The sequence below is a fragment of the Actinomadura sp. NTSP31 genome, assembly GCF_041951385.1.
Classification (GTDB): domain Bacteria; phylum Actinomycetota; class Actinomycetes; order Streptosporangiales; family Streptosporangiaceae; genus Spirillospora; species Spirillospora napierensis.
This window is the reverse complement of record NZ_JBGNUT010000016.1, coordinates 165954-218010: the sequence shown is the minus strand read 5'-3', so window position 1 is coordinate 218010 and position 52057 is coordinate 165954. Positions and strand designations below refer to the sequence as shown.

Genomic DNA, 52057 nt, shown 5'->3' with positions numbered 1-52057 from the left:
CCGCACCGGGCCGGCCTTCCGGGTGTTTCAGGGATTGACGACGGCCATCCAGATCGGTTCCGTCCGGCTCTGCATCGCCTCGACGGCGCGGTCCGCGCCGGCGAGCGGGTAGCGGTGGGTGATCAGGTCCGCCGCGTCCAGCGCGCCGCCGCCGAGCAGGGCCAGGACGTGTTCGGCGTCGGTGCGGGTGCAGGCGCGGGTGCCGACGACCCGCCAGCAGTTCCTCATCAGCGCCACCATGGGCAGCGTCATCGGGGCCTGGTTGGCGCCCATGTGCACGAGCGTTCCACCGGTGGTGAGCGATGTCGTGGCCTGGAGGGTGACCGGCCCCTGCGGGACGTAGTCCAGGACGGCGTCGGCGCCCTCGGGCAGCAGGCTCCGCAGCGCCCGGGCGAGCCCCCGTCCCTCCTCCCAGCCGGGCGGCAGCTCCTCCAGCGCGACCGTCTCGGTGGCGACGCCGGCGGAGAGGCGGCGGACCGCCTCCAGCCGCTCCGCGCTGCGCCCGACCAGGACGAGCCGCGCCACGCCGAAGTGCCGGGCCAGCGCGATCGTCGCCGTCCCCATCGTGCCGGTCGCCGCGGTGACGACGAGCGTCGCGCCCGGTGCGAGATCGGCGAGCTTGAGGGCGCGGACGGCGTTGGCGAGGTCGTGCACCTTCGCGCCCACATCGAAGCTCACCGCGTCCGGTAGCGGATCGACGAGCCAGTGCGGGACGCGGACGTACTCGGCGAGCCCGCCGTCGTGGTACTCGTCGTACAGCGGCATGGGGGCGTCGCCGAACGCGGCGTGCCCGATCATTGCCTGCTGCGCGCACATCATCTCGCGGTCGGTCCGGCAGTACCGGCACGACCGGCAGGTCAGGTTGGGGTGCACCCGGACGCGAGTTCCGGTCGCGATCCCGGTGACGCGGTCGCCGACGGCCGCGACCGTCCCGGCGGCCTCGTGCCCGAGGGTGGTCGGCAGGTGCCGGAACGCGCCCTGCGCGAGCAGCCGCATCATGCCGGGTGCGAGCCCGGCGGAGGCGACCTTCACCAGCACGTCCAGGGGCCCCGGCTCGGGGACGGGGATCTCGGCCAGCTGCAGCGCGTCGGAGCCGCGGTCGGCCCGCGCGGCGAGCATCGACGTCACCGGGCGTCCGCGGTCGCCGCGGGCAGGTGCCGGTCGAGGAACGCGTGCGTGCGCTCCCACGCGGTCCCGGCGGGGCCGGGCCGGTACATGTGGGGGCGGGCGTCGCAGGCGAACGCGTGCCCGGCGTCCTCGTACACGTGCTGTTCGAACCCGACGCCGGCGTCCTGCAGCGCGGCGTCGATGGCCTTCACCTGGTCGGCGGGGATCGTCGGGTCTTCCGCGCCGACGTGCAGCAGCATCGGCGCGCCGATCGACCCGGCCCGGTCCAGGACGGCGTGCGGGCCCGCCGCGATGCCGGGGCCGTAGAACACGACGGTCGCGGCGAGTCCGGGGATCGCGGTGGCGGCGGTGAAGGCCGCCCGCCCGCCGAAGCAGAACCCGACGACCGCGGTGCGGTCCGCCGCGATGCCCTCCGCGGCGTCCAGATGGTCCAGGACGGCGCGGACGTCGGTGACGATCGCGTCCGGGCCGATCGCGCCGATCAGCGGCATCGCCTCGGCATGCCGGTCATAGCCGAGGGTGGCGACCCCGGCGCGGTGGAACAGGTCGGGAGCCAGGGCCAGGAAGCCGCGCGCCGCGAACCGGCGGGCGATGTCCTGGATGTGGTCGTTGACGCCGAACGCCTCCTGAAGGACGACCACGGCCCGGTCGGCGGGGGCGTCCGGCCGTGCGGTGTAGACCCGCATCGGCCCGTCGGCGGTCTCGACGGTGATCCATTCGGTCATGACTCTCCTTGCGGCAGGGCGTGGTAGTACTCGGCGGCACCGGGATGCAGCGGGACGGGCGTGCGGCCCATCGCCACCGGGTCGAGGGGATAGGTGACCGGGCTCTTCTCCGGCGGGATGTGCCGGTACTGGCGCTCGATGACCTCGCGGGTCTCGCCCAGCACCCACGCGATCGCGTACGCGACGTCGCCCGGCAGGTCGGAGCGGGTCAGCACCAGGAAGTCGGAGAAGTCGAGCGTGCGGAAGCGCGGGCAGCCCGGGAAGCGGCCCTCCTCGACGGTCGCCGCGGGCCAGGAGTAGTCGGTCCACAGGCCGTCCAGGACGTCCTGTTCCACCTCCAGGAAGTGGAGGTCGCCGCCGAACTCCTGCCAGTGCGGCAGCATGACGGCCTCGTGGACGACGGCGTCCGCGCGTCCCGCCAGCACGTGCGCGAAGGTCTCCCAGGGGCGCTCGTCGGCCAGGATCGTCCCGCCCCAGCCGGTGACGTCGACGCCGGAGCGGGTCAGCAGCTCGTGCGCGCCGACGCCGACGTGGTTCTCCCCGTCATGGCCGGACGTCGCGAGCGTCAGCGCGGGCTTCGCCGCGCGCAGCTCGGCGAACGAGGTGATCCCGAGCGTCCGGCGCACGCCGACGACCAGCCGGTCCCGTTGGGGGACGACGCCGAGCGCGCGCAGCTCGGGGAACGCTTCGCCGGCGTACAGGCCGCGGCCGTCCAGGGCGGCGGTGGCGAACGCGGCCGGCGTGGTCAGCGCCACGTCCACCTCGCCCCGCCCCACTGCCCGGACCGCGTCGGCGTAGCCTCGGCTGTTCCAGATCGCGACCCTGGTGTACGGGCCGCACCGGTCGGTGAGCTCCTGGGAGATCCAGCCGCAGACCCGGTGCAGGTTGGCGGCGCCCCAGTCGCCGCGCAGGTGCAGCGTCAGCGACCGGTCGATCTTCGGTTCGGGCGGACGGGTCATGCCGTGCCTTCCATGGTGAAGTAGCCGGCCAGCGCGCCGCGCACCCGCGCGGCGCGGGCGGAGGGGAACACGGCCGCGACGTAGCGGTCGGGCTTGACCAGGACGAACCGGCCGCGCGCGGCGGCCAGCGCGGATTCGAGCCGTCCGTCGGCGTCGGCGATGGCCTGCCGTCCGTCGCGCGGGCGCGGCAGCCGGTCGCCGAGCACGACGTCGATCCGCCTCATCCGCCAGGACCCGAGCGCGTCGCCGGCGCGCTCCCAGGCGGCCGGCGTGACGTCGACGCCGAGCAGCGCGGGGCCGTCGCCGAGGACGTCGTCGAACCGCCGCGCGTGCAGGCCCGGCGGGACGAGCACGCGGGGCTGGGGGAGCTGGGTCCCGACCAGCCGCTCGTCTCCGTGGCCCGTCCGGACCACGACGCCCTCGGCGTGGACGGCGCGCGGGCGGAACCGCATCTCGGTCAGGTAGCGGCGGCTCCACGGGACGAGCAGCAGCGTCCGGACGGCGGTGTCCCGCAGGCGCCCCCGCATCGGGTCCACGGTCATCACCACCCGCCCGAGGCGCTCGGAGAACGCGACGGTCGCCTCGGCGTGCGGGCGCCGCTCGGGCTCGTAGGTGTCCAGCAGCCGCTCGGCGGCGCGGCCGTGCCACACCTCCGCGACCTTCCACACCAGGTTGGCGGCGTCGCGGATGCCGGAGTTCAGGCCCTGCCCGGCGAAAGGCGGCATCATGTGCGCGGCGTCGCCGAGCAGGAAGCAGCGGCCGTCGTGCCACCGGTCGGCGACCACGGCGTTGAAGGTGTAGTTCGTCGCGCGCTCGACCTGCTCGGGGGTGATCGTCCGGTAGGGGGAGACGAGCCTCCGGATGGTCGCGAAGTCGGGCGGGGTACCGCCCTCGCCCTCACCGGGCCGGAGCCGGAACTCGTAGCGGCAGCGGCCGTCCCGCCCCGGCACGATCACGGTGGGCCGGTCGGGGCGGCCGAGGTGCATGCCGTACCGCTCCTCGTGGTGGTCGCCGGTGGTGTCGGCGACCAGCCAGACCTCGCGGTGGCTGGTCCCGGTCATCCCGATGCCCGTCAGCTCCCGGATCGTGCTGCGGCCGCCGTCGCAGCCGAGCACCCGGCTCGCGCGCAGCTCGGTGCGGGCGCCGCAGGAGTCGAGGACGGCGGTGACGCCGCCGGTGGTGTCGGTGACCGCGACCAGTTCGGTGCCGAACCGGATGTCGACGCCGTCCCGGTCCTTGAGGTTCTGCAGCAGGAGGCGCTCCAGCTCCGGCTGGGCGAACTGGTTCTTGAACGGGTGGCCGAGGCGGTACGGCTCCGGGCCGCGGGCCTGGAACAGCGAACGGCCCCTGCGGTCGTAGTAGCGGGTGCCCGTGCCCGGGACGACGATCTCCAGGACGGCCTCGTCGAGGCCGGCGGCCTGCAGGGTGCGCAGCGACTCGTCGTCGAGGCTGATCGCCTTCGCCTCGTCGCTGGTGGCGGCGTTGCGTTCGACGAGGACGACGGGGACGCCGCGTGCGGCCAGCAGGTTCGCGGCGGTCAGCCCCACCGGGCCCGCGCCGACGACGAGCACGGGCGGTTCGGCGGAGGCGGTCACGGGCGGCCGTCCTTGCGTGCGAGGTAGGCGAATCCGGCGTCGAGCTGGCTGTCGGGCCAGCACTCGTCCCGTTTCGCCGCCGCCTCCGCGCCGTCCGACCAGACCCGGATCGGCCCGGCGGCCATCGCCGCCAGCTGCGTCCGGCAGGCCCGGTCGAGCAGGACGGCGTGCATGACGGCCGCCTGGACGGTCCGCCCGGCGGAGACGAGCCCGTGCCTGGGCATCAGCGCGGCAGGTGCGTCACCGAGCGTCCCGGCGAGGGCCTGCCCGAGTCCGGGCGTGCGGACGAGGCCGCCGGTCACGGTGAAACGCGGTACGTCCGCCCCGCCGAACAACGTCCCCTCATGGGATACCGGCAGCAGCGGAGTGTCGAGCGCGGCGAACGCGACGGCCGCCTGCGCATGGGAGTGGACCGTGCAGTGCAGCTCCGGCCGGGACCGGAGGATCTCCAGGTGGATGTGGCATTCCTTGTGCGGCGGGCCGTCCCCGTCGACGACCTCGGCGTCGAACGACACCAGGTGGACGCGGTCGCCGTCGATCTCCTCGAAGCCCCAGCCGGGTGCTTTGATCCAGATGCCGCGCCCGTCGGGGTCGCGGACCGCCGCATGCCCCCAGACCATGTCGGACTGCCCGGCCGCCGCCAGCGCCCGGTTCGCGGCGACCGCGAGGTCCCGCGCCGTCATCGCAGCGCCTCGATCGCGGTGGCGGGCAGCCGCTCGGCCGTCCTCGTCGCCTCGCTGACCTGCGGGACGGGGCGCGCCGACGCGACGGTCAGGTGGGTGCTCGGTTCATGGTGGATCGAGGTGAACGCGATCCCCGCCGGCACCTTCACGAAGTCGCCGGGCTCCAGCGGGACCGTTCCGCGCTGGGTGACGAGCGTCCGCCGCCCGCTGGTCTGGTACTGGATCTCCTCGGCGTTGCGGATCCGGCGGTAGACGCGGCCGTCGGACGCCTCGGCCACCGTCCGCCCGATCAGGACGTGGGACGACCGGTAGAGCCAGGTCGTCCCGGCCGCGTCGCCCGGGCGCAGCACCTGGATCCGCCCGGTCTCGCCCTCGGCCTGCTCCAGCAGGGCCCGCTCGTCGGCCGGGGCCAGCACGATGTCGTGGCCGGGGCCCGCGAGGCACTCGGTGATCATCTCGTTGACCTCGGCGGGCTCCCAGCCCTCGAACGGAGGTATCGCCATCTCCGACGTCCGGTCCGCGGGGACCGCCTCGACGACCGGAGCCGGCACGTAGAACAGGACGTGGATGTCCTCGCGCCCGTAGTTGTCGTGCGCCACGCCGACCGGGATGCGGGAGAAGTCGCCCGGCACCAGATCGACGGTGCCGAACTCGGTCATCAGCGACCGCACGCCCGCGACCTGGAACGACATCTCGTCCACGTCGCAGTTGCGGTGGTAGAACGGCTGCCGGCCGTTCATCGTCTGCCACTCCAGGCGCATGAAGTCGCTCTCGTAGACACCGCGCGGCGGCGCGAACGCCCGCCGGACGTACTCGGCGTCGAAGTGGACGACCTCGATCGGCGGGTGGTCGCGACCCCTCGGGGGACCTCCCGGCGGCGTGTGCGGATCGCCCAGCAACTGCTCCTCGCGCCGCTGGAACAGGCGCGGCGGCGCGTCGAACGGGAAGGCCTCGAAGCTCTCCTTGACGGTGCCCATGGATTCCCCTTCTCAGGCTTCGGCGCGGACGGTGTTGTGCAGCGTGCCGATGCCGCCGATCGTCACCTCGACGACGTCGCCGTCGGCCAGGAACACCTGCGGATCACGGCGGTATCCGACGCCGCCGGGCGTTCCGGTGAGGATGACGTCCCCCGCTTCCAGCCGCGTGAACTGCGACGTCACCTCGATCAGCCGCGGCACGTCGAAGATCAGCCGCTCGGTGTTGGCGGACTGCATCTCCCGTCCGTTCAGGCGCAGCGAGATGTCGAGCCTTCCGGGGTCCAGTTCGTCGGGGGTGACGAGGACGGGCCCGAGCGGCGTGGAGCCGTCCCATGCCTTGCCCTGCATCCACTGGTGGGTCTTGTACTGGAAGTCGCGCATGGTGACGTCGTTGCAGATCGTGTAGCCGAGGACGTGGTCGAGCGCCCGCTCCCGGGGGATGCGGCGGCCGGCCTTGCCGATCACCACGGCCAGTTCCGCCTCGTAGTCGACCTGGGACGACTCGGGCGGCAGCGTGATCGGCGCGCCGTGCCCGATCAGGCTGGAGGCGAACTTCGGGAACAGCACCGGATACTCCGGCAGGTCCCGCCCGGTCTCGGCGACGTGCGCGCGGTAGTTGAGGCCGACGCAGAAGACCTTCCCCGGCCGGGCGACCGGGAGCAGCGTCAGCCCGTCCAGTTCGACGCCCGATTCCGCCGCGGGCGTCCGTTCCAGGTCGCGCACCGCGCGGTCGATCCGGTCGACGCCGCGCAGCCGGTGGACCCGTCTCCCGTCGAGCCGGCCGACCGCTTCGGCTCCGTCCTCATCCTGGTAGGCGACGAAGCGCATCCCACATCCTGTCCTGTGTTTCGAAGCACGCATCCTGCTTTTCGATACAAGCTAGAGCTGGATCGATCGAGGGTCAATGAGCTAGCGTGCTCATTATTCAGGATCACACTCCTGCAAAACAGGACAAGGAGCCGTCCATGGCCATCGCCGAACTAGGACACACCGGACTCTGGGTTGACGACCTCCCGCTGATGCGCGACTTCTACGAGCGCGTCCTCGGCCTGACCGTCACCGACCACGACGACGACATCGGCATCGTCTTCCTCAGCGCCCGGCCCGACGTCGAGCACCACGAGTTCGTCCTGCAGACCGGCCGCACCGCCCCGGCCGGCGCCAAGCAGCAGCATCAGATCTCCTGGCGCGTCGAGTCCCTCGACGACATCCGCGCCTTCCACCGCCGGTTCGCCGAGGAGGGCGTCGAGGTGCAGCAGGAGGTCACCCACGGCAACGCCCTCGGGATCTACTTCTTCGACCCCGAGGGCAACCGCAACGAGGTCTACCTGCGCATCGACCGGGACGTCCCCCAGCCCTTCCGCAAGACCATCGACTTCGGCCTGCCCCCCGAGCAGATCCACGCCGAGGCCGAGCGCCTCCTCGATGACGGCGGCCCCGCCTACCGCCCGGTCCAGTAGCCGCGCCGACGGCGCGGCACGCCCCGTGTCGCGCCGCCCGTATCGCTAGGAGTCGAGGATCTTCAACCGCTCGCTGATCCGTGCGGCGGCCCCCTCGACCGCGTCCCTCACCTGCGGCACCCGCTCGTCCGGCACCCGGTACGACAGCGCCGCGACGCTCACCGCCGCGACGACCTCGCCGTCGGTGTCGCGGATCGGCGCGGCGACGCCCAGCACGTCCGCGTCGAGCTCGCCGCGCGACACCGCCGCCCCGGCCGCCCGGATGGCCGCCAGCCGCTCCCGCAGCGCGGCGGCGTCGGTCAACGTCGCGTCGGTGAACCGGGGCAGGCCGCTCTGCTCGACGACCTCGGCGACCTCCTCGTCCGGCGCCCAGGCGAGCAGCACCAGCGCCGACGCGCCCGCGTTGACGGGCAGCACGTGCCCGCGCTCGTAGGACAGCCGGACGGGGTGGTCGGCCTCCTCCCGCTCGAGGCAGACCACGGTCGCGCCGGTCCGGCGCGTCAGCAGCACCGCCTCGCCGATCCGCTCGGCCAGCTCCCGCATCACCGGCCGCGCGACCTCCGACAGCCCGATCCCCTTGCGGGCCAGCCGCGCCAGTTCGAACACGCGGGGCCCGAGCCGGTACCCCGCCGGCCGCTGCTCCTCGATGAACCCCGAGGACGCCAGGCTCTGCAGGTACCGGTACGCGGTCGACCGCGCGACCCCCAGGTGTTCGGCGACCTCCTGTCCTCCGACCACCAGCCGGGTGTCGTCGAACAACAACAAGATGTCGAGGGCGCGGTCCGCGGTGGAGTTCCGCTCGCGATACCCGCTGGCCCGTTCCGAACGCTGTCCTGCCATGCAGGAAAAGGTACATGAAAACCAGGTCCCCACTCGGCCGCCCCGGCCATCGCGGCAACGATCGTCGGGTGTCCCGTTATGCAGGACGCTAGTCATGAAATGTGGGACAGGCTAGGGTGTCGGGACCCTCGCAAGGAGAGCACAGTGGTCGATATCAAGCTTCTCTGCCCCGGCGGCAACTTCACCAGCGTCGGCAGCCTGCTCGCGCACGGCCTGGCCCGCGGCGGGCTGCCGCACGGCTCGACGGTCTCAACGGTCACCGGCACCCCGTACGCGGAACTGGCGTCCAACGGCCCCGACCTCGTCAGGCAAGGGCGCTACCAGATCGCGATCACCACGCCGGCGTGGCATCTGGCCGGGCAGGAGGGACTGCGCACCCTCGCCTCCTTCGCGCACGACGACCAGCTGGTGCTGGCGGTGCGCAAGGAGCTCGGCGTCGCGAGCCTGCACGACGTGCGCGAGCGGCGGCTCGCGTTGAAGATCTCCATGCCCACCAGGGAGTCGGGACATCCCGCGGCGGCCGCACTGGAGCAGCTGTTCTCGCTTTACGGCTTCACGGTCGCCGACCTGGAGTCGTGGGGCGGCCGCATCCTCCACGACCGGCCCAAGTACCCCAACTTGCCGGAGTCGGTCCCGGTCGATCCGTCCTTCGACGCCGCCTTCGACGAGGCCGTCATGACCTGGCGGTGGAAGCGGATCAGCGAGACCTACGACCTGGACTACCTGCCGATCGGGACGGACGTCCTCGCCCGCTGCGCCGAACTCGGAATGCGGCCGGGGGTGCTGCGCAAGGGGCGGCTCCGGGGCGTCGAGCGGGACGTCCCGACGATCGACTTCTCCGGCTGGATCCTGTACTGCGGCGAAGACCTCCCGGACGCCACCGCCCGCATGGTGCTGGAGGCGCTGGAGGAGCAGAAGGACCAGATCTCCGCTCGGTTCACCGGCCCGACCGCCGCGATGACCAGCCCGATCGACATGCGCAGCCTGCCACTGGACCCGCCGGTTCCGCTCCACCCGGGCGCGGCGGCCTTCTACGGGGAGAACGGATACCTCTGACATGGGCATCGTGCAAGAACACCTCGACACCTTCCCCTTCACCGGACCGCCCGTGGTGCTCGAACGCCGGGAGGAACTGCTCATCGGCGAGCCGCTGCCGATTCGCGCCCGCGCCCTGCGCGACCACGATCCGATCGAGGCCGTCCATTTCAGCCCCGAGTACGTCGACCGCGGCCGCACCCATCCCCAGGGCCTGTTCCAGAGCGACGCCCTGCGGATGGAAGTCCAGACGATGACGGGCCGCCAGGGGTTCTACCACCGCAACGCCGACGTCGAGGAGTTCTCCTACCAGGTGACGGGCCGCCGGGCGCTGATCAGCGAACTCGGAACGATCACCCACACCGCCGGCGACCTGTCCCGCATCCCGACCGGCGTGGCGCACGACAACCTCGGCGACGGCGACATCCACCTGCTCTTCTACAGTCCGGGACCGGTCGTCGAGCGCATCCCCCCGACGCGGGTCGCCGAGTACCTGCAGACGCCGTTCCCCGGCTGGGCGCCCGCCGTCCAGAACGAGATGATCACCGAGATGCGCGGCGGGCGGGGCGAGGGGATCCACGTCGCGCCCGCCGACGAGCGGCTCCTCCTCGACCGGGCGAAGCGCACCGACGCCCGCATCCACCTCGTCCGCTGCGCCCGGACGGCCTGGCTGTACGAGACGCCGCGGATCCTCATCGGGCAGGTCGTCGCCGAGGCGTCCGACGGGCGCGTCTACCGCCGTCACCTCGACGCCGACGAGATCCAGTACCAGGTGGAGGGCACCCGGACCCTGGTGACGCAGCGCGGCGCGGTCGACCTGGTCCCCGGCGACTTCGTCCGCATCCCGCGCGGTGTCGCCTTCACCGGAGTCCATCCCGGACGCAGCGTCCACCTGGCGGTGGCCACGGCCGAACCCATGCCGCAGGTGGCCGAGGCGGCGAAGAAGGCCCGTGTCATCACCCCGGCCGAAGTCGAGGCGTTGCGATGACGGGCATGCTCGCGGTCCGCGTCCGGGAGGGCTCCCTCGACCTGCACCTGGAAAGGGTGCCGGTGCCCGCGCCCGGACCCCGTGACGTGCTGGTGAAGGTCGCTTCGGCCGGCCTCGCCCCGAGCATCACCAAGCACTTGGCGCGCGGGCGGTTCACGCATCTGCCCAGCACGCCAGGGCACGAGGTGGCCGGCACGGTCGTCGAGGCCGGGGCGGACGCCGACCGGTCGCCGGTGGGGACGAGGGTCCGGGTGCACCCCATGCTGTCGTGCGGGTCGTGCCGCTACTGCACGACCGCGCGGCAACAGATGTGCGCGCAGGCCGCGATGATCGGCAACGCCGCCTTCGGCACCGGGCCGATGGAGCTGTACGCCCGCTACCACGACGGCGGGCTCGCCGAGTACGTCCGGGTCCCCGAGTGGCTCGTCGATCCGCTGCCCGAACACGTCGGGTTCGACGTGGCCGCCAAACTGCACGAACTCGGCAACGCCCATCGCGCGCTGAGCGAGGCCGGGCTCCGCCCGGGGGGACGCGTCGTCGTCACGGCGGCGACCGGTGCGATGGGCACCGCGACCGTCAAGCTCGCCGAGTCGTTCGACGTGGGCGAACTGGTGCTGGTCGGGAGATCGGCCGCGCGGCTGGAGGCGGTGCGGCCGCTGGCCGGCCCGGTGCCGGTCCGCACGGTCGCCCTGGAGGAGCTCGCCCCCGACTGGGCGGAGACGGGGGCACTGGCGGGGGAGCTCCGCGACCTGCTGCCAGACGGGGCGGACGCGGTCCTGGACTACCTGCCCGGCGGCCCCGGCACGGCCCAGGCGATGGAGGCGCTGGCGGCCGGCGGGGCCCTGGTCCACATGGGCGGCAGCGGCGAGCCGCTGCCGTTCCCCATCCGCGTCATCATGACCCGGTGCTGGCGGGTCGTCGGGACCCGCGGCTGCACGCGCGAGGACACCGCGGCCGTGCTCGGCCTGCTGGCGGCCGGGCGGCTCGACGCCGACGAGCTGATCACGCACCGGTTCGCGCTGCACGAGGCCGCCGAGGCGATGGCGGCCGTCCTGCGGCGCGCCGAGCCGATGTGGATGGCGGTCGTCAACCCCTGACACCGGCCCGCCGGGACCCGGTCGGCCGCTGCGCCGATCGGGCCTCCGGCATGCCGGAACGGCCGGTGAGCCGCCCCGGGGCGCCCGCGACGAAGTATCTGATTTTTAGGACATCAGTCTTGACTTGCAGGACACAATCATTGAAGCTCGCTGTGACCTGCAACACCTCGTGGGAGGAGCCTCCAACGTCCAGACAACACAGCCCGGCGGCTGCCCTGAGGCAGTGGAGACCGGCGCACCCGATCGGGCCGAGGGCCCGCGCCGCATCGCGGGGCGTCATCGGTCTGGCCTCGCTGGCGGTGCTGGTGCAGACGCTGTCGTGGTGGGGGCCGCGCAAGTGGGGTGTCCCCGGACTCGGCCACCTCGCCTCCGAGGTCGGCGGGCTCGTCTCCGCGCACGGCTTCCCGACCGCCGTGCTGGCCACCGTCGTGGCGGTCGCGCTGGCGGTCGCGGCCGGGCTCGCGGCGGCCATCGTCATCGGCCTCACGTTCGGCACCAGCCGCCTCGCCCACCGGGCCTTCGGATTCCCCCTCGAGATCCTGCGGCCCGTCCCCGCCGTCGCCTTCATCCCGCTGGCGATCCTGGCGCTCGGCCAGGGCCGCACCATGGAGGTGGCGGTCGGCGCCTTCGGCTGCTGGTGGCCGATGCTGTTCAACACCATCTACGGCGTCGGGCAGGTCGACTCTCAGGCCCGTGACGCGGCCCGCGTCCTGGGCTGCGGGCGCCTGACGCTGCTCACCAGGGTCGTCCTGCCCTCCATGCTGCCCTTCCTGATGGCCGGCCTGCGTACCGCGGCCCCCCTCGCTTTGATCATCGTCATCGGCGCCGAGTACCTGGCCTCGGCGGGACGGGGGCTCGGCGGCGTGCTGATCCAGGCGACCTCGACCGGCGACATCGACGTCCTGTGGGCCACCGCCGTGCTCACCGGCATCCTCGGCATCCTGATCGGCGCGGTCGTCGCGCTGGCCGGGCGGCTCGCCTGCCCCTGGGCGACGGAGCGGAACCGATGAGGCGCCTGCCCGGCGCCCTGATCGGCGCCCTGGTCATGGCCGCGATCCTCACGGTGTGGCAGTGGTGGGCCACCGCCCGGCCGGTCTTCTTCCTGCCGGCACCGTCGGCGATCTGGGACCGGCTGCGCAGCGACTGGCTGTCGGGGACCACCGCGCACCTGTTCGTCTCCGGAACGGCCTGGTCGGCCATCTCCCAGACGTTCCAGACCGCACTCGGCGGATGGCTCATCGCCTCCTGTGCGGGGATCGTCGCGGGCGCAGTGATCGGCGCGGTGCCCGCCGCCCGCGACTACACCGGCGCACCCCTGCTGCTGCTGCGCAGCACCCCGCCGATCGTGGTGGTGCCGCTCTCGATCGCCGTTCTCGGCGTCGGGACCGCGATGCACCTGACCGTGGTCGTCTTCAGCTGCGTCTGGCCCGTCCTGCTCAACACCGCGTCCGGGGTGGCGGACATCGAACCGCTGCAGGTGGACGTCGCCCGGCTCCATCATCTCGGTCCGGTCAAGCGCTTCTTCCGCGTCCTGCTCCCCGCCGCGAGCCCCAAGATGTTCGCGGGACTGCGCGTCGCGATGTCCCTGGCCATCGTGCTGTCCGTCGGCTCGGAGATGTTCGCCGGCGCGGGCGGCCTCGGCGGCGCCGCCCTGCAGGCGCAGAACACCTTCGCCGTCCCCGCGCTGTGGGCGACCCTCACCGTCCTGGCGCTCTTCGGCGCGCTGTTCAACGCCCTCTTCCTGGTCATCGAGAAATACGCCCTGCGGTGGCACGTTCTAAGGAGCACCCAGTGACGACCCCTCCCGTTCTCGAGGTCAAGGGACTGGAGCACCGTTACGGGACCGGCGCCCGGTCGCACCAGGCGATCGCCGCGATCGACTTCGCGTTGCGACCGACGCGGGCGATGTCCATCGTCGGCCCCTCCGGTGCGGGCAAGACCACCCTGCTGCGCTGCCTCACCGGCCTCATCACGCCGACCGGCGGTACCGTCAGCTTCGAGGGAACGGCGATCCGCGGGATCCCCGAAGGCATCGGCGTGGTGTTCCAGGACTACAGCCGTTCCCTGTTCCCCTGGCTGAGCGTCGTCCGGAACGTGGAGTTCCCCCTGCGCGGCGCCGGGCTCGCCAGAGCCGAACGACACCGGCGTGCCCGCGAGGCGCTGTCGATGGTGGGCCTCCCCGACGCCGCCAGGAAATACCCCTGGCAGTTGTCCGGCGGGATGCAGCAACGCGTGGCGATCGCCCGGGCACTGGTCACCGAGCCCCGGCTGCTCCTCATGGACGAGCCCTTCGCGTCGGTGGACGCCCAGACCCGCGCGGACCTCGAGGACCTGGTGCTCGCCATCCGCGCCGACACCGCCACCAGCATCGTGGTCGTCACCCACGACATCGACGAGAGCGTCTACCTCGCCGACACCGTCCTCGTCCTGTCCGGCAGCCCGTCGCACGTCATGGCCACCGTCTCCGTCGACCTCCCCTACCCCCGCGACCAGGTCGGCACCAAGCGCCTCGACGACTACCTCGACACCCGCGCCAAGATCTACGACCTGATCCGCAGCACCTGATCCCCCCGCACCCGGAACAGAACGACTCCGGAGTGCCCGTCGTCCACCCCATCACCGCACTTTCCGGAGCCGTCATGCGTTCTGTCCGCCATGCCCGCACCGTCCCGGCCCTCATCGCGGCCGGACTGCTGATCACCACCGTCCCGGCCTGCTCGTCCGGCTCGTCCGGCAGCGGTTCCGGCGGCACGGCGAAGCTGAAGATCCTGGTGTCGCCGCAGCCCAACGCCGCCCCCATCTACATCGCCAAGCAGAAAGGACTGTTCGCCAAGCACGGCCTGGACGTGCGCATCATGGCCGGCCAGTCCGGCTCGTCCATCGTCGCGGCCCTGCAATCGGGCGGAGCGAACATCGGCATGGTCAACTACGTCACGGTGTTCTCCGGCGCGTCCCACGGCTTGAAGCTGAAATTCGTCGCGCAGTCCCGGGTGGGGCAGGCCGGGGCCGACGGCATCTTCACCAGGAAGGGCAGCGCGATCCGCTCCATGACCGCCCTGAAGGGCAAGAAGATCGGCGTGCCCGGCACGGGCTCCGTCGCCGACCTGGTCGTCGACCTGCGGCTCGCCGAAGCCGGCGTCAGCCCCAAGGACGTCGAATACGTCCAGGTCCCGGTGCCCAACGCCCTGTCCTCGCTCGACAACGGCCAGGTCGACGCCTCCTGGCTCACCGGGACCCAGGAAAGCCGGGCCGGCACGGCGGGCAACCCCCGGATCATCGACGCATGGGCGGGCGGCGCCGCCGGGTTCCCGATCGCCGGATGGGCCGGGACGGACGCCTGGATCAACGGCCACCGCGATACCGTCGCCGAGTTCCGATCCGCCTTGAAAGAGGCCTCGCAGCTGGCCGAGAAGGACCCGGAACTCGTCCGCGGCACACTGCCCACGTTCATGCACCTGTCCGCTGCGCAGGCAGCGTCGATCGCCATACCCACGACCTGGGCGGTCGACAACGATCCCGCCGCCATGAAGCGTGTATCCGACGCGATGACCAGATTCGGGTTCCTCGACAAGCCGATCCGGCCGGCGGACGTCCTGACGCCCTGACGACCGGCCCGCGATCAACGGCGCGGAGCGAGCCACGCGCGCAGCGCCAGATGGAATTCCAGCCGTTGCGCCGGGTCGTGCAGGTCGTCGCCGAACAGAGCCTCGAGTTGGCGGACGCGGTAGCGGACGGTCTGGGCGTGCACATGCATGCGGGCGGCGACCTCGGTCGCGTTGAAATTGCCCTCGATGCAGAACAGGAACGTCTCGACCAGCTTGTCGCGGGCATGGGCGCGCGGCGAGCGCAGAAGCGGGCGGAGTTTCCGGTCGACCAGCAACGAAGCCAGCTCCGGCGACCGGCCCAGCATCGTCAGCGGAATGTGGTCGACGGCCGCGATCGGCAACGGTGCCTCGATGACGCCCTCCTGCGCGAGCGCCAGAGCCTGCCGTGCCAGCCGCAGTGACTCGGCGCAGCGGGTCACCGGCACGGTCGGGCCGACCGCCGCGGCCTGCCCGGTCAGCGCGGTGTCCACGGCGCGGCGGCGTCCCGGGCCGTCCGGGTCCGGGACGATCAGGCACGGGTCGTCCAGGTGGAGGCCGCGGAGGACGTCCGGCGGCAGGGCGCGCCGCGCGCCGAGGCCGCCGCCCGCCTCCGCCAGCGCGACCGCCGCCACCGTCCGCGGCATCGGCCAGCCGCAGTCGGCGGCGAGGAAGCGGACCTGCGAGAGATCGGTGCCGGGTTCGATGATCTTTTCCAGCAGCATGCGCCGCTGCGACCTGAGATGCCCGGCCTGCCGGGCGCCGCTGTCGGCGTGGCCGTCGGCGGCCGCGGAGGCGAGTTGGTCGAGGTACCCGAGCACCGCCTGCGTCATCCGCACCACGGTCGCCGAGGTGACGCCGGCGTCCAGCCGTTCCGCCTCCTCGGTCAGCCGCCGGACGGCGACGCCGGCGGCGATCCTGAGCGCGGCCTGGAACATCTCCAGGTGGCGGCCCCTGCGCGCCTCCCCGGCCCCGAGCCTGCGGAAGTGCTCGGTGATGGCGGCGGACGGCAGGCCGGGGTCGCCGAGCAGTCCGACGAAATGGCCGATGGCCCATTCGGCCGTGAAGGCCGGCATCCCGGCGTACCGGGCGTCGTGGGTGCGCAGGTAGCCGGGCAGTTCCCGGTCGATCTCACGGACGGCGTCCCGGGCGATGCCGGCGACGTGCCGGTGCAGTCCGCCGAGCAGCGCGTCCTGGTCTCCGATGCTCGCGACCGAGGCCGGGAGGACGGGCGTGCCGAGGGCGGAGAGCCGGGCCGGAAGCGACATGGTGGTCCTCGTTCGAGGGTCGGTCGACAGGGTTGACGTCCATTCGATGCCTGGCGGCGACCGGGGCGGGCGTCGGCGGACCGGACGCAGGCCTACGGCCCCGGCACCCGGCGGGCTTCGGCGTTCCGCTCCGCGGCCGCGGCGTGGACGCCGTGGACCCGGTGCCGCGAGGCACGCCCGCCATCGCGGCGGCGAGCAGGGGGAGGCGGACGCATGAGAGCTCCTCGGGACGGACGGGCCGACCGAACGGCCCGGTGTGACGAATGCCCAATTTGCCAGCTTCCGGGACGCTTGGCTGTGCGCATCCGCGGCAATTCTGGCGTGGAAGAATTGGGCAATGTCCCGAATCGAGGACCAGATGACGGCGCGGCTGGCCGAGATCACGCGTGCCGCCGTCGACCGCTGCGCCACCGAGATCCCGTTCTACCGGGCGCTGCCGCGCGATCTGCTCGACGGTGAGGTGCACCGCGCGTTCACCGAGACCACCCGGCTGATCGCCAGGACCCTCAAGGACGAGCGCGTCCCGGACCCCGTCGAGCTGACCGAGATCATCGACTGGTCCGCGCGGCGCGCGGCGGACGGACTGCCGCTGGACGCGGCCATCGCCGCTTACCTGGTCGCCACGATGACCGAGTTCGAGCTGCTGTCCGAGGGGATCGACGCGCTCGAGCTGCGCCGCTACGCCGTCCACTCCCTCCGGTACCTGGCGAGCGTCCTGCCGGCGGTCGCCCTGGCCCACCTGCACGAGCAGCAGCAGATCGAAGGCCAGCGGCGCGACCTGCGGCGCGACCTGGTAGCCGCCCTGCTGGCCGGCGAACCCGCCGCCGAACTGGCCGAGCAGTCGGGCGTGACGCTCGCGCCCGGCTACCTCGTCGTGTTGCTGCGCCTGGCGCCCGGCGAGTCCGACACCCGCCGCACGATCCGCCGCGTCCAGTCCGCGTTGGACGCCCACCAGCAGGCCGACGTGCTGACCGCGCTCACCGCCGACGGCGGGACGGTGCTGCTGCCCTGGGCGCCGGACGCGCTCGAGCGGTTGCCCGCGCTGCTCGGGCGGATCGGCGCGGCGACCGCCCGCCCGGTCACTGCCGCCGTCGCCGCGGCGGACACGCCGGCCGCCGTGCCCGACGCACTCGGCGAGGCCGCGGAGGTGGCCGACCTCGTCCATCGCCTTCAGCTGCCGCCGGCCCTCTACCGGCTCGACGACGTCCTGCTCGAATACCAGCTCACCCGGCCCGGCCGGGCACTGACCCGCCTCGCCGCCAAGCTGGACGCTCTCGCCCGCAACCCCGTCCTGCTGGAGACGGCCCGTACCTTCGTCCGGCACGGCCACAACCGCAGCCGGACCTCCACCGAACTGCGCATTCACCGCAATACGCTCGACTACCGCCTCGGCAAGATCGCCAAGCTGACCGGTCTCGACCTGGCCGACCCCGGCGGGATGCGGCTCCTGGACGCCGCCGTCACCGCCCATGCGCTGCTCTGACGGGTCCGCCGCGGCCGGACCTGCCGGAACGGGACTAAGGGCGGGACGATCCCATCCGGGTGATGGCCCCCGACGCCCCCGCGTCGAGGGCCATCGCCCGCCCGCGCCGGAGACCGAACACCGTCAGAGGCCAGGGAAGCGGGCCTAAACCAGGGGGCTGCGCCGCCCAATGCAGTTGCTTCAGCTGGTTCGTGTGGGTGGCTTGGCGGCCTTCGTTGCGGGGCCACGATCACGCGCGGCGAGGATGGCGGTCAGGTGGCTGGGGGAGCAGGGACCTTCCGCAAGAGGTGTCAGCTTTTGAGGGTGGCGGCGCCCTGCTCACCGAGTGCGCGGGCCTGGGCGTCGTGCCGGTTGAACAGCTTCTTGCGTGTGCCGAGCTTGCCAGGCGGGCGAAGGTCGCGTTGCAGCGCATGTGCACCAGCACCGGCAGTGCCTGGCGGCCGGGCCGAAGCGCACGCTCGCGCGTTGGCGTCAGGGGCGAAGGGGGCGCAGGCCAGTGCGGATTTCGTTGATCAGGATCTCGGGCTGTTCCAAGGCCGCGAAGTGCCCGCCCTTGTCGGCCTCGCCGTAGTGGATCAGATTGCTGTAGGTGTCTTCGATCCAGCTTCGTGGCAGCCGTGGGATGTCTTTCGGGAAGACGGTCACGGCGACCGGAAGTGTCAGCTTCGGGCCGGCGAGAGTGGCCGATCTGTTCTCCCAGTAGATGCGGCCGGACGACGCTGCGCTGTTGGTGAACCAGTAGAGGGATATCGCGTCGAGCATGTCGTCCATGCTGAGGGCGTCCTCGGCGAGCCCGTGGTTGTCGGTCTTGGACTGGAACTTCTCGTAGATCCAGGCCGCCTGACCAGCGGGGGAGTCCGCCAGGGCGAATCCGACGGTCTCCGGCTTCGTGCCCTGAAGGTGGTTCGACCCGCCGAGATCGCCGGTGTAGAGGGCGAGGGTCTCCACGGCGTGGCGCTGTTCCGGCGACAAGGTGTCGGGTATCTGTGCGGGAAAGGCGTACTGGGTGTTCAGGTGGATTCCGAGAAGTCCCTCGGGTTGCATGGCCCCGAGGGCGGTGGTGATGACGGCACCCCAATCGCCGCCTTGCGCGGCCCATCTGGTGTAGCCGAGACGCTTCATCAGCTCCGCCCACGCGCTTGCGATGCGCGATACGGTCCACCCGGTCTCCGTGGGCTTCTGGGAGAACCCGAACCCGGGGAGCGACGGGACGACGACGTCGAACGAATCGGCGGCGTCTCCTCCGAACGAAGCCGGGTCGGTCAGCGGGCCGATCAGCTTCAGGAACTCGACGATCGAGCCCGGCCACCCGTGCGTGAGTATCAGCGGCATCGCGTTGGGATTCTTGGACCTGACGTGGATGAAGTGGATGTCGAGCCCATCGATCTCGGTCAGGAATTGGGGGAAGCGATTGAGTTCGGACTCGAAGCGCCGCCAGTCGTAGCCGTGCTCCCAGTAGTCGACCAGAGATCTGGCGTTCTCCACGCGAACCCCTTGCGACCAGTCGCCCACCGTTTCCGGATCCGGCCATCGCGTTCTGGCCAGTCGCTGCTTCACGTCGTCGATCTCCGAATCCGGGATCGAGACGGTGAACGGGCGGACGAGGGCCGAGGTCTGCGGCGTCGGTGCGGTCATGCCTTCTTCTCCTGAGCTCGAAGCAGTGTGCGACTCTCCGTTGCACACTGATGTGCAGCCTACTTCTTTGCACACCAGTGTGCAGTGTGATTCATTGCACAGTGGAGTGCAACAATGGTGTCGTGCCCACCGAGTCCTCCCGTGCGCGCTCGACGAACGAGACACGCGATCGCATCCTCGACGTCGCCCTCGACGTGCTGGGCGAGAACCCCGACGCCGGGATGGGTGACATCGCCTCCGCTGCCGGCGTCGTCCGCCGCACCGTCTATGGCCATTTCCCCTCGCGCCTCGACCTGGTCCGGACACTCACGGAACGGGCCGTCACCGAGATGACGGCCGTGCTCACCGAGGTCAACGCCTCCGACGCGGAAGCGGACGCGGCGTGGGCCGACTTCATCGCCCGCCTCTGGCCGGTGGCGCACCGGTACCGAGTGCTGCTGGCGCTGCGCCGTGGCGAGTACGGCGAGGCGATCCACGGTCTGCTCGGGCCGGTCGACGAGCTCCTCGCCGACCTCGTGAAACGGGGCCAGGACAGCGACGTGTTCGCACGGCACCTGCCGGCGGGCATTCTGAGCCAGGTCGCCTACGGCGCCGTGTTCGCCATCGCCGACAGCGACCGGTCGAACGAGACCCTCGGCGCCCGAGCAGCGACGATCACGAGCCTGCTGATGCTGGGAGTTCCCGAGACGCGCGCAATCGCCCTCGCGGGCGACCAGTCCTGACGCGCGGCACTCGAGCGGAGCCGCGGACCGTCCCCGGCATCCCCTGACACACTGGGAAGAACAACACAAGCGTCCTCCGGCAAGGCAGGCAGTCATCCGGAGTCGCTCGGCCGGGGACGCTGGCTGCGCCGACGTCCGAGCGTCCATCGCACGACGCCGAAGAGCCCTCCGGCAATCATGAGCGCGCCTGGACCTGCCGTCGGCTCCGTCCACCACAGCACTCGGCCGGTGAGCAGAACGACCCCCGCCACCAGGTCGAGGACCGAGACCACGGCGACAGTCCGAGAGAGAGCGAAGGACTTCCTACGAAGACGGCCCTCAGAGTCGTAAAGCAAACGGTCGTCGAGGCGCATTAGCGCATCCCACAGCCGTACCATGCCTGCCTCCTAGGCCGAGGCACACGTAGCATAACCCCCCGCCGCGGGTGTCGATGGTCGTGAAAATGCAGGTTCGGGACGGCTCGAGCAGCGCAAGGGCTTGACCTTCGAGCAGGCTCGAAGGTTTACCGTGATCACTATGGATGACCTGCGGATTTCCCAGCTCGCCGAACGAAGCGGGGTTCCGGCCACAACGCTGCGCTTCTACGAGACCGCGGGTCTGTTGCCTGCGGGCCGGACCCCTGCCGGGTACCGCGTGTACGACGAGACGGCTTTTGAACGGCTGAGCTTCATCCGTGCGTCCAAACGACTCGGCTTGCCACTTGAGGAAATCGCGGAACTGCTCCAGGTCTGGGAGGACGGGTCGTGTGCCCAGGTCCGCGCCGAACTGCGGCCGCGCTTGGCAGGCAGGATCGCCGAAGCCGAGCAGCGCGCGGCGGAGACGGCCGGGTTCATCGCCACCTTGCAGGGCGCGGCGAACCATCTGGACGCACTACCCGAGCGGGAAGGGCGATGCGACCCGCAGTGCGGGCCCGCCGAGCGTGTCGGGCCGGTAGCCGAGCTGGCGGCCGCCGAGCAGCGGTGCTGCCCCTTCTTCGACTTCCGCCTGCACCTCGCCGAGGGCGTGGTGCATTTGGAAGTCCGCGCGCCCGGCGACGCCGCCGACCTGCTGGACGAACTGTTCGCGGACCCGGCCGGCTCACCCGGAAAGCCGCACTGCACCACGGACGGGGGCTGCTCACCGTGCTCGTAGTTCGTTCGATCGCCCTGTTCCTCCTCGCGGCGCTCTTTGAGATCGGTGGGGCGTGGCTGGTCTGGCAGGGTGTACGCGAGCATCGCGGATGGGCCTGGATCGGCGCCGGGATCGTTGCGCTCGGCGCTTACGGCTTCGTGGCGACAGGGCAGCCGGACGGACACTTCGGGCGGGTGCTGGCCGCCTACGGCGGCATCTTCGTAGCCGGTTCGATCATCTGGGGAGTGATCGCCGATGGTTACCGGCCCGATCGGTACGACATCGCCGGAGCCGTCATCTGCCTCGTAGGGATGGCCGTCATCATGTACGCCCCGCGCCACCGCTGAACACCCGCCGAAAGCCTCAGAGCAGCCTCCCAGGTGAAGAAGGGGCGGTCGCGGTGTTCGCTGCCTCACCAGGCAGATATGCTCGGCGACGATATCGGATTATGTTGCGTGACCCCTGATTTCTGGTTCCTTTAATGAGAGCGATATGCCACAGATCACGGTTGAATACTCGGAGTCCCTGGCCGAAGCGTTCGATCGGCGCGGATTTGCGCTGACGTTTCATCCCGCCGCAGCCGAACTGATCGGCAGCGCCCTACCGGACTTCAAGACCCGCTTCCGGGCGATCGGTGAAGCGGTCATCGGTAGCGGCGAAGCCGGTGAGGCGATGGTTCACGTCGACCTGGCGATTCTTCCCGGCCGCGATTCCGAGGTCAAAGCCCGGCTTGGCGACCTGGCTCTCGCGGTGTTGTGCGACCACATCAAGCCGGATGCGGGGTTGAACACGCAGGTCACCGTTGAGGTCCGAGACATTGCGAGCTATCACAAGCGCGTTCTGACGACTGACGCGGCCAGGAGGTCGTGACCGGGCCGTCATCCGCAGGACGACCAAGAATGATCGCAAGCCATTCGCGATCATTCTTGGTCGCGCCGGCGAGATCAGTTGGCGGGGGCGCCGAACCAGCGGGAGAGGTGGTCGTCCAGGTCCTGCTGATCGTCGCCTATCCAGGCGACGTGGCCGTCGGGGCGTAGCAGGACGCATGGGAGGTCCAGGTCCGCAGTGGGATCCGCGAGGTAGTCGACCCGGTCCGACCAGCCGCCGGCGGTCAGGCGTTCGGTGCGGTCCAGCAGCAGGCCGCGGCCGCTATGCAGCAGGTCGTAGAGGCGGCCCTGTTTCAGGTCGAGGTCGCGCAGGCGGCGGCCGAGCAGGTCGGGGCCTTCGCCGAAGTCGTAGCGGATGCCGATCGCGGCGATCTTCTCGATCAGATGGCGGTTCACCTCGTCGAAGTCCATCAACTCGGTGAGCAGCCTGCGCACGGCCTGCGGGCCCGGTTCGGGGGAGTGCAGTTCCATCTGGGCGCGGGTGTTGTCCAGCACCTCCTCGGCGACCGGATGGCGTTCGGCATGGTAGGTGTCCAGCAGCGTTTCCGGGGCCCAGCCGCGGACCTGTGCGGCCAGTTTCCAGCCGAGGTTGAATGCGTCCTGAACGCCCAGGTTGAGGCCCTGCCCGCCGGTGGGCGGATGGATGTGCGCCGCGTCGCCGGCCAGCAGCACCCGCCCGATCCGGTAGCGTTCGGCCAGGCGGGTGGCGTCCCCGAAGCGGGACATCCAGCGCGGGGAGTGCACGCCGAAATCGGTTCCGGCGATGGTGCGCAGCTGTTGTTGGAAATCCTCGAGGGTCGGCGGTTCCGCGCGATCGCCGACTCCCGCGGCGGGGACGACGACGCTGTATGACCCTTGGCCGAAGGGCCGGAGCCAGAACTGCTTGTTGGTCTGCTGGATTTCGGAGACCTTGGCGGCGATCTCCTCCTGCGGCACACCTACTTCCATCTCGCCCATCAGCGTCTCGGTCCGCGAGGGCTCGCCGGGGAAGCCGACGCCGAGCAGTTTGCGCACCGTACTGCGCCCGCCGTCACAGCCGACGAGGTAGCGCGAACGCAGCTGTTCGCCGTCGGCCAGCTCGACGGTCACACCCTCGTCGTCCTGGTCGAAGCCGGCCACCGCACTACCGCGCCGGACCTGCGCGCCCAGTTCGACCGCATGTTCTTCGAGGAGACGGACGATGACCGGCTGCGGGATGCCCAGCAGATAGGCGTGTGCGGAATCCAGGCCCTTGGGCGCGGGTTTGCTGATGGCGGCGAAGAACCCGGCGGCCGGACGCTGCCTTCCGTGTTCGCGAATGCGGTCCAGCAGTCCGCGCATCGCCATCAGCTCGAGGCTGCGAATGTGCAGGCCGACGATGCGGACGAAGGACGCGGGCTCCGTTTCCTTCTCCAGGACGAGTACCCGCACATCGTGCAGCCGCAGCTCGGCGGCCAGCATCGCACCGGTCGGCCCGCACCCGGCGATGATCACGTCGTACATGAGGGGCGCGCGATCGGCGGCCGTATCGTTCGACGACGCCTCGGTGGTGAATTGCGGAGAGTGCATGGTGGTGCCTTTCGGGAGTGCCTTGTTGGTGAGGCGCTCCCGGCGACACCTACGTCAATCGCCCGGCCGTGACGGAAGAGGGAGCACCCACGTCGATACAGCGTTCATGGGTCTCACCTCCTCGGGCGGCGTCACGGGCACCCGCAAGTTACAAGCCCGCGCGCCATCCGTCCAATCCTTTTCCAGCCATGTGATCACGACGGGGTGCAGCATGCCGAGGTGCCGCAGCAGGCGTCGCCGTCCGCGGAGGCGGCGGCGCTCTTGCCGAGGGTGTCGGCGTCGTCCTTGACCGTGTAGACCTCCCACGGCTCGCCGCCGGGGCCGTGGACCCAGACCTTGTCCTGCAGCGCGTAGCAGCAGGAGGTGTCGTTCTCCTCCAGGGTGGCGAGCCCGGCGCCGGCCAGGCGCCTGGTCGCGTCGGTGACGAGCCCGGAGTCCTCGACCTCGACGCCGAGGTGGTCCATGCGGGTCGGCTCGCCGTCCTCGCCCTCGATCAGGACGAGCTTGAGCGGCGGCTCGGTGATGGCGAAGTTGGCATAGCCCGGCCGGAGCTTGGCGGGCTCGGTGCCGAACAGCTTGGAGTAGAAGGCGATCGAGCCTTCCAGGTCGGACACGCGCAGTGCGAGCTGGACGCGGGACATGGGGTTCCTCCTCGTGTCAGGGGCGGTGCCTCGGTGGAGGCTGCTTAGATGCCCGTCTAAGTAGCCGATGGCCCGAGTTTGCATCTCTGCATCGATGGATGTCAAATTAGAGCTATGTCTAAGCAGCAGTTGCCGATCGTGAGCTCCGTCGACGGCGGGGGAGCGTGCTGCGCTCCCCTGGTCTGCGAGCCGTTGAGCGAGATCGAGGCGGGTGAGCTCGCGCCGCTGTTCAAGGCGATCGCCGACCCCGTCCGGTTGCGGCTGCTGTCGCTGATCGCCTGCCATGAGGGCGGCGAGGCGTGCGTGTGCGACCTGACCGCCGCGTTCGACCTCACGGCGCCGACGATCAGCCATCACCTGAAGGTGCTCAAGCAGGCCGGGTTGATCGACTCCGAGCGGCGCGGGACGTGGGTCTACTACTGGCTCAACCCGGGCGTCCTGGAACGGCTGTCGGCGATCCTGGGTCCGCGCGTCACCGCGGCCGTTTCGTGACCGGCACCGGACCGGACGTCCGTACCGCGCCCGGCGGCGCCCGGCCCGCGGACGCCGGTGCCCGGTCCGCGGACGCGGTGGCGGCCAGGCTGTCGGTGCTGGACCGGTTCCTGCCGGTGTGGATCGGTGCGGCCATGCTGCTCGGCCTGCTGGCCGGACGCGCCGTCCCCGGCCTGGACGATGCGTTGGAGTCGGTGCAGGTCGACGGGATATCGCTGCCGATCGCGCTCGGCCTGCTCGTCATGATGTACCCGGTGCTGGCCAAGGTCCGCTACGACCGGCTCGGCGCCGTGACCGGGGACCGGCGCCTGCTGGTCCCGTCGCTGGTGGCGAACTGGGTGATCGGGCCGGCGGTGATGTTCGCGCTGGCGTGGATCTTCCTGCCCGACCTGCCGGAGTACCGCACCGGGCTGATCATCGTCGGGCTGGCCCGCTGCATCGCGATGGTGATCATCTGGAACGACCTGGCGTGCGGGGACCGCGAGGCCGCCGCCGTCCTGGTCGCGCTCAACTCGGTGTTCCAGGTGATCGCGTTCGCCGGGCTCGGCTGGTTCTACCTGCGCGTCCTGCCCGGATGGCTCGGCCTCGACCAGGCCCGCCTCGACGTGTCGGCCTGGGACATCGCCCGCAGCGTGCTGATCTTCCTCGGCATCCCGCTGGTGGCCGGGTACCTGTCGCGCCGTCTCGGCGAGCGCGCACGCGGCCGCGCGTGGTACGAGGAGCGGTTCCTGCCGCGCGTCGGCCCGGCCGCGCTGTACGGGCTGCTGTTCACCATCGTCGTCCTGTTCGCCCTCCAGGGCGACGCGATCACTTCCCGGCCGTGGGACGTCGCCCGGATCGCGCTGCCGCTGCTGGTCTACTTCGCGGTCATGTGGGCCGGAGCGTTCGCGCTCGGACGCGCCGCCGGGCTCGGCTACCCCCGCACCGCGACCTTGGCGTTCACCGCGGCGGGCAACAACTTCGAACTCGCCATCGCGGTGGCGGTCGCCACGTTCGGCGTCACCTCCGGCCAGGCGCTCGCCGGAGTCGTCGGCCCCCTCATCGAGGTCCCCGTGCTGGTGGGCCTGGTGTACGTCTCGCTGGCGCTCCGCCGCCGCCTCACCCCGCAGGAGACCCCGTGAGCCAGGCCCCCGAGGTGCTGTTCGTCTGCGTCCACAACGCCGGACGCTCCCAGATGGCCGCCGCCCTGCTCGACCACCACGCCGCCGGACGGGTCCGCGTCCGCTCGGCCGGGTCCGCGCCCGCCGGCACCGTCAACCCCGCCGTCGTCGAGGTGATGGCCGAACTGGGGCTCGACCTGTCCAAGGAGTTCCCCAAGCCGTTGACCGGTGAAGCCGTCCAGGCCGCCGACGTGGTCATCACGATGGGATGCGGCGACGCCTGCCCTGTGTTCCCCGGCAAGCGGTACCTGGACTGGCGGCTTCCCGACCCCGCCGGTCGGCCGGTCGAGCAGATCCGTCCCATCCGCGACGAGATCGACGCCCGCGTTCGCGTCCTGCTCGCCGAACTCCTGCCCGGCGACGCCTGACAAGTCCAAGCATCAGTCGCTGCTCTTCCGTAGTGGCGCTCCATCGTCTATCGTCGATTAACGATGAATGAGGAGAAAGGGCCGCTCGATCGGCCCACCGCCGCCGAGTACGCGTCCTGGTTCAAGGCCCTGGCCGATCCGACGCGCGTCCAGGTCGTGTCCCTGCTCGCCCGGCAGGGGCGGCCGATGAGCGTCGGGGAGATCGTCGACGCCGTCCACGTCGGGCAGTCGACCGTCTCCGCGCACCTCAAGGTGCTGGCCGAGGTCCGGTTCGTCCTGGTCGACCAGCACGGCACGTCCCGCTTCTACCGGATCAACACCGCCTGCGTGGAGTGCTTCCCCACCGCCGCCGACCTGGTCATGGGACGTCCCGCGCCGGTCGCGCCGACCTGCCCGCCCGAAGGAGACGACTGATGCCCGACCCCCACGCCACGGACGCCATCGTTGCCCGCTACTCCGGTCTCGCCCGAGCCGCCCTTGCCGGCGACACCCCGGAGGACGAAGGCCAGTGCGGTGACTCCTGCTTCGGCGCCGCCGCCTACCAGGCCGAGGACGAGGCCCCCCAGGCCGCCCTGCGTGCGAGCTTGGGATGCGGCAACCCGCTCGCCGTCGCCGAGCTGCGTCCCGGCGAAACCGTGCTCGACCTCGGGTCGGGCGGCGGCCTGGACGTGCTGCTGTCGGCCCGCCGCGTCGGCCCCACCGGGATCGCCTACGGCCTGGACGCCAGCGACGACATGCTCACCCTCGCCCGCGCCAACGCCGCCGAGTCCGGAGCCGAAAACGTCCGCTTCCTGCACGGCCACATCGATGACATCCCGCTCCCCGCCGCGAGCGTGGACGTGGTCATCTCCAACTGCGTCATCAACCTCGCCGCCGACAAGGCCCGCGTCCTCGCCGAAGCCTTCCGCGTCCTGCGGCCCGGCGGCCGGTTCGGCGTCAGCGACATCATCGCCGACCCCGACGAATGCGGCGCCGCGGAGCAGCGCATCGGCTGCGCCGCCTCCACCCTCACCGCCGAGGAGTACCGCCGCGAGCTGCACACCGCCGGGTTCACCGGCATCACCATCACCGCTTACACCGGCGACGGGCTGCGCGCCGCCATCGTCCAGGCCGCCAAGCCCGCCGGTTAGCCGGATGAACGCCATGCCGCGCCACCAGTCCGCCGGTGTCGCCGTCCGGGCCATGGAACGCCACGACGCCGACCAGGTGCTGACGATCTACCAGCACGGCCTGGACACCGGCAATGCCAGCTTCGAGACCACCGCCCCGACCTGGCAGGAGTTCGACGCTGCCAAGCTCGACCGACACCGCTTCGTCGCGACCGACCCCGCTGCGGACGCGAGCAGCAACGTTCTCGGCTGGATCGCTGCCAGCCCCGTTTCCGATCGCTGCTGCTACGCCGGGGTGGTGGAGCACAGCATCTACATCAGCCCCGACGCCCGCGGCCAAGGCATCGGCACCGCCCTGCTCGAAGTCTTCATTGCCGCCACCGAGCTCGACGACATCTGGACCGTCCAGACCGGCATCTTCCCCGAGAACGTCCCGAGCCTGCGCCTGCATGCCAGAGCCGGGTTCCGCACCGTGGGCACCCGGGAACGGCTCGGCCGCCTGCACGGCCGGTGGCGCGACGTCGTCCTGCTCGAACGCCGAAGCCCCGCCGTTCTGTAATGGTCGTCCCGCCGTCACGCCCGGTACGGTTCCGTTCGTGAATGATGCGGCGATCGAAGCCTTCCGAGACGACCCACCGAACGCCTCCGCCCGGGTGACCCTGCGCCGTCTCGCCCGCCGTGACGAGAAGGAGTTCCTCGACCTGGTGAGCGCGAGTACGGAACTGCACCACCCGTGGATGGCCCTGCCGTCCACACCAGAGCAGTACCGGGCCTACGTGACGCGGTACGCGCAGCCCAACGAGGAATCGGTGCTGATCTGCGTGCGCGACAGCGGAGCCATCGCCGGCGTGGTCAACATCAACAGCATCATTCGCGGACGCTTCCAATCCGCGTCCATCGCCTATGCCGCCTTCGCGCCCACCGCCGGCCAGGGCTACATGACCGAAGGGCTCGCGCTCGTCGTGCGCTATGCCTTCGAGCAGTTGCGGCTTCACCGGCTCGAAGCCCAGATACAGCCCGAGAACCACGCGTCCATCAAACTGGCCCGGCGAGCCGGCTTCCGGCATGAGGGCTGCTCGCCTGAACTGCTGTACATCGATGGAGCCTGGCGAGACCACGAACGATTCGCGATCACCAGCAGCATGGTCGACATCGCGCCCACACCACCCCACCCAACGCTGCCGGAACGCTAGCGAACCGGCTTGTGTTCGGCGTTCCTGGAGGGTTCGGCAGATTCTTCCGGCCGTCGATCACATAATCGCGGGAGGGAGGGAACTCGATGATCGAGATTGATGTGGTGGACGGAATCGGGGTCGTGCGGCTCGCCCACGGCAAGGTCAACGCCCTGGATCTGGAGCTGTGCCAGGCGGTCGAGCAGGCGATGCGCGACCTGGACGACCCGCGGGGGCCCGTCCGCGCCGTGGTGCTGACCGGAGCCGGGCGGGCGTTCTCGGCGGGCGTGGACCTCAGGCGCGTCGTGGAGGGCGGCGCCCGGTACGTCGCGGAGTTCCTGCCCGCGCTCAACGGCGCCTTCCGCGCCCTGTTCGACCTCGGCAAACCGGTGGTCGCCGCGGTCAACGGGCACGCGATCGCCGGCGGCTGCGTGCTCGCGGCGGCCTGCGACCACCGCGTCATGGCGGCGGGGACCGGCACGATCGGGGTCCCCGAACTGCGGGTCGGAGTACCGTTCCCGTACCCCGCGCTGGAGATCATGCGGTTCGCGCTGGGGCCGGTCGCCGCCCGTCAGGTGATCCTCGACGGCGCCAACCACCCGCCCGAGGCGGCCCTGTCCCTGGGCCTGGTCGACGAGCTGGCCGAGCCGGACGTCCTGCTGGACCGGGCCGCGGCCACCGCCGACAGGATGGCCGCCGGCATCCCGGCCGACGCCTTCCGCTACACCAAGGCGCAGTTCCGCCAGGAGATCACCGAGCGGCTCGACCGCGTCACCGAGGCGACCACCGTGGAACTGTGGGCGACGGCGGTGAGCGACGGCCGGATCGAGGCGTTCATGGAACGGACCGTCGGCGCGGCCCGAAGCTGAACGGCGCAGGCCCGGCGGTCACCCGCTCGCGCTCCCTGTGCAGGCCGGCAGCGGCGGTGGGGGCCGGTTAGGGGCGGAGGACGATCTTGCCGTGGGTGTGGCGGCGTTCCAGCTCGCGGAAGGCGTCCCGGACCTGCTCCAGCGGGTAGGCGCGGGCGATCGGGACCTCGAGTTCCCCGCGCGCGGCCAGCCGGGCCAGCTCGCCGAGGACGACCGCGCTGGCCGCCGCGCCCTCTCCGTAGGCCCGCGCACCGACCTTGGCCGCGGCCTCCCAGTCCCGGATCGTGTTGATCCGTTCGGGCCGCACGCCCAACTCCACCGCCAGCTCCACGTAGCCGTCGCCGAACGTGTCGATGAACGCGTCGACCTTCCCGCCGCAGGCCTGCCGGATCCGTTCGGCCGCACCGTCCCCGTACTCGACCGGGACGACGCCGTGGTCGGTCAGCCAGGCGTGGTTCGGCTTGCTCGCGAGCCCGATCACCGTGGCGCCGCGCCGCCGTACGAGCTGGACGGCGAGGGACCCGACGCCGCCCGCCGCTCCGGACACGACGACGGTGTCGCCCGGTCCGGGGTCGACCGCGAAGACGGTGGCGTAGGCGGTCGTGCCGGCCACGTACAGGGATCCGGCCACGTCCCAGGGGAGTCCCTCGGGACGCCGGGTCAGGTTCACGTCGTCGACCGCGACGAACTCCGCGTGGCTGGCCCTGCGGTGGGTGAAGCCGATGACCTCGTCGCCCACCGCGACGCCGCGCGCCCGCGCGCCGATCTCCACCACGACGCCGGCCAGGTCGCTGCCCTGCCCGGAGGGGAACGTCGCCGGCCACCGCTCGTGCAGCTCGCCGGAGCGGATATGGGTCTCGCCGGGCTGGATCCCGGCCGCGCGGACCTCGACCAGCGCCTGCCCGGGTCCGGGCACCGGGCGCTCCACCTCCTCGACCCGCAGGACATCGATCCCGCCGTACTCGTGGAACCGCACCGCCTTCATCGCGTGATCACCGCTCTTCCTCTTCCGCTGGACGCACCTCGACCATGCCGCCTTCCCGCAGGGTTGAGGAGCGGAGCGGTTTCCCTAGGACCGCGGGTCCGGGGATACGTCCGGCCGAGGGTGATACGACTACCGATATGGGGATGCACCGCGATGACCTGGCCGATTTCCTTCGCCGCTCCCGGGAACGCCTGGCTCCGCGGGACGTCGGGCTCGTCGAGGGGCCGAGGCGGCGGACGCCGGGACTGCGCCGCGAGGAGGTCGCGGCGCTCGCCGGGATGTCGGCCGACTACTACATGCGGCTCGAACAGGCCAGGAGCTCCCAGCCGTCCGTCCAGATGCTGGCGGCGCTGACGCGGGCGCTGCGGCTGACCATCGACGAGCGGGACCACCTGTACCTGCTCGCCGGGCACCATCCGCCGGAGGGGGCGCGGGCCGGGGAGTACCTGCGGCCGAGCCTGCTGTACCTCCTCGACCGGCTGGACAGCGTTCCGGTCCAGGTGGTGGGCGATCTCGGCGACCTGCTGGCGCAGAACGACATGGCGCTGGCGCTGTTCGGGTGCGTGTGCACGGTGGCGCCGGAGGACCGCAACATCGTGCTGCGCTGGTTCACCGAGCCGGACGTGCGGAGCCATTTCCCGGCCGAGGACCGCGCGGAGCAGGCCCGGCAGCTGGTCGCGGACCTGCGCGCCGCGGTGGCCCGCCGCGGCGACGACGAGGCCTCGCGCGCGCTGGTCGCGCGGCTCCGCGCGGCCAGCGCCGAGTTCGCGGCGCTCTGGGACCGGCACGAGGTCGCGGTGCGCAGGTCGCACCCGTACCGGATCGTCCACCCCGAGCTGGGCCGGCTCGACTTCGACTGCGAGGTGCTGGCGACGCCCGCGGCGGACCAGCGGCTGCGCGTCTTCACCCCGCCGCCCGGCGGGACGGAGGCGCTGGACATGCTCCGCGAGCTCGGCCCGCGGCACCGGCACGGCTCCGCCGCGGCGCGCACGTCCGCGAACGAACGTCAATGATGCGTCCCCGACGGTCGCATCCGGCGGGCTTCCAGGGCCAGGTAGGCGGCGAGGACGACGGCGGCGGCCGCTTCGAGGGCGAGCGCGAGCCACACGGTGGCCCGGTAGCCGTACTCGTGGAAGCCGAACAGCGTGCCCTGCTCGCTGAGGATCAGGCCGATGATCGTGCCGAGCAGGAAGACGATGCCGCCGAGCGCGACGAGCGCGTGCGGCGCCCTGCCGAGCAGCGGCAGGGACCGGACGAGCGGCAGCGACCCCAGCGGCGCGATCAGGGCGAGACCGAGCACCACCGCGCTCGCGAAGTTCGCCGCGAACAGGTCGCCGATGATCGGGACGACGCGGTAGTAGTCGGCGAAGTACTCGTAGAGGTGCACCGCGCCGACGCCGAACAGCAGGAGCGCGGCCAGGCCGCGCAGGACGGCCGGTGCGAGCGGGCGCGTCGCGGCGAGATCAGGGTTGGCGGCCACCATGTGCACTCCCCGTGGTCTGGATCTGTCCCTGGGGGGTGAGGGCGAACCACGGCGCGCCGAACTGGGTGATGCCCTGGCCCTCGGCGTCGCCGCGTCCGGTGTCGGCCTGGTAGTAGTACAGCGGGTGCCCGGCGTAGACGAGCTGGCGGGGCCCGTCGGGCCGGGCGATCGTGGTCAGCATGCGCGCCTGCGTTCCGCCGGACGTCCCCGGCCGTCCCTGGGTGGTGACCGGCGGCCAGATGCTGGCGCACGCGCCGAAGCAGCTGGACCGGTTCGGCGGGTCGGAGGCGAACAGGTACAGCGTGCGCCCCTGGCCGTCGACCAGGACCCGTCCGAGCTTCGGCACCGCGGCCGAGCCGACCCGCTGGCGGCCGGGGTCCTGCGAGTTCGTCGCGAACGCGCAGCCGGCGGTCAGCAGGCCCGCCGCCGCGGCGGCGGGCCACCGCAGGCGCTGCGGATCACGAACCACCCTTCTCGACCTTCGTGCCGGCCGAGGACACCACGAACCACTCGGCACCGAACCCGTTGACCCCCTGCCCCTTGGCGCTGCCCTTCGCACTGCCGTCGGGGGCGTAGTAGTACAGCGGGTGCCCGCCGTAGGTGACCTGCGTCGTCCCGTCGCTCCGGCTGGTGGTGCCGAGCATCGACGCCTTCGCCTGGGAGCCGGCGTGCGGCTTCGCCGTGGTGGTGACCGGCGGCCACACCGCGGCGCAGGCCCCGGAGCAGGACGACTTGCCGCCCGTGTCCTTCTCGAACAGGTACACCGTGCGGCCTTGGCCGTCGACCAGGATCTGCCCCAGGTTCCCCGTCTTCGCGGTCGCGATCGTTCCGCCCGCGCCGGTCGTGCTCGGTGTGGACGAGGCCGCCACCGGTACGGCGGGACGGTGCGCGGCGGCGCCCGAGCCGCCGCATCCGGCGGCCGCGACCGCCAGTACGGCCAGGGGGATCGCCGTCCGCGGCCCGCGGCGGCTCTGCCGGGCCTGGATGGTGTTCCACCGGTTCGTTCGGGACATGGCGAACGTCCTTCCCTCACGGAGTTCGGTACCGGTTGCCCGATTCCTTCCTTTTCGGCCCGCCCGTACCCCGGGAATCGCCGGGCGAACGCACTTGCCCAGACGCTGACCTGGCCTTTTTCGATGCGCGGCGAAACCGTCCGGCGCGGCCGGCGTGACGGCGGCCGGCGTGACGGCGGCCACGCCGGTGCGGGTCAGAGGGGTGGTTCGAGGGCGGACCAGGGGCGTTCGGCTTCGAGCTGGGCGGCGAGGGCGAGCAGGACGCCTTCGCCGCCGAGCGGGCCGACGAACTGGACGCCGAGGGGCAGGCCGTCGGGCGTGCGGTAGGTGGGGACGCTCATCGCCGGACGTCCGGTGATGTTGGCGAGCTGCGTGTAGGGGACCGGCGCGAGATTGGCGATGACGGCTTCCCGCCATTGCCTCGTCCGGGTCAGCAGGCCGGCCAGGCCGAGGGCGAGGGCGGTCTTTCCGATGGCGCGCAGCGGGGCGGGCGTGTCGAGTTCGCCGATGTGGACCGGCGGTCTCGCGAGCGTGGGGGTGAGCAGGAGGTCGTAGCGCGAGTGGAATTCCGCGAGCCCGCGGTTGTAGGTGTTCCAGCGCTCGTGGGCCGCGAAATAGGCGGGGGCCGACTGGACGCGTCCGGCCGCGGCGACGAGGTGGGTGTCCAGTTCGAAGGCGCTGCGGGAGGCGCCGGTGGCGCGGCGGATCTCGTCGACCGTGTAGGCGAGCTGCGTCGACCACATCGCGAGGAAGTCGAAGGCGAGGCGGCGCTCGTCGATGCCGGTCCGCGCGGGTTCGACGTCGTGGCCCAGGGACTCCAGCAGCCCGGCCGCGTCCTCGACGGCGGCGACGGCCTGCGGGTGGACGTCGGTGCCGAGCGGGGAGGCGGTGGAGAAGCCGATGCGCAGCCGCTCGGGCGCCCGCCGCGCCAGCTCGGCGTAGGGCAGGCCGGGCTTGGCGGGCAGGTACGGGCCGCCGGGGTCGGCGGACGCGGTGAGCACGTCGAGCATCGCGGCGCTGTCGCGGACCGTCCGCGAGACGACGCCGTCGACGGCCGCGCCGTGCAGGTGCTCGGCGTAGAGCGGTCCGGCGGGGACCAGGCCCCGGCCGGGTTTGAGGCCGAACAGCCCGCAGCAGGCCGCCGGGATGCGGATCGAGCCGCCGCCGTCGTTGGCCCCGGCGACCGGGACGATCCCGGCGGCGACCGCGGCGGCCGACCCGCCGGACGAGCCGCCGGGCGTGCGGGCGAGGTCCCACGGGTTGCGGGTCGGGCCGCCGGCCTCGGGTTCGGTGATGGCCTTGGCGCCGAACTCGGGGGTGTTGGTCTTGCCGAAGATCACCAGGCCCGCGTCCAGCCAGCGGCGGACCACCTCGGCGTGCTCGGCGGCGGCGACATCGCGCAGCGCCCGGTTGCCGCTGCCGGTGGGCAGCCCCGCGTAGTCCTGGGACAGGTCCTTGATCAGGAACGGGACGCCGCCGAACGGCCCGGACGGCGGCTCGGCGGCGCGGGCCCGCGCCTGGTCGTGCATCGGCGCGACGATGGCGTTGATCTCCGGGTTCACGGCCTCGGCGCGCGCGATCGCGGCGTCCAGGAGCTCGGCCGGGGTCGTCTCGCCGGCACTGACGAGCGCGGCCAGCCCGACCGCGTCGCGGGCGCGGTACTCGGCGTACTCCACGGCACCCTCCGTAAACCTGAAGCCGTAGCTGCGTGCCAGGGACACTACATCCGGGTATCGATCGCCCCGGGCCGTGGGGTCGGGCGCGCAGGCTCCGCCGCGCGTGCCAGGGCGTCCGGTCAGGGCCGCCGGTAGGTCAGGTGGGTGACGAGCTCGTTGGACGACGCGCCGGCGGGGCGCAGGTCCAGGCCGGCGAGGCCCGCGAACAGCCGCTCGCCCGCGCCGAGGACGGTCGGGGCGATGTGCAGGCGCAGCTCGTCGATCAGGCCGGCGGCCAGGTACTGGTTCACGGTGGCGGCGCCGCCCGCGATCGCGACGCCGGCGTCGCCCGCGGCCTCGCGGGCCCGGGCCAGCGCGGACTCGATGCCGTCGGTGACGAAGTGGAACGTCGTGCCGCCCCGCATCTCGACGGGCTCGCGCGGGTGGTGGGTGAGGACGAACACCGGCGCGCGGTACGGGGGCTCGTCGCCCCACCAGCCGGTCCAGTCCAGGTCCCAGTCGCCGCGTCCCGGGGTGAACATGTTGCGGCCCATGATGAAGGCGCCCGCGGCCGTGATGGCCTCCAGCTCCTTGGCGTTGGCCTCCGGCTGCTCGAACATCCAGCGGTGCAGCCGCTGCTCGCCGCCCTCGCCGATCGGGTTCTCCAGGCTCTGGTTCGGGCCGGCGACGAAACCGTCCAGCGACACCCCGAGGTCGCAGGTGACGTTGCTCATGGGTTCTCCCTCGATGCCGGGCGCCCCGGCGGCGCCTCTCACCCGTCTGGTCGGTGCCGCGGACCGGTCCTCGACATCCCCGCGGAAAAAAGATCGGGGAATTACCGGGCGGTGAGCGGCTGGGCGATGTCCTCCAGGCCCTTGCGTTCGGCCTTGACGCCGATGACCGCCTCGACCAGCCCGGCCGCGATCATCAGGACGGCGCCGATGACGAAGGCGATCGCGGTGTCGCGGGGCACGCCGGTCGCGGTGAGCTTGGCGAAGACGAGCGGCCCGGAGATGCCGCCGGCCGCCGTGCCGATCGCGTAGAAGAACGCGATGGCGAGGGCCCGGGTCTCCATCGGGAAGACCTCGCTGACGGTCAGGTACGCCGAGCTGGCCCCGGCGGAGGCGAAGAACAGCACCACGCACCAGCAGGCCGTCAGCGTGGTGGCGGTCAGCTGCCCCTGGTCGAACAGGACCGCGGTGCCGATCAGCAGCACGCCGGACAGCAGGTACGTCCCGCTGATCATCGGCTTGCGGCCCCAGCTGTCGAACAGCGGCGCGAGCAGCAGCGGGCCGAGGAAGTTCCCGGCCGCGATGACCGCGTAGTAGTACCCGGTGTCGGTGTCGATGTGGAAGAACGTGTTGAGGATGTCCGCGAACCCGAACGTGATCGCGTTGTAGAGGAACGCCTGCCCGATGAACAGCGCGAACCCGAGGACCGCCCGCTTCGGGTACTGCTTCCACAGCGACCGGGCGATCAGCGCGAAGCCCAGGCTGCGGCGCTGGTGGATGCGGATGGAGCGGCCGGGCTCGGGCAGCCGGTCGCCGCTCTCGTCCTCGACGGTCTCCTCGACGTCGCCGACCAGCTTCTCGGCCTGCCGCGTCCGGCCGTGGATGATCAGCCAGCGCGGGCTCTCCGGGACGTGCCGCCGGACGAGCAGCACCACCAGTCCGAGCACGACCCCGAGCGCGAACGCCAGCCGCCAGCCGACGTCCACGGGGAACTGGCCGAGGATCGGGATGGTGAGCAGCGCGCCGGCGCCGGCGCCGAGCCAGTAGCTGCCGTTGATGACGATGTCGATCCGGCCGCGGTGCTTGCTCGGGATCAGTTCGTCGATGGCGGAGTTGATCGCCGCGTACTCGCCGCCGATGCCGAACCCGGTGATGAACCGGCACAGGAAGAACCACCACGCCGTCCACGACAGGGCGGTCAGCGCGGTGCCCGCCAGGTACACCACCAGCGTGATCATGAAGAGCTTCTTGCGGCCGAACCGGTCGGTCAGCCAGCCGAAGAACAGCGCGCCGAGGCACGCGCCGGTCACGTAGATCGCGGCGCCGAACCCCGACACCTGGCCGGAGGTGATGTCCACGCCGCTGCCCGGCTTCGCGAGCTGCGGGGCGAGGTTGCCGACGATGGTGACCTCGAGGCCGTCCAGGATCCAGACGGTGCCGAGCCCGATGACGATCATCCAGTGCCAGCGCGCCCAGGGCAGCCGGTCCAGCCGCGCCGGGATCTTCGTGTCGACGACGCCCTTTTCCGTGCTCTCCGCTTTCACGGGGACTGCGATTGCCGAATGCGCGTCGATCAAACTCGGCATTGCTCAACTCGCGGGGAACTGCCAGGTCATCCGGCGTCTTCCGCGGCGTCGCCGGGGCCTTGCAGGTCGACGAGGTCGACGTGCTCGGCGACCTCCTCGATGTCGCGGCAGTAGGCGACCAGGCTCCCGTCCCGGGTGAGCAGGAACCACGCCTGCCCGGGCGCCGCGTCCCGGTGCTGCGCCCGGACGAACGCCATGTCCGCCTCGCCCAGCCGGACGGCCTCGACCCGCAGCCCGCCGGGCCCCAGGAGGTAGCGCGGTTCCGCCATGACCGCAGTGTGCACCCGCAACCCCGCGCGATCCACCCGTTGGTCGCCGGGGCAACGGCGGGCGGCCGGTGGTTTCGCCGATGGCGGGACGCCGCGGCGGCCGTACCTTCGGGCCGCACGCGATTTCGGATTCAATTCGCGTCGAGCCCAGAATGGGGTGATCGCAGTGCGCCGAAGATTCCGCTCAATGATCTTTGTGCTGGCCGCCTTCGCGCTGGCCCTCGCATGCACGGGGAACGCCGCCAATGCCGCGGCGAAGAAGCCGGCGGCCGCGCCCGCCACGCAGACGGTGACGGTCAAGTACGGCCCGTGGACGATCCCGGCCGGCACCATGGACCGTCCCGGCGAGCTGCCGAACGTGGTGTCGGCGGCACCGAAGCCCTGCGCGAACTGCGACATCGTCGGCGAGAAGCCGGACCTGGTGTACGCCGACGGCAGCACCGCCGACATGAACAGCGGCCCGATGCTGCACCACTTCGTCATCTCGAACCTGTCGGCGCACGACACCGTCTGCCCGCTGTCTCCCGATCGGATATGGGCGTCCGGCGACGAGCGCACGGAAAAGAACATGCCCGACGGTTACGGCGTGCCGGTGAAAAGCTATGACCGCTGGGCCATGCTCACCGACCTGATGAATTACTCATCGGCGCCGAAGACGGTCTACATATCCATCACCTACACCATTACCGGTGCGGGGGCGACGACTCCGGTGCGGTCGCTGTGGCTGGACGCGGGCGGCTGCCTCTCCTCCTACTACAGCGTCCCGGCCGGGCCGAGCACGCACACCTGGAGCTGGACGTCCACGGTCGGCGGGCGCATCGTGTTCGCCAACGGCCACCAGCACGCCGGCGGCGTCCACGTGAAGGCGGCCGACGACACGACCGGCGCGCTCGTCTGCGACTCGCCCGCCACCTACGACACGATGGGCGGAATGAGCACGATCGTGCGGATGGGCACCTGCGCCGGTGACCCGCTCGCGACGATCCGGCGCGGCGACCGGCTGACGGTCACCAGCTACTACGACTCTCCCACCGCGAAGAACGACGTCATGGGCATCGTGCACGCCTACATCGCGGAGGGATGACCGATGGCCCGCATGCGAATCGGCGGGAAGGCGCCGGCCCTCGCGACCGCCGGCGTCCTCGCCGCCGCGCTCCTGTCGCTGCCGGCCGCCTCGGCCGCCGCGCCGTCCGGCACCGTCCCGTACGTGCCCGGGTGGACGGCCGCGGGGCAGAACCTGTCCAACACCCGGTACGCCGCGACCGAAACGGTCATCTCGCCCAGCAATGCGGGACGGCTCAAGCCGCGCTGGACCGCGACCCTGGGCGGCAACGTGTCCGCCACCCCGACGGTGTCGCTGGGCACCGTCTACGTCCCCGACTACGGCGGCGGCCTGTCGGCGGTGGACGCGCTCACCGGCGCCGTCCGCTGGCAGCATCCGATCTCCTACTACAGCGGCGTGTCCGGGGACGTGTCCCGGACGAGCCCCGCCGTCGCCGGGACGGAGCTGGTCTTCGGCGACGGGGTGTCCAGCGTGCCGGGTGACAGCGGCGCCCGCGTCATGGCGGCCGACCGGGTGACCGGCGCGAAGCGCTGGAGCACGCTGATCGACGCGGACCCGGCCGCGATGGTGACGACGTCGCCCGTGGTGGACGGCAACACCGTCTACGTCGGGACGGCGAGCCGCGTCGAGTTCGGTGACGACCATCCGGTGCGGTTCCGCGGCAGCGTCGTGGCGCTGGACGCGACGACCGGCGCGGTCCGGTGGCGGCGGTACATGGCGCCCGAGGGCTACACCGGCAACTCGGTGTGGGGCAGCTCGTTCGTCGTCGACCACACCACCGGGCGGCTGTTCGTCACGACCGGCAACAACTACACCGTTCCCGACGGGATCTGCACGCGACCGGGCGAAGAGGACTGCCAGCAGGGCCCGGACGACAACTACACCGACGCGGTCGTCGCCCTCGACCTGCGGACCGGCGCCGTCGGCTGGTCGTTCAAGACGCTGACCGCCGACGTCGGCACGGAGGACTGCGAGACGTGCGGCCCCGACTTCGACTTCGGGTCCGCGCCGAACCTGTACCAGGTCGCCGACGGCGGCCGCCTGCGCAGCATCCTCGGCGTCGGCCAGAAGAGCGGCATCTACTGGGCGCTGGACCCGGCGACCGGAAAGGAGATCTGGCACACCCAGGTCGGGCCCGGCAGCGACCTCGGCGGCATGGAATGGGGCTCGGCGACCGACGGCAGGCGCGTCTACGTCGGCATCGGCAACGCCGAGCACGAGGAGTACGACATCGTCGGCGCCGACGGGACGAAGACGACCGTCGACGGCGGCTCGTGGGCGGCGCTGGACGCGGCCACCGGCAAGATCCTCTGGCAGGTCGGCGACCCCTACGGCACCCTCGACATCGGGTTCCTCAGCGCCGCCAACGGCGTCGTCTACGCCGGCGGCATCAACGGCGCGGCCGACACCATGTTCGCGCTGAACGCCGCCAACGGGGACGTCCTGTGGCGGTACAACAGCGGCGGTTCCGTGATCGGCGGCGCGGCCGTCGTCGCGGGGACCGTCTACTGGGGCTCCGGATACTGGTTCGGGCTCTGCTCCGACGGCACCTACCAGTGCGCTCAGAACAACAAGCTGTACGCGTTCTCACCCTCCTGACCCCGGCCTACCATGAGGTTCGAGCGAACCCATGGGACCGGACGGAGCCCTGGAGACAGTGAGACGGCTGAGGCGGGCACAGCGGCGTTTCCCTCGCGGAACGCCGCTGTGCCTGTTGCTGCTGTTCTCCGGCCTGATGGCGATGCACGGCCTCCAGGCGGCGCCCGGTCCGATGGAGATGTCCGCCGCCCCGCTGGCGAGCGTCGCCGACACCATGCATCACCACGTGGTGGTCGGTGACCCGCCGGGCGACCACCATCCGGACCACCCGAGCGGGCAGATGTGCCTGGGAATGCTGCTGCTCTCCCTGCTCGGCGCACTGCTGTTCGGCCTCTTCCGGCTGCTGCGGGTGGACGTGGCGGCGCGTCGGGCCGTCCGGACGCCCGCGCCGCGCGGCGGACGATCCCCGCCCGGCCCGTCCCTCCACCGGTTGAGCGTGCTTCGGCTGTGACAGGCCGTCGGCGCGCCGCTTCGGCGTGCGCGCCAGACGACCGTTCACAGAACCCAGCACACGGAAGGCTCAACCCAGTGAAACGCGCAATCGCGCTCGTCGCCGTCCCTGCCCTGGCCTTCGCCCTCGCGGCGTGCGGCGACTCCGGCGACTCCGGCGACGGCGGCTCCGAGCCGTCGCTGTCGGCGTCCGGGTCCGCCACCGGCATGGTGACGCCGGGGTCGCACAACGACCAGGACGTCATGTTCGCGCAGATGATGATCCCGCATCACCGGCAGGCCGTGGAGATGGCCCGGCTCGCGCCGTCCCGCGCCTCGTCGGCGCAGGTCGAGAAGCTCGCCGCGGGCATCGAGAAGGCCCAGGCGCCGGAGATCCAGAAGATGACCGGCTGGCTCGGGGCGTGGGGCGCGCCCGCCGCGATGTCCGGGATGCACCACGACATGCCCGGCATCATGAGCGAGAAGGACATGGCCTCGCTCACGGCCCTCAAGGGCAAGGCCTTCGACCGGGCGTTCCTCCAGATGATGATCAAGCATCACGAGGGCGCCGTGGCGATGGCGAAGGACGAGAGGGCGTCGGGCCTGAACGCCGGCGCCAAGGATCTGGCCCTGAGGATCATCACCTCGCAGTCGGCCGAGATCGCCAAGATGCGCGACCTGCTGAAGTGACGCGACGGGCCCGGCGGACGGCCGCCGGGCCCGTCCCGGTCGTCAGCGGCCCTGGAGGGCGCGGGCGTTGTCGCCGAAGGTCCAGCCCTTCGAGCCGTCCCAGTTGACGGACCAGGTCATCAGGCCCTTGAGGGCGCCGTTGAAGTGGTTCCAGGCCTGGCCGACCAGGCTCGGCGCCATGTAGCCGCCGCCCGCGCCCGGCTGCGCGGGCAGCCCGGGAACCTGCTTGTCGTACGGCACCCGGATGGTCGTGCCCTGCACGGTCAGGCCGTTGTTCAGGCACTCGGTCTGCTTGGTGAAGCCCTCGACCGTCCCGGCGGAGTAGGAGTCGCCGGAGCAGCCGTACATGCTGCCATTGTAGTACTGCATGTTGAGCCACCAGAGGCGGCCGTCGTCCGCGTACTTCTTGATGATCGGCAGGTAGGCGCCCCAGATGGAGCCGTAGGTGACGCTGCCGCCGGTGACGTACGCGGTCTCCGGCGCCATGGTGAGGCCGAAGCCGGACGGCATCTGCGCGAGCACGCCGTCGATGATGCGGACCAGGTTGGCCTGCGAGGTGGAGAGCTGGGTGATGCTCCCGCCGCCGGTCAGCCCCGTCTCGATGTCGATGTCGATGCCGTCGAAGTTGTACTTCTTCAGGATCGGCACGACCGTCGCGACGAACCGGTCCGCGACGCTGCTGGAGCCGAGGTCGATGCCCGCGGCGGCGCCGCCGATCGACAGGAGGATCGTGGCGCCGGCCGCCTTCGCCGCGCACATCTCGGCGGGCGTGGCGACCTTGACGGTCGAGTCCATGCCGTCCTCCCACAGCACGGTGCCGTCGGAGCGGATGACGGGGAACGCCGCGTTGATCACGTTGTAGCCGTGCTGCTTGATCGCGGGGTCGCCGATTGGCGTCCAGCCGAACGGCGGGTGGACGCCGTTGGACGATCCGTCCCAGTTCTCCCAGTAGCCCTGAAGGACCTTGCCGGCGGGCCTGGACTTCACCGGGCAGCTGTCGCTCGCGGCCGGCGGTGTGGTGGACGGGGCGGATCGCGCGGACGACGGCGCGGACAGCGCGACCAGCGCGCCGAGCGACAGGACGGCCGCCGCGGCGGCCGTCGACCACCGCTTGTGCTTGTACTGCATGGGACGACTCCTCGGTAAAGCGGGACACAGAGGAGCCGGTGTCAGAGCCGAACCGTCCCGCGGACGGGACCCTCCCAAGTCGAGGCGCAAACGACCGGCACGGACGCCATGGGAAGGGTAACCCGGCCCGGCCGGGCCGTGAAGGCCCCCGCTAGGCGGGCGCCGCGCCGCCGAGGGAGCGCTGCATCAGGGTGGTGGCGATCCAGCGTCCGTGCTTGTAGCCGACGTCGTCCAGCCGGCCCGCCTCCACGAACCCGAAGCGGCGGTGCAGGGCCTGCGATCCGGTCTCGCCGGTGTCGGCGATGACCGCGATCATCTGCCGCATGCCCGCCTTCGCCGACCCGTCCACCAGTGCGCGGAGCAGCGCCGTCCCGAGCCCCTTGCCGGTGTGCTCCGGGGCCAGGTAGATCGTGTCCTCGACGGTGTAGCGGTAGGCCGGTTTCGGGCGCCACGGACCCGCGTACGCGTACCCGGCGACCTCCCCCTCCGCTTCGGCCACCAGGAACGGAAGGCCCCGTTCCGCGAGGTCGTCGAGCCGCTGCCGCCATTCCGCGACGGTCTGCGGCGTCTCCGCGAACGTCGTCACGGTGTTCAGCACGTAGTGCGCGCCGATCGCGGCCACGGTCTCCAGGTCATCCGGCAGCGCCGCCCGGACCACTGTCATACGTCCGCCTCCCACAACTTCGTGATCATCATCCCACGGGGGCTGGGGACGGGCGGTTCGCGGGGGTATTGATGGAAGTGACCGTTCATGGCGATGGCCGCGCGGCGGTGACGTGGGGCGCGACCTCGGGGGAGGACGACGGTATGAGGCTCACGAAGTTCATGGCGCTGGTTTCGCTGGACGAGCAGTGCGCGGAGGTGATCGGGACCGATCTTCCCGCCCAGAACTGCCCGTTCACGCTGCGGGAGAAGGGCGCGGAGCCGAAGCCGAACGCGTTCCACAAGGTGGTCGTGACGACCGACGACGGGGAGCCGCTGCGGCCGGGCGACGTCGACCACATCGTGACGATGACGCTGCTGACCGAGCAGGTCGGCAAGGACGCGTTCGCGGCGGGCTGCCGGTTCGACCTGTGGCACGGGACGAAGGTGGGGCACGGGCTGGTGTCCCGGCGCGTGGTGATCTAGCGGTCACGCGGCGGGGAAGCGCCGCTCGGACTCCATGGCGGACGCGACGTCCGCCGGGTAGTCGCGCCGTGCCCGCAGCAGGAGCAGGCCGTTGACCAGCAGCGGGATGAGCGCGAGCAGGAACACCCGGTCGAGGCCGGTGCCGGACTGGTCGCCGGCGCCGAACAGCCCGGACAGCCAGCCGAACAGGACGGGCGCGATCGCCTCGCCCGCCATGCGCAGGATCGTGCGGATGCTCTCGGCGCGCCCCCACAGCCGGAAGTGGACGACGTCGAGGCGGACGGCGTCCAGCGGCGGGTTGGCGCCGGCGAGCGCGGCGGCGGCGAGGAAGAACAGCGGCATCGCGATCCACGCCGAGCCGGTCAGCAGGCCGGGCAGGAACAGCAGCGCGGACGCGGTGTAGGCGACGCTCGGGACCAGGACGCGGGCGGCGATCCGGCCCCGCCGGACGAGGCGGTCGGCGACGCGTCCGGAGGTGAGGACGCCCGCCAGGGCGCCGAGGCCGATGACCGGGACGAGCAGGCTCAGCCCGGCGCGCCCGACGCCGTAGCGGTGCTGGACGAAGACCATCGCGAACGTGCGCAGCCCGGCGAAGAAGAAGTAGCCGATGGCCGAGACGAGAATGATGATCACGTTGGTCCGGATGCGCAGCACGTGCCGGGCGGCCTGCGGCAGCGTCATCCGGGCCGGGTCGGCGGCCAGCACGTTCTCCGGGCGGGGCTGGACGTCCGATTCGTCCACCGCCTGCTGGGCGGCCTCCGTGCCGCCGCGCGGGCTCCCCGCGGAGCGGCCCTGCGCGCCTCGGCCGGGCTCGGGCAGCAGCCGCCACACGGCCAGGGCCAGCGCGACGCCGAGGAGCGCGACGAACCAGAACGAGAACCGCCAGCTCAGCGCGGCGGCGACGTTGCCGCCGACGACCAGGCCGAACCCGGCGCCGACGAGCTCGCCGGCGAGGATCCGCCCGTAGACGCCGGCCCGCTCCTGGTGCGGGAACAGGTCGCCGGTCAGGGACGCGACGGTCGGGCCGGCGGTCGCGGTGACGGCGCCGAGCGCGACCCGCGACGTCAGCAGCCAGTCGTAGGAGGTGGCGAGGCCGCCGACGACCATGGCGGCGCTCCACAGCACGATGCTGCCGGCGAGCAGCGGGACGCGCGGCACGCGGTCGGTGAGCATGCCGACCGGGACGGTGGCGACGGCGCCGACCAGCGAGGGCGCCGCCGTCAGGACGCCGACCTCGGTGTTGCCGATGTGCAGGGAGCGTCGCAGCTCCTCGACGATCGCGCCGATGACGCCGGAGTCGGCGGTGTTGAGGGCGAGGACGCAGGCCAGCAGCAGCACGACGCGGGCCTGGCGGGGCCCGCCGAGCCGGCGGGTGAGGGCGTGGACCGCCCGTCCCCACACCCGTGGGGCCTGCGCCATGATCACAACTACACGTAGTGCCCGGCGACGCGCGAGGTATGTGGCGGCGGTGGGGCGGCCGGGACCCCGGTGAACGCGGGCCCCGGCCGCCCTCCCCGGGTTCGGTCAGAAGTAGTGGCCCTGGTCGAGGTCTTCGATCAGGGTCGGGTGGACGGGCTCCCAGTCGAGCAGCCGGCGGGTCTCGTCGTTCGGCATGGTGATGTCGTACGTGACGAACGGGAAGCCCTTGAAGTGGTCGGCGGCCTGCTCGGCGGGGATGCTCGCGGCCGGGACGTCCAGGTGGCGTCCGATGGCCTCGGCGATCTCGCGGACCGGGATGCCCGGTTCGGCCGCCGCGTACAGCTGCGCGCCGGCCGGCGCCTTCTCCAGCGCCAGCCGGTAGAGGCGGGCGAGGTCGAGGGTGTGGACGGCGGGCCAGTGGTTGGCGCCGTCGCCGACGTAGCCGGACACGCCGGTGTCGCGGGCGAACCCGATCATCCGGGGGACGAAGCCGTGCCGGTCCCTGTCGCTGTGCGTGACCGGCGGGATCCCGACGAGCATGGCCCGGACGCCGCGGTCGGCGAGCGCGGCGACCGCGCGGGCGGAGGCGGAGCGCGGGTTGCCGTTGATCGTCGCGTCGGCGGCCGCGTCGCCGGTGGGCTTGAAGCCGATGCCCATGAGGGTCTTGCCGGTGCCGGCCAGCGCGTCGCCGAACGCCTGGACGACGGCGTGGTCGGCGGCGGCCGCGCGGGCGAAGGCCTCGGGGGCGATGCTGGCGTGGTCGAACGCGAGGTGGACGACCGCGTCGGCGGCCGCGGCCGCTTCGCGCAGCCCGTCCAGGTCGGCGAGGTCGCCGCGGCGCACCCGGGCGCCGAGGGCCTGGACGGCGGCGGCCGAGGCGTCGGAGCGGGCCAGGCCGACGACCTCGTGCCCCGCCTGGAGCAGTTCGGGCACGACGGCGGATCCGATGTGGCCGCTCGCACCGGTGACGAAGACGCGCATGAGGGGCTCCCCCTGACAGTGATGTGACTTGGTAACATCACCGTACCAGGTGTGACGGTACCAAGTAACATCACCTATGCTGTCCGCCATGGCCCGATGGGAACCGAACGCGCGGGAGCGGCTGGTGCGCGCCGCCACCGACCTGTTCGCCGAGCAGGGCTACGACGCCACCACCGTCAACGGGATCGCCGAGCGCGCCGGCCTGACCAAGACCACCTTCTTCCGGCACTTCCCCGACAAGCGGGAGGTGCTGTTCGCCGGCCAGGAGCTGCACAGCCGGATCCTGAGCGAGGCGGTCGCCGCGGCGCCCGGCACGGCCACGCCGCTGCAGGCGGTCGCCGCGGCCCTCGACGCCCTCGCGGCCACGTTCACCGACGGGCAGCGCGACTTCGCCGCCCGGCTCCTCGCCGTCATCGCCGCCAACGACGAACTGCGGGAGCGCGCCGCGTTCAAGCACGCCCGGCTCGCGGCGGCCATGGCCGGCGCGCTCCGCGAGCGCGGCGTGCCCGACCCGGCCGCGGGCCTCGCCGCCGAACTCGGCGCCCGCGCCTTCGACGCCGCCTTCGCCCGCTGGTCCGACCCGTCCACCGGGCGGACGCTCCCCGACCTCGCGCGCGAGGCGCTCGAAGAACTGCGGACCGCGCTGGCCGCCCTCGGCTAGGTGCCGGGCTTGGACATCAGCGCGTGCATCTTCGCCTTGACCGGCTCCGGCATCGCCCTGGACGCCGTCGTCTGCACCTTGTTGCGCGCCGAGCCCGTGACGACGTGGTCCTTGCCGGCCATGAGGGCCGCGTAGGCCTGCCGCGCCACGTCCGCCGGGTCGTCCTTGCCGGACTTGCCGAGCCGGGTGTCGAGCACCCCGGCCCGCTCGAAGAACCGGGTGTCGGTGGGGCCGGGCAGCAGCGCCGTCACGGTGACGCCGGTGCCCTGCAGCTCGTGCCGCAGCGCCTCCGCGAACGAGTACAGGAACGCCTTGGACGCCGCGTACGTCGCCAGGTACGGCCCCGGCGACGTCGCGGCGATCGACGAGGTGAACAGCACCCGCCCCGCACCCCGCCGGACCATGCCGTCCAGCACCAGCTTCGCCAGGTGGACGGCCGACCGGACGTTCAGGTCGACGAGGTTCAGCTCGTCGGCGAGCGCGTTGTCGCGGGCGAAGTCGCCGCCCACGCCGACGCCCGCGTTGATCGCCACGGCGTCCAGCGGGCGGGTGCCCACCGCCGCGTAGAGCTCCTCGACCCCCTGCGGCCGGGCGAGGTCGACCCGGACGGGCGTCGCGTCGCCGACGGCCTGCGCCGCCGCGGTGATCTCCGCGTCCTCCGCCGCCATGATGACGTGGTGGCCGTGCCGCGCGAACTCGTCCGCGAGCGCGCGCCCGATGCCGGTGGAGGCGCCGGTGACCAGCGCCAGCCGCGTCGAGTCGGTCATGGCCGTCCCTCCCGGATCGTCAGTCCCGGCCCCGGCCGGTGATCTTGTCGCGGACCTTGTCGGCCGCCGCCACGGCCGGGCCCGCCGCCTTGAGGACGCCGGGCTTCGGCGGGGTGTTCGGGTGCGGGCGCGTCGGCGCGGTCTTCTTGCCCTGCTCCAGCTTCTCGCCGAGCCGCTCCGCCCGCTCGTCGGTGATGACCCTGCGCAGCGCCGGCCACACCTCGTTCTCCTCGAAGGCGATGTGCGCGCGGCCGTCGGTGATGAAGTTCGCGAGCAGCTCCTCGAACCTCGCCTCGCCCGCGTCCAGGCCGATCAGGTCGTTGAGCACCTTCTTCGCCGCCTGCTCCTGCCCGACGGCGTGGTCGGCGAGCCGGTCGCCGTCCGGTACCAGCTCGCGCACCGCCGGCCAGAAGTACTCCTCCTCGACCGCCTCGTGCTTGGACTCCTCGATGATGAGCTGCTCCACCATCTTCTTGCGCAGCTCGAGCGCGTCCGCACCGTGGACGGACGCGCTGGACGCGCCCGCCGAGCCGGCCTCCAGCTCGGTGAGCATCTGCTTGACCTCGGTGTGGTCGTTCGCCAGCACCGTGAAGACGTCGGTCATCGCTTCCTCCTCGGAACCCGTGTCGGGGTGTCCCCTGCCCCCACGTCCTGGGCCAAACGCGGTGGTACGTTCCGGTCCGTGGAGCTCTCCTATGTCGTCACCGGCGCCGCCCGCGGCATCGGCCGGGCCATCGCCGAGCGCCTCCTCGCCGACGGCGGCCACGTCGTGGCGGCCGACCTGGACCCGTCCGCCCTCGACTGGGCGACCGGCCCGCGCGTCACGGCGGTCGCCGGCGACATGCGGGACGAGGCCGTCGCGGCGCGGGCGGCGGACGCCGCGCAGGCCATGGGCACCCTCAAGGGCTGGGTCAACAACGCCGCCGTCTTCCGCACCGCCACCGTGGACGTCCCGGGCCCGCGCGAGGTGCTCGACCTGGTGGCACTGAACTTCGACCCGGCCGCCGTGGGATCGCTGACCGCGATCCGGCGCTTCCTGGACGCCGGCACGGGCGGCGCGATCGTGAACGTCTCGTCCCACCAGGCCGCACGGCCCGTCCGGGGCTCGCTCACCTACGCGACGGCGAAGGCGGCCGTCGAGGGCTTCAGCCGCGCCCTCGCCGTGGACTACGGCCCGCACGGCGTCCGCGTGAACGTCGTCGCGCTGGGCTCGATCACCACCGTGCGCTACGAGGCGTACCTCGCCGCGCAGGACCCGGCGTCCGCCGCCCGGATCGAGGACGAGATGCGCGCCCTGCACCCGCTCGGCCGCGTCGGTCGCCCCGACGAGGTCGCCGCGACCGTCCGCCACCTGCTGTCGGACGAGGCGAGCTTCATCAACGGCGCGATCGTCCCCGTGGACGGCGGCCGCGCCGCCCAAGGCCAAGACCCCGAACAAGCCTGACCCGCGCACGCGCGTCGCGGGTCAGCAGGAGGTGGTGGCCGCTTGTAGGTCGCGGAGGGTTCGCCGGGCGAGTTCGCCGAAGTCGTCGTCGTTGGCCGCGTCGCTCCAGAGCTCGAAGGCGATCTTCATGGCGAGCGCGCCCAGTTCGGCGGCCACGCGCGAGGTCAGGTCGGGGACGCCGCGCCGCTGGAGCGCGCCGGCCATCGCGGCGGTGAGGGCGAGTCCTTTCAGGGCCTCGCGTTCCTGCAGTTCCCGGTGGGTGGCGATCACCGCCCGCCTGCGGACGGTGAACTCGCGGCGGGCGGGGGTGAAGGCTTCGCGCCCGGCCGCGTCCAGGGCGTTCGCCACCGCTTCGAGCGGGGTGGCGGTCGCCGGTGCCGCGGCGATCCCGTCGGCGAGGAGTCCGGTCATCGTGTCCCCGCCGAAGAGGACTTCCCGCTTGTCGGGGAAGTGCCGGAAGAAGGTGCTCTTCGTCAGGCCGGCGCGCCGCGCGATGTCGATCACCGTCGTGTTCTCGTAGCCGCGCTCGGCGAAGAGGTCGAGGGCGGCGGCGACGAGTCGCTGCCGCGCGTTGGGCTGCCAGCGGGCCATGAGGACAGTGTACGGCACTTGGTCCCATCACTCGTGTACGGTGATAAGACCAAGTCCCATCACCCTGCGGGAGGTCGACATGAGCCGAGCCGTCATCCATGAGACGTTCGGAGGTCCTGAGGTACTGGAGTTGCGCGAGGTCCCGGAGCCGCACGCCGGGCCCGGCGAGGTCCGCGTCCGCGTGACGGCCGTCGGGCTGAACCCGATGGACTGGGGCATCGCCGCGCAGCCCGAGGTGGCGGCGCGGTTCGGCATCGCCCTGCCGGCCGGCTTCGGATCCGACTTCGCGGGCGTCGTCGACGAGGTCGGCGCCGGAGCCACGGGTTTCGCCGTCGGCGACCGCGTCTACGGCGGCACGGTGGGCAGGGCCGCCGCCGATTTCCTGGTGCTCAAGGCGCCCACCGAGTCGCTTGAGATGCTCTTCCACACGCCGGACGGCGTCAGCGACGAGGTGGCGAGCACGCTTCCGGTCGCCGGACTGAGCGCCGCCGCCGCTCTGGCGGCGATCGACCTGCGGTCCGGCGACACCGTCCTGATCGGCGGCGCCGCCGGCGGCGTGGGCGTGTTCGCCGTCCAGCTCGCGAAGCTCGCCGGCGCCACGGTGATCGGCACCGCCTCGGAGGGCACCTTCGATTTCCTGCGGGAGCTGGGCGCCGAGCCCGTGGCCTACGGCGCCGGGCTGGCCGACCGGGTCCGGGCCCTGGCGCCCGGTGGCGTGACCGCGGCGACCGACCTGTTCGGCACCGAGACGGCCGAGACCGCGCTGGCGCTCGGCGTCCCGCCCGAGCGGATCTCCACGATCGCCGCGGGGCCGACCCCTCCCGGCGGCGTGCGCCCGACCGGCGGCTTCGACGCGCGACCGGACGCGCTGGTGCGCATCACCGACGCGATCGTCGCGGGCGAGTTCACCGTGCCGATCGCCGCGACGTTCCCGATCGAGAAGATCCGCGACGCGGTGGCACTCCAGGCCGGACGCCACGTCCACGGGAAGATCGCCATCACCCTGTGAGGCCGTCCCGGACGGTTCCGCCGGCCGAGGGGGCCTGACGCCGCGATTTCGGGCTTCATCAGGGAAAACACGGAGTCGCGAGGACGCCCGAGAGGGCCTTGCGGTTGGCACCGGACCCACACATGGCCACACCCGACCATGTGTCCGCGAATACCGGTACAAAGAGGCATTCGCTGGTGAACGGAAGGGGATCTTCGGGTGAAGAGGCTTGTTGTTTCGGGGGCCGTGGCCATCGCCGGGGCGGTGGCGGCGGGGCTGCTGGCGGCGGCGCCGGCGGAGGCCGCGAGTCCGGTGCAGATCTACCGGGTCTACTACAACTCGCCCGGCACGGACACGCGGTCGAACGCGTCGCTGAACGCCGAGTGGGTGCAGCTCTACAACACCTCGACGACGTCGAAGCAGCTCAAGGGGGTCACGCTGCGCGACAAGTCCGGCCACACGTACACGTTCGGCTCGTTCACCATCAAGGGGCACAAGTCGGTCTACGTGCACACGGGGCAGGGGACGAACACCGCGACGAACCGGTACTGGGGCTCGAAGGCCTACGTCTGGAACAACACCGGTGACACCGCCTACCTCCGCTACCCGAGCGGCGCGGCGGCGGACTCCTGCTCGTGGGGCGGCAGCGGCTCGTCCAAGTACTGCTGATGCCGGCGTCCCGCCCGGACACGACGTCCGGGCGGGATCGCACGTCAGATGGTGCCGGCGGCCTCCAGGGCCTTGATGTCCTCGGGGGACAGGCCGAGGAGGCCGCCGTAGACGTCGGTGTTGTGCTCGCCGAGGGACGGGCCGAGCGTGCGGACCTCGCCCGGGGTTTCGGACAGCTTCGGGAACACGTTGTGCATCGGGAAGTCGCCGAAGTCGGGGTGCGCCATCCGGATGATCGCCTCGCGGGCCTTGTAGTGCGGGTCGGCCAGCATGTCCTTGGCGCGGTAGGTCAGCCCGGCCGGGATGCCGTTCTCGTGCAGCAGGTCGAGCAGCGCGGCGGAGCTCTGGCCGGACGTCCACGCGCCGATCAGGTCGTCGAGCTCCTCGGCATTGGCGCCGCGCGCTCCGTGCGTCGCGTAGCGCTCGTCGTCGGCCAGTTCCGGACGGCCCATCAGCGCGGCGAGCCGGCGCCAGATCGTGTCGCGGTTCGCGGCGATCAGGACCGGGCCGTCCAGCGTCGGGTAGACGTTGGACGGCGCGATGTTCGGCAGCACGGAACCGGTGCGTTCCCGCTGGTAGCCGGCGATCTCCCACTCCGGGACGAGCGACTCCATCAGCGCGAGCACCGCCTCGTACAGGGCCGAGTCGACGATCTGGCCGCGTCCCGTCCGGTGCCGGGCGTGCAGCGCGACGAGGGTGCCGAGCGCGGCGAACGTGCCGGCCAGCTCGTCGCCGAGCGAGATGCCCGCGCGGGACGGCGGCTTGTCGGGGTCGCCGGTGACGTAGCGGATGCCGCCCATCGCCTCGCCGATCGAGCCGAAACCGGCGCGCGGGGCGTACGGGCCGTCCTGCCCGTAGCCGGTGACGCGGGTGATGATCAGCCGCGGGTTCTCCCGCTGCAGGTCGGCGGGCGCGAGGCCCCAGCGTTCGAGGGTGCCGGGGCGGAAGTTCTCCACCAGCACGTCCGCCTGCGCGATGATCCGCCGGGCGAGCGCCTGGCCCTCCGGCGTGCGCAGGTTCAGCGTGACCGACTTCTTGTTGCGGGCGAGGATCGGCCACCACAGCGACATGCCGTGCGGCTTCTCCCGCCCCCACTCGCGCATCGGGTCGCCCGACCCCGGCGGCTCGATCTTGACGACCTCGGCGCCGAAGTCGCCGAGCAGCTGCCCGCAGAACGGGCCCGCGAGCAGCTGGCCCATCTCCACGACCCGCAGGTCTCCCAGCGCGGCGTCGTTCATCGTTCCTC

The 52057-nt window shown here is 71.9% G+C and carries 60 protein-coding genes (1 of these 60 running past the window's edge); 31 read left to right on the top strand and 29 right to left on the bottom strand.

Going from position 1 to position 52057, the window contains the following annotated elements; translation table 11 throughout:
* Positions 1–27: 27 nt before the first annotated feature.
* The 7 genes from ACA514_RS26975 to ACA514_RS26945 are packed head-to-tail and all read right to left on the bottom strand — an operon-like array spanning position 28 to position 6895.
* The gene (locus ACA514_RS26975) at positions 28–1119 is read right to left on the bottom strand and encodes an alcohol dehydrogenase catalytic domain-containing protein (RefSeq protein ID WP_375044032.1); all 1092 of its coding nucleotides are present in this window, start codon (positions 1117–1119) and stop codon (positions 28–30) included.
* Positions 1120–1124: 5 nt separating this feature from the next.
* Positions 1125–1853 carry a dienelactone hydrolase family protein gene (locus ACA514_RS26970; RefSeq protein WP_375044024.1) on the bottom strand — a complete coding sequence of 243 codons (729 nt, stop codon included), beginning with the start codon at positions 1851–1853 and terminating at the stop codon, positions 1125–1127.
* Positions 1850–2812, bottom strand: coding sequence for a TAXI family TRAP transporter solute-binding subunit (locus tag ACA514_RS26965; RefSeq protein ID WP_375044023.1), 963 nt, complete (start codon positions 2810–2812; stop codon positions 1850–1852). Before ACA514_RS26965 ends, ACA514_RS26970 begins: the two co-directional genes overlap by 4 nt.
* Entirely contained in the window at positions 2809–4383 is a 1575-nt protein-coding gene (locus ACA514_RS26960; RefSeq protein WP_375044031.1) for a bifunctional 3-(3-hydroxy-phenyl)propionate/3-hydroxycinnamic acid hydroxylase, read from the bottom strand. The genes ACA514_RS26965 and ACA514_RS26960 overlap by 4 nt, the downstream gene beginning before the upstream one ends.
* Positions 4384–4403: 20 nt before the next feature.
* Positions 4404–5090, bottom strand: a complete 687-nt coding sequence (locus ACA514_RS26955) for a class II aldolase/adducin family protein (protein WP_375044022.1) — start codon at positions 5088–5090, stop codon at positions 4404–4406.
* Complete coding sequence (locus tag ACA514_RS26950) at positions 5087–6067, bottom strand: hypothetical protein (protein ID WP_375044021.1); 981 nt, start codon at positions 6065–6067, stop codon at positions 5087–5089. Before ACA514_RS26950 ends, ACA514_RS26955 begins: the two co-directional genes overlap by 4 nt.
* A gap of 12 nt (positions 6068–6079) precedes the next feature.
* Positions 6080–6895: a fumarylacetoacetate hydrolase family protein gene (locus ACA514_RS26945; protein WP_375044020.1), complete on the bottom strand. Its 816-nt coding sequence runs from the start codon at positions 6893–6895 to the stop codon at positions 6080–6082.
* Positions 6896–7032: 137 nt separating this feature from the next.
* Here ACA514_RS26945 and ACA514_RS26940 point away from each other — a divergent pair, with 137 nt between their 5' ends.
* Positions 7033–7527, top strand: a complete 495-nt coding sequence (locus ACA514_RS26940; protein WP_375044019.1) for a VOC family protein — start codon at positions 7033–7035, stop codon at positions 7525–7527.
* 45 nt (positions 7528–7572) lie between these two features.
* On the opposite strand, the gene ACA514_RS26935 is transcribed toward ACA514_RS26940, so the two are convergent.
* On the bottom strand, positions 7573–8367 hold the full coding sequence (locus ACA514_RS26935) for an IclR family transcriptional regulator (RefSeq protein WP_375044018.1): 795 nt from the start codon (positions 8365–8367) through the stop codon (positions 7573–7575).
* Between the two features lie 144 nt (positions 8368–8511).
* Here ACA514_RS26935 and ACA514_RS26930 point away from each other — a divergent pair, with 144 nt between their 5' ends.
* From ACA514_RS26930 to ACA514_RS26900, 7 genes are all read left to right on the top strand, one after another.
* On the top strand, positions 8512–9423 hold the full coding sequence (locus ACA514_RS26930) for a TAXI family TRAP transporter solute-binding subunit (protein WP_375044017.1): 912 nt from the start codon (positions 8512–8514) through the stop codon (positions 9421–9423).
* A 1-nt stretch (position 9424) separates the two neighbouring features.
* Positions 9425–10390, top strand: coding sequence for a hypothetical protein (locus tag ACA514_RS26925; protein WP_375044016.1), 966 nt, complete (start codon positions 9425–9427; stop codon positions 10388–10390).
* Positions 10387–11487 (top strand): alcohol dehydrogenase catalytic domain-containing protein, encoded by a 1101-nt coding sequence (locus ACA514_RS26920; protein ID WP_375044015.1) that lies wholly within the window; start codon positions 10387–10389, stop codon positions 11485–11487. Before ACA514_RS26925 ends, ACA514_RS26920 begins: the two co-directional genes overlap by 4 nt.
* 299 nt (positions 11488–11786) lie before the next feature.
* Entirely contained in the window at positions 11787–12497 is a 711-nt protein-coding gene (locus tag ACA514_RS26915; protein WP_375044014.1) for an ABC transporter permease, read from the top strand.
* Entirely contained in the window at positions 12494–13282 is a 789-nt protein-coding gene (locus ACA514_RS26910) for an ABC transporter permease (protein ID WP_375044013.1), read from the top strand. Before ACA514_RS26915 ends, ACA514_RS26910 begins: the two co-directional genes overlap by 4 nt.
* Complete coding sequence (locus ACA514_RS26905; RefSeq protein WP_375044012.1) at positions 13279–14052, top strand: ABC transporter ATP-binding protein; 774 nt, start codon at positions 13279–13281, stop codon at positions 14050–14052. Before ACA514_RS26910 ends, ACA514_RS26905 begins: the two co-directional genes overlap by 4 nt.
* 74 nt (positions 14053–14126) lie before the next feature.
* Positions 14127–15092 carry an ABC transporter substrate-binding protein gene (locus tag ACA514_RS26900; RefSeq protein WP_375044011.1) on the top strand — a complete coding sequence of 322 codons (966 nt, stop codon included), beginning with the start codon at positions 14127–14129 and terminating at the stop codon, positions 15090–15092.
* Positions 15093–15106: 14 nt separating this feature from the next.
* Here ACA514_RS26900 and ACA514_RS26895 read toward each other — a convergent pair whose 3' ends face one another.
* Positions 15107–16336, bottom strand: coding sequence for a PucR family transcriptional regulator (locus ACA514_RS26895; RefSeq protein ID WP_375044010.1), 1230 nt, complete (start codon positions 16334–16336; stop codon positions 15107–15109).
* A gap of 337 nt (positions 16337–16673) precedes the next feature.
* On the opposite strand from ACA514_RS26895, the gene ACA514_RS26890 reads away from it, so the two are divergent.
* The gene (locus ACA514_RS26890) at positions 16674–17819 is read left to right on the top strand and encodes a PucR family transcriptional regulator (protein WP_375044009.1); all 1146 of its coding nucleotides are present in this window, start codon (positions 16674–16676) and stop codon (positions 17817–17819) included.
* Between the two features lie 471 nt (positions 17820–18290).
* Here ACA514_RS26890 and ACA514_RS26885 read toward each other — a convergent pair whose 3' ends face one another.
* On the bottom strand, positions 18291–19454 hold the full coding sequence (locus ACA514_RS26885; RefSeq protein ID WP_375044008.1) for an epoxide hydrolase family protein: 1164 nt from the start codon (positions 19452–19454) through the stop codon (positions 18291–18293).
* 122 nt (positions 19455–19576) lie between these two features.
* Between ACA514_RS26885 and ACA514_RS26880 the strand changes: the two genes are divergently transcribed.
* The 4 genes from ACA514_RS26880 to ACA514_RS26865 all read left to right on the top strand — a co-directional run bounded on the left by ACA514_RS26880 (position 19577) and on the right by ACA514_RS26865 (position 22156).
* A complete protein-coding gene (locus ACA514_RS26880; protein WP_375044007.1) occupies positions 19577–20176 on the top strand; it encodes a TetR/AcrR family transcriptional regulator in 600 nt (199 codons plus the stop codon).
* Positions 20177–20692: 516 nt separating this feature from the next.
* Positions 20693–21307, top strand: coding sequence for a MerR family transcriptional regulator (locus ACA514_RS26875; RefSeq protein ID WP_375044006.1), 615 nt, complete (start codon positions 20693–20695; stop codon positions 21305–21307).
* Positions 21298–21633, top strand: coding sequence for a YnfA family protein (locus ACA514_RS26870; protein ID WP_375044005.1), 336 nt, complete (start codon positions 21298–21300; stop codon positions 21631–21633). Before ACA514_RS26875 ends, ACA514_RS26870 begins: the two co-directional genes overlap by 10 nt.
* Before the next feature lie 145 nt (positions 21634–21778).
* Entirely contained in the window at positions 21779–22156 is a 378-nt protein-coding gene (locus tag ACA514_RS26865) for a 5-carboxymethyl-2-hydroxymuconate Delta-isomerase (RefSeq protein ID WP_375044004.1), read from the top strand.
* 74 nt (positions 22157–22230) lie between these two features.
* Here ACA514_RS26865 and rox read toward each other — a convergent pair whose 3' ends face one another.
* Positions 22231–23655 (bottom strand): rifampin monooxygenase, encoded by a 1425-nt coding sequence (gene rox, locus ACA514_RS26860; protein WP_375044030.1) that lies wholly within the window; start codon positions 23653–23655, stop codon positions 22231–22233.
* Positions 23656–23915: 260 nt separating this feature from the next.
* Positions 23916–24362, bottom strand: coding sequence for an ArsI/CadI family heavy metal resistance metalloenzyme (locus ACA514_RS26855; protein ID WP_375044003.1), 447 nt, complete (start codon positions 24360–24362; stop codon positions 23916–23918).
* A 114-nt stretch (positions 24363–24476) separates the two neighbouring features.
* Here ACA514_RS26855 and ACA514_RS26850 point away from each other — a divergent pair, with 114 nt between their 5' ends.
* From ACA514_RS26850 to ACA514_RS26815, 8 genes are all read left to right on the top strand, one after another.
* Positions 24477–24854 carry an ArsR/SmtB family transcription factor gene (locus ACA514_RS26850; protein WP_375044002.1) on the top strand — a complete coding sequence of 126 codons (378 nt, stop codon included), beginning with the start codon at positions 24477–24479 and terminating at the stop codon, positions 24852–24854.
* Positions 24855–24988: 134 nt separating this feature from the next.
* Positions 24989–25975: an ACR3 family arsenite efflux transporter gene (arsB, locus tag ACA514_RS26845; protein WP_375044029.1), complete on the top strand. Its 987-nt coding sequence runs from the start codon at positions 24989–24991 to the stop codon at positions 25973–25975.
* Positions 25972–26382: an arsenate reductase ArsC gene (locus ACA514_RS26840; protein ID WP_375044001.1), complete on the top strand. Its 411-nt coding sequence runs from the start codon at positions 25972–25974 to the stop codon at positions 26380–26382. The genes arsB and ACA514_RS26840 overlap by 4 nt, the downstream gene beginning before the upstream one ends.
* A gap of 63 nt (positions 26383–26445) precedes the next feature.
* Positions 26446–26796: an ArsR/SmtB family transcription factor gene (locus ACA514_RS26835; protein WP_375044000.1), complete on the top strand. Its 351-nt coding sequence runs from the start codon at positions 26446–26448 to the stop codon at positions 26794–26796.
* The gene (locus ACA514_RS26830) at positions 26796–27512 is read left to right on the top strand and encodes a methyltransferase domain-containing protein (RefSeq protein WP_375043999.1); all 717 of its coding nucleotides are present in this window, start codon (positions 26796–26798) and stop codon (positions 27510–27512) included. The genes ACA514_RS26835 and ACA514_RS26830 overlap by 1 nt, the downstream gene beginning before the upstream one ends.
* A gap of 4 nt (positions 27513–27516) precedes the next feature.
* Positions 27517–28050 (top strand): GNAT family N-acetyltransferase, encoded by a 534-nt coding sequence (locus ACA514_RS26825; protein WP_375043998.1) that lies wholly within the window; start codon positions 27517–27519, stop codon positions 28048–28050.
* Positions 28051–28087: 37 nt separating this feature from the next.
* Positions 28088–28684 carry a GNAT family N-acetyltransferase gene (locus ACA514_RS26820; RefSeq protein WP_375043997.1) on the top strand — a complete coding sequence of 199 codons (597 nt, stop codon included), beginning with the start codon at positions 28088–28090 and terminating at the stop codon, positions 28682–28684.
* Positions 28685–28770: 86 nt separating this feature from the next.
* On the top strand, positions 28771–29532 hold the full coding sequence (locus tag ACA514_RS26815) for an enoyl-CoA hydratase/isomerase family protein (RefSeq protein ID WP_375043996.1): 762 nt from the start codon (positions 28771–28773) through the stop codon (positions 29530–29532).
* Between the two features lie 67 nt (positions 29533–29599).
* Here the strand turns inward: ACA514_RS26815 and ACA514_RS26810 are convergent, their stop codons facing one another.
* Positions 29600–30517, bottom strand: coding sequence for an NADP-dependent oxidoreductase (locus ACA514_RS26810; protein ID WP_375043995.1), 918 nt, complete (start codon positions 30515–30517; stop codon positions 29600–29602).
* A gap of 143 nt (positions 30518–30660) precedes the next feature.
* Between ACA514_RS26810 and ACA514_RS26805 the strand changes: the two genes are divergently transcribed.
* A complete protein-coding gene (locus tag ACA514_RS26805) occupies positions 30661–31530 on the top strand; it encodes a helix-turn-helix domain-containing protein (protein ID WP_375043994.1) in 870 nt (289 codons plus the stop codon).
* On the opposite strand, the gene ACA514_RS26800 is transcribed toward ACA514_RS26805, so the two are convergent.
* The 7 genes from ACA514_RS26800 to ACA514_RS26770 all read right to left on the bottom strand — a co-directional run bounded on the left by ACA514_RS26800 (position 31524) and on the right by ACA514_RS26770 (position 37254).
* On the bottom strand, positions 31524–32000 hold the full coding sequence (locus ACA514_RS26800; RefSeq protein WP_375043993.1) for a hypothetical protein: 477 nt from the start codon (positions 31998–32000) through the stop codon (positions 31524–31526). The genes ACA514_RS26805 and ACA514_RS26800 overlap by 7 nt on opposite strands.
* A complete protein-coding gene (locus ACA514_RS26795; protein WP_375043992.1) occupies positions 31981–32469 on the bottom strand; it encodes a hypothetical protein in 489 nt (162 codons plus the stop codon). Before ACA514_RS26795 ends, ACA514_RS26800 begins: the two co-directional genes overlap by 20 nt.
* Positions 32459–33013, bottom strand: a complete 555-nt coding sequence (locus ACA514_RS26790) for a hypothetical protein (protein WP_375043991.1) — start codon at positions 33011–33013, stop codon at positions 32459–32461. The genes ACA514_RS26795 and ACA514_RS26790 overlap by 11 nt, the downstream gene beginning before the upstream one ends.
* Before the next feature lie 194 nt (positions 33014–33207).
* Positions 33208–34689, bottom strand: coding sequence for an amidase (locus ACA514_RS26785; RefSeq protein WP_375043990.1), 1482 nt, complete (start codon positions 34687–34689; stop codon positions 33208–33210).
* Positions 34690–34808: 119 nt separating this feature from the next.
* Entirely contained in the window at positions 34809–35402 is a 594-nt protein-coding gene (locus tag ACA514_RS26780; RefSeq protein ID WP_375043989.1) for a dihydrofolate reductase family protein, read from the bottom strand.
* Positions 35403–35503: 101 nt separating this feature from the next.
* Positions 35504–36943 carry an MFS transporter gene (locus tag ACA514_RS26775; protein WP_375043988.1) on the bottom strand — a complete coding sequence of 480 codons (1440 nt, stop codon included), beginning with the start codon at positions 36941–36943 and terminating at the stop codon, positions 35504–35506.
* A 68-nt stretch (positions 36944–37011) separates the two neighbouring features.
* A complete protein-coding gene (locus ACA514_RS26770) occupies positions 37012–37254 on the bottom strand; it encodes a hypothetical protein (protein WP_375043987.1) in 243 nt (80 codons plus the stop codon).
* Between the two features lie 187 nt (positions 37255–37441).
* Between ACA514_RS26770 and ACA514_RS26765 the strand changes: the two genes are divergently transcribed.
* The 4 genes from ACA514_RS26765 (at position 37442) to ACA514_RS26750 (ending at position 41035) form a co-directional block, all read left to right on the top strand.
* Positions 37442–38338, top strand: coding sequence for a hypothetical protein (locus tag ACA514_RS26765; RefSeq protein ID WP_375043986.1), 897 nt, complete (start codon positions 37442–37444; stop codon positions 38336–38338).
* Positions 38339–38341: 3 nt separating this feature from the next.
* Positions 38342–39916: a PQQ-binding-like beta-propeller repeat protein gene (locus ACA514_RS26760; RefSeq protein WP_375043985.1), complete on the top strand. Its 1575-nt coding sequence runs from the start codon at positions 38342–38344 to the stop codon at positions 39914–39916.
* A 58-nt stretch (positions 39917–39974) separates the two neighbouring features.
* Positions 39975–40367 carry a DUF6153 family protein gene (locus ACA514_RS26755; protein ID WP_375043984.1) on the top strand — a complete coding sequence of 131 codons (393 nt, stop codon included), beginning with the start codon at positions 39975–39977 and terminating at the stop codon, positions 40365–40367.
* Positions 40368–40444: 77 nt separating this feature from the next.
* Positions 40445–41035, top strand: coding sequence for a DUF305 domain-containing protein (locus ACA514_RS26750; protein WP_375043983.1), 591 nt, complete (start codon positions 40445–40447; stop codon positions 41033–41035).
* A 42-nt stretch (positions 41036–41077) separates the two neighbouring features.
* Here the strand turns inward: ACA514_RS26750 and ACA514_RS26745 are convergent, their stop codons facing one another.
* Both ACA514_RS26745 and ACA514_RS26740 read right to left on the bottom strand, forming a co-directional pair.
* Complete coding sequence (locus ACA514_RS26745) at positions 41078–42163, bottom strand: chitinase (RefSeq protein WP_375043982.1); 1086 nt, start codon at positions 42161–42163, stop codon at positions 41078–41080.
* A gap of 151 nt (positions 42164–42314) precedes the next feature.
* A complete protein-coding gene (locus ACA514_RS26740; RefSeq protein ID WP_375043981.1) occupies positions 42315–42827 on the bottom strand; it encodes a GNAT family N-acetyltransferase in 513 nt (170 codons plus the stop codon).
* Between the two features lie 143 nt (positions 42828–42970).
* On the opposite strand from ACA514_RS26740, the gene ACA514_RS26735 reads away from it, so the two are divergent.
* On the top strand, positions 42971–43291 hold the full coding sequence (locus ACA514_RS26735) for a hypothetical protein (RefSeq protein ID WP_375043980.1): 321 nt from the start codon (positions 42971–42973) through the stop codon (positions 43289–43291).
* Between the two features lie 3 nt (positions 43292–43294).
* Here the strand turns inward: ACA514_RS26735 and ACA514_RS26730 are convergent, their stop codons facing one another.
* Both ACA514_RS26730 and ACA514_RS26725 read right to left on the bottom strand, forming a co-directional pair.
* Entirely contained in the window at positions 43295–44710 is a 1416-nt protein-coding gene (locus ACA514_RS26730; protein WP_375043979.1) for an MFS transporter, read from the bottom strand.
* 105 nt (positions 44711–44815) lie between these two features.
* Positions 44816–45691, bottom strand: a complete 876-nt coding sequence (locus ACA514_RS26725) for an SDR family oxidoreductase (RefSeq protein ID WP_375043978.1) — start codon at positions 45689–45691, stop codon at positions 44816–44818.
* An 88-nt stretch (positions 45692–45779) separates the two neighbouring features.
* Between ACA514_RS26725 and ACA514_RS26720 the strand changes: the two genes are divergently transcribed.
* Entirely contained in the window at positions 45780–46352 is a 573-nt protein-coding gene (locus ACA514_RS26720; RefSeq protein WP_375043977.1) for a TetR/AcrR family transcriptional regulator, read from the top strand.
* Here the strand turns inward: ACA514_RS26720 and ACA514_RS26715 are convergent.
* Both ACA514_RS26715 and ACA514_RS26710 read right to left on the bottom strand, forming a co-directional pair.
* Positions 46349–47119, bottom strand: a complete 771-nt coding sequence (locus ACA514_RS26715; protein WP_375043976.1) for an SDR family NAD(P)-dependent oxidoreductase — start codon at positions 47117–47119, stop codon at positions 46349–46351. The genes ACA514_RS26720 and ACA514_RS26715 overlap by 4 nt on opposite strands.
* A 19-nt stretch (positions 47120–47138) precedes the next feature.
* Complete coding sequence (locus ACA514_RS26710; RefSeq protein WP_375043975.1) at positions 47139–47723, bottom strand: hemerythrin domain-containing protein; 585 nt, start codon at positions 47721–47723, stop codon at positions 47139–47141.
* Between the two features lie 78 nt (positions 47724–47801).
* Here ACA514_RS26710 and ACA514_RS26705 point away from each other — a divergent pair, with 78 nt between their 5' ends.
* Positions 47802–48563, top strand: a complete 762-nt coding sequence (locus ACA514_RS26705; RefSeq protein WP_375043974.1) for an SDR family NAD(P)-dependent oxidoreductase — start codon at positions 47802–47804, stop codon at positions 48561–48563.
* 21 nt (positions 48564–48584) lie between these two features.
* Here the strand turns inward: ACA514_RS26705 and ACA514_RS26700 are convergent, their stop codons facing one another.
* On the bottom strand, positions 48585–49154 hold the full coding sequence (locus ACA514_RS26700) for a helix-turn-helix domain-containing protein (RefSeq protein ID WP_375043973.1): 570 nt from the start codon (positions 49152–49154) through the stop codon (positions 48585–48587).
* A 79-nt stretch (positions 49155–49233) separates the two neighbouring features.
* On the opposite strand from ACA514_RS26700, the gene ACA514_RS26695 reads away from it, so the two are divergent.
* Together ACA514_RS26695 and ACA514_RS26690 are read left to right on the top strand one after the other, a co-directional pair.
* The gene (locus ACA514_RS26695; protein WP_375043972.1) at positions 49234–50163 is read left to right on the top strand and encodes an NADP-dependent oxidoreductase; all 930 of its coding nucleotides are present in this window, start codon (positions 49234–49236) and stop codon (positions 50161–50163) included.
* Positions 50164–50361: 198 nt separating this feature from the next.
* The gene (locus ACA514_RS26690) at positions 50362–50811 is read left to right on the top strand and encodes a lamin tail domain-containing protein (protein ID WP_375043971.1); all 450 of its coding nucleotides are present in this window, start codon (positions 50362–50364) and stop codon (positions 50809–50811) included.
* A gap of 44 nt (positions 50812–50855) precedes the next feature.
* Here ACA514_RS26690 and ACA514_RS26685 read toward each other — a convergent pair whose 3' ends face one another.
* Together ACA514_RS26685 and ACA514_RS26680 are read right to left on the bottom strand one after the other, a co-directional pair.
* Positions 50856–52049, bottom strand: a complete 1194-nt coding sequence (locus ACA514_RS26685; protein ID WP_375043970.1) for a CaiB/BaiF CoA transferase family protein — start codon at positions 52047–52049, stop codon at positions 50856–50858.
* Positions 52046–52057 carry the 3' portion of a GntR family transcriptional regulator gene (locus tag ACA514_RS26680; RefSeq protein WP_375043969.1) on the bottom strand. It continues 627 nt past the right edge of the window, so the window shows 12 of its 639 coding nt (coding positions 628–639); the start codon falls outside the window, past its right edge; the stop codon is at positions 52046–52048. The genes ACA514_RS26685 and ACA514_RS26680 overlap by 4 nt, the downstream gene beginning before the upstream one ends.

Bases quoted from the DNA above. Each gene is read 5' to 3' on its own strand.
- ACA514_RS26745 (WP_375043982.1), bottom strand. From the start codon at position 42,163: ATGCAGTACAAGCACAAGCGGTGGTCGACGGCCGCCGCGGCGGCCGTC.
- ACA514_RS26735 (WP_375043980.1), top strand. From the start codon at position 42,971: ATGAGGCTCACGAAGTTCATGGCGCTGGTTTCGCTGGACGAGCAGTGC.
- ACA514_RS26695 (WP_375043972.1), top strand. From the start codon at position 49,234: ATGAGCCGAGCCGTCATCCATGAGACGTTCGGAGGTCCTGAGGTACTG.
- ACA514_RS26875 (WP_375044006.1), top strand. From the start codon at position 20,693: ATGGATGACCTGCGGATTTCCCAGCTCGCCGAACGAAGCGGGGTTCCG.
- ACA514_RS26825 (WP_375043998.1), top strand. From the start codon at position 27,517: ATGAACGCCATGCCGCGCCACCAGTCCGCCGGTGTCGCCGTCCGGGCC.
- ACA514_RS26715 (WP_375043976.1), bottom strand. From the start codon at position 47,119: ATGACCGACTCGACGCGGCTGGCGCTGGTCACCGGCGCCTCCACCGGC.
- ACA514_RS26975 (WP_375044032.1), bottom strand. From the start codon at position 1,119: ATGCTCGCCGCGCGGGCCGACCGCGGCTCCGACGCGCTGCAGCTGGCC.
- ACA514_RS26770 (WP_375043987.1), bottom strand. From the start codon at position 37,254: ATGGCGGAACCGCGCTACCTCCTGGGGCCCGGCGGGCTGCGGGTCGAG.
- ACA514_RS26945 (WP_375044020.1), bottom strand. From the start codon at position 6,895: ATGCGCTTCGTCGCCTACCAGGATGAGGACGGAGCCGAAGCGGTCGGC.
- ACA514_RS26950 (WP_375044021.1), bottom strand. From the start codon at position 6,067: ATGGGCACCGTCAAGGAGAGCTTCGAGGCCTTCCCGTTCGACGCGCCG.
- ACA514_RS26920 (WP_375044015.1), top strand. From the start codon at position 10,387: ATGACGGGCATGCTCGCGGTCCGCGTCCGGGAGGGCTCCCTCGACCTG.
- ACA514_RS26810 (WP_375043995.1), bottom strand. From the start codon at position 30,517: ATGAAGGCGGTGCGGTTCCACGAGTACGGCGGGATCGATGTCCTGCGG.
- ACA514_RS26855 (WP_375044003.1), bottom strand. From the start codon at position 24,362: ATGTCCCGCGTCCAGCTCGCACTGCGCGTGTCCGACCTGGAAGGCTCG.
- ACA514_RS26900 (WP_375044011.1), top strand. From the start codon at position 14,127: ATGCGTTCTGTCCGCCATGCCCGCACCGTCCCGGCCCTCATCGCGGCC.
- ACA514_RS26700 (WP_375043973.1), bottom strand. From the start codon at position 49,154: ATGGCCCGCTGGCAGCCCAACGCGCGGCAGCGACTCGTCGCCGCCGCC.
- ACA514_RS26895 (WP_375044010.1), bottom strand. From the start codon at position 16,336: ATGTCGCTTCCGGCCCGGCTCTCCGCCCTCGGCACGCCCGTCCTCCCG.
- ACA514_RS26800 (WP_375043993.1), bottom strand. From the start codon at position 32,000: ATGGTGGCCGCCAACCCTGATCTCGCCGCGACGCGCCCGCTCGCACCG.
- ACA514_RS26925 (WP_375044016.1), top strand. From the start codon at position 9,425: ATGGGCATCGTGCAAGAACACCTCGACACCTTCCCCTTCACCGGACCG.
- ACA514_RS26910 (WP_375044013.1), top strand. From the start codon at position 12,494: ATGAGGCGCCTGCCCGGCGCCCTGATCGGCGCCCTGGTCATGGCCGCG.
- ACA514_RS26765 (WP_375043986.1), top strand. From the start codon at position 37,442: ATGATCTTTGTGCTGGCCGCCTTCGCGCTGGCCCTCGCATGCACGGGG.
- ACA514_RS26955 (WP_375044022.1), bottom strand. From the start codon at position 5,090: ATGACGGCGCGGGACCTCGCGGTCGCCGCGAACCGGGCGCTGGCGGCG.
- ACA514_RS26940 (WP_375044019.1), top strand. From the start codon at position 7,033: ATGGCCATCGCCGAACTAGGACACACCGGACTCTGGGTTGACGACCTC.
- ACA514_RS26970 (WP_375044024.1), bottom strand. From the start codon at position 1,853: ATGACCGAATGGATCACCGTCGAGACCGCCGACGGGCCGATGCGGGTC.
- ACA514_RS26720 (WP_375043977.1), top strand. From the start codon at position 45,780: ATGGCCCGATGGGAACCGAACGCGCGGGAGCGGCTGGTGCGCGCCGCC.
- ACA514_RS26805 (WP_375043994.1), top strand. From the start codon at position 30,661: ATGCACCGCGATGACCTGGCCGATTTCCTTCGCCGCTCCCGGGAACGC.
- ACA514_RS26815 (WP_375043996.1), top strand. From the start codon at position 28,771: ATGATCGAGATTGATGTGGTGGACGGAATCGGGGTCGTGCGGCTCGCC.
- ACA514_RS26835 (WP_375044000.1), top strand. From the start codon at position 26,446: ATGAATGAGGAGAAAGGGCCGCTCGATCGGCCCACCGCCGCCGAGTAC.
- ACA514_RS26885 (WP_375044008.1), bottom strand. From the start codon at position 19,454: ATGACCGCACCGACGCCGCAGACCTCGGCCCTCGTCCGCCCGTTCACC.
- ACA514_RS26685 (WP_375043970.1), bottom strand. From the start codon at position 52,049: ATGAACGACGCCGCGCTGGGAGACCTGCGGGTCGTGGAGATGGGCCAG.
- ACA514_RS26935 (WP_375044018.1), bottom strand. From the start codon at position 8,367: ATGGCAGGACAGCGTTCGGAACGGGCCAGCGGGTATCGCGAGCGGAAC.
- rox (WP_375044030.1), bottom strand. From the start codon at position 23,655: ATGTACGACGTGATCATCGCCGGGTGCGGGCCGACCGGTGCGATGCTG.
- ACA514_RS26865 (WP_375044004.1), top strand. From the start codon at position 21,779: ATGCCACAGATCACGGTTGAATACTCGGAGTCCCTGGCCGAAGCGTTC.
- ACA514_RS26780 (WP_375043989.1), bottom strand. From the start codon at position 35,402: ATGAGCAACGTCACCTGCGACCTCGGGGTGTCGCTGGACGGTTTCGTC.
- arsB (WP_375044029.1), top strand. From the start codon at position 24,989: ATGCTGCTCGGCCTGCTGGCCGGACGCGCCGTCCCCGGCCTGGACGAT.
- ACA514_RS26830 (WP_375043999.1), top strand. From the start codon at position 26,796: ATGCCCGACCCCCACGCCACGGACGCCATCGTTGCCCGCTACTCCGGT.
- ACA514_RS26740 (WP_375043981.1), bottom strand. From the start codon at position 42,827: ATGACAGTGGTCCGGGCGGCGCTGCCGGATGACCTGGAGACCGTGGCC.
- ACA514_RS26790 (WP_375043991.1), bottom strand. From the start codon at position 33,013: ATGTCCCGAACGAACCGGTGGAACACCATCCAGGCCCGGCAGAGCCGC.
- ACA514_RS26850 (WP_375044002.1), top strand. From the start codon at position 24,477: ATGTCTAAGCAGCAGTTGCCGATCGTGAGCTCCGTCGACGGCGGGGGA.
- ACA514_RS26965 (WP_375044023.1), bottom strand. From the start codon at position 2,812: ATGACCCGTCCGCCCGAACCGAAGATCGACCGGTCGCTGACGCTGCAC.
- ACA514_RS26730 (WP_375043979.1), bottom strand. From the start codon at position 44,710: ATGGCGCAGGCCCCACGGGTGTGGGGACGGGCGGTCCACGCCCTCACC.
- ACA514_RS26760 (WP_375043985.1), top strand. From the start codon at position 38,342: ATGGCCCGCATGCGAATCGGCGGGAAGGCGCCGGCCCTCGCGACCGCC.
- ACA514_RS26725 (WP_375043978.1), bottom strand. From the start codon at position 45,691: ATGCGCGTCTTCGTCACCGGTGCGAGCGGCCACATCGGATCCGCCGTC.
- ACA514_RS26890 (WP_375044009.1), top strand. From the start codon at position 16,674: ATGTCCCGAATCGAGGACCAGATGACGGCGCGGCTGGCCGAGATCACG.
- ACA514_RS26710 (WP_375043975.1), bottom strand. From the start codon at position 47,723: ATGACCGACGTCTTCACGGTGCTGGCGAACGACCACACCGAGGTCAAG.